Below are 55,598 nucleotides of genomic sequence, written 5' to 3'. Positions count from 1 at the left end.
GTGGCGTCGGAGGTGGTGGCTCGGGCGCTGGTGGCCGATCCTGCGGTGCCGCTGGCCGCGGGGGGTGGGGCGTTGGCCAAGGAGATGATTCGGGTCAATCACTACGGGGTGGACGCGACGGTCGGGGCGGTGCGGGGGTGTGTGGCGGCGCTGGGCGCTGCGCTGGCCGAGACGGGGCTGAGGGTGGATGCGGAGGGGGCCTTGCGTGCCGTGGAGGACGCCTGGCGGTAGCCGTCGGCCCGGGCCCGTCCTCCGTCGCCCCCGCCGCCCCTTCCCGTCCCGAACCTGGGGGCTCCGCCCCCAGACCCCCGCATCGGCCTGAACGGCCTCGTCCTCAAACGCCGGACGGGCTGGAGTGGCTGGACCGCGTCGGCCGGCTGAACGCCACCCGCGAAGTGGCGCCATGCTCGCCTCATGACCACCGACGCGCCCACCCACCTCCCCATCGAGCCCGGGCGGGGGATCGGCGAGGCGCTCGGGGCCTGGCGGCGGGAGATCGCTCGGGGGCGGGAGGTGTGTGCCGGGCGGGGGCTGGAGAGTGTCGGGCGGATCCAAGGCGGGGCGATGGCCGGGGTGGAGGTCAGTGTGCGGTGGGTGTTGATTCACATGATCGAGGAGTACGCGCGGCACAACGGTCACGCCGACATTCTGCGAGAGTGCATCGACGGTGTAACCGGAGCCTGAATTCAACGTAATTCCAGGAATTCCTTCAGGGGTAGCTTCCCATCCTCTTCTGCCCGCTTTCCCGAGACCTAAACGCAAAGATTCCGCGAACGCCAACCGACGTAATTCGGGCAGGTCTCGTAGGAGTTACATGGCTGTGACGCGTTCCACATCGCGACCGTTTTGGGATGGATTAGCCGGGCAAATTCGGGCGTTTCACACCCTCTCAGCGGTATCACTCACGCCCGCGTGATAACACACCCGACGCCGATACGTAACCCCTGACGGCAATGCAATTTTGAATTTCCCTCGGTAAATTCAATTCGCATGACTGCCGCACAAGCAGACCTGCAAATCGACCGACCGGCGGTGGCCGACGGGGCCGCGCTGTGGCGGATTGCCCGCGACTCCAAGGCCCTCGACCTCAACTCGTCGTACAGCTATCTGCTGTGGTGCCGCGACTTCGCCGGCACATCGGCCGTCGCCCGCGACGAGCGCGGGGAGCCGGTCGGCTTCGTCACCGGATACGTCCGGCCGGAGCGTCCGCACACCCTGCTCGTCTGGCAGGTGGCCGTGGACGACGCCTATCGCGGACGCGGCATCGCCGCCGCGCTGCTCGACGGGCTCGTCGCACGGGTCGGTGGTGAGTACGGCGTCACGAGCGTCGAGACCACCATCACACCCGGCAACACCGCCTCCGAACGCCTGTTCGGCGCCTTCGCCGAGCGGCACGGCGCCGCTCTGGAGCGGGAGGTGCTGTTCCCCACAAGCCTTTTTCCGGACGGACCGCACGACCCGGAAGTGCTTTACCGCATCGGTCCCCTCTCTCACTGACTTCCCCCACGCAACGAGGAGCGATTCGTCGTGACCATCACCCAGCCCGACCTCAGCGTCTTCGAGACCCTCGAGTCCGAGGTGCGCAGCTACTGCCGCGGCTGGCCCACCGTCTTCGACCGCGCGCGCGGCAGCCGCATGTACGACGAGGACGGCCACGAGTACCTGGACTTCTTCGCCGGCGCGGGCTCACTGAACTACGGGCACAACAACCCGGTCCTGAAACGGGCCCTGATCGACTACCTGGAGCGCGACGGCGTCACGCACGGGCTCGACATGTCGACGAGCGCCAAGCGTGCCTTCCTGGAGTCCTTCCAGAACATCGTGCTGCGGCCGCGTGACCTGCCTTACAAGGTCATGTTCCCCGGCCCCACGGGTACCAACGCCGTCGAGTCGGCGCTCAAGCTGGCGCGGAAGGTGAAGGGACGCGAGTCCATCGTGTCCTTCACCAACGCCTTCCACGGGATGTCCCTGGGCTCCCTGGCCGTGACCGGCAACGCCTTCAAGCGGGCCGGGGCGGGCATCCCGCTCGTGCACGGCACGCCGATGCCGTTCGACAACTACTTCGACGGCACCGTCGAGGACTTCCTGTGGTTCGAGCGGCTCCTGGAGGACCAGGGCTCCGGACTCAACAAGCCCGCCGCCGTGATCGTGGAGACCGTGCAGGGCGAGGGCGGCATCAACGTCGCCCGCCCGGAGTGGCTGCGCGCCCTGTCCGAGCTGTGCGAGCGGCAGGACATGCTGCTCATCGTCGACGACATCCAGATGGGCTGCGGCCGTACCGGCGCCTTCTTCTCCTTCGAGGAGGCGGGCATCACCCCGGACATCGTCACCGTGTCCAAGTCCATCAGCGGCTACGGACTGCCCATGTCGCTGTGCCTGTTCAAGCCCGAGCTGGACATCTGGGAGCCGGGCGAGCACAACGGCACCTTCCGCGGCAACAACCCCGCGTTCGTCACCGCCACCGCCGCGCTGGAGACGTACTGGACCGACGGGTCCGCGATGGAGAAGCAGACCCGCAAGCGCGGCGAGCAGATCGAGCAGGCGTTCATCTCCATCACCGAGGAGAACCTTGCCGACGTGCGGGAGTACCGCGGACGCGGGCTCGTGTGGGGCCTGGAGTTCCACGACAAGGAGCGCGCCGGACGAGTGGCGAAGCGCGCCTTCGAGCTGGGGCTGCTCATCGAGACGTCGGGCCCCGAGAGCGAGGTCGTGAAGCTGCTTCCGGCACTCACGATCACCCCGGACGAGCTGGACGAGGGGCTCAGCATCCTCGCCCGCGCCGTGCGGGAAACCATCTGAAACACCACCTAGGAGGCATCGCAGCACCGTGATCGTCCGTTCGTTCAAGGACATCGAAGGCACCGACCGCCACGTGAAATCGGCGTCCGGTACCTGGGAGAGCAAACGCATCGTCCTCGCCAAGGAGAGGGTCGGCTTCTCGCTTCACGAGACGATCCTGTACGCGGGTACGGAGACGTCCATGTGGTACGCGAACCACATCGAGGCCGTCGTCTGTGTCGAGGGCGAGGCCGAGCTGACCGACCACGAGACCGGGCAGACGCACGCGATCACGCCCGGGACCATGTACCTCCTGGACGGGCACGAGAGGCACACGCTGCGGATCAAGGAGGACTTCCGCTGCATCTGTGTCTTCAACCCGCCTGTGACCGGCCGGGAGGACCACGACGAGAACGGCGTGTACCCGCTGCTCACCGAGCCCGAGGAGGTGTGAGAAACCCATGACCACCGTCACCGATCTCTACCCCAGCCGCGGCGCCACCGAGGTGTCGACCCCGCGCCAGGACCCCGTTGTGTGGGGCTCCCCCGACACGCCGGGGCCGATCGGGGCCACCGAACTCCAGTCGTTCGAGCGCGACGGCTTCCTGGCCATCGACCAGCTCATCACGGACGACGAGGTGGCCGTCTACGCGCAGGAGTTGGAGCGGCTGGTCACCGACCCGGCGATCCGTGCCGACGAGCGGTCGATCATCGAGCCGCAGTCCAAGGAGATCCGGTCCGTCTTCGAAGTGCACAGGATCAGTGAGGTGTTCGCCTCCCTGGTGCGCGACGAGCGGGTCGTCGGCCGGGCTCGGCAGATCCTCGGCTCGGACGTGTACGTCCACCAGTCGCGGATCAACGTCAAGCCGGGCTTCGGGGCGAGTGGGTTCTACTGGCACTCCGACTTCGAGACCTGGCACGCCGAGGACGGTCTGCCGAACATGCGGACGGTGTCCGTCTCGATCGCGCTGACCGAGAACCACGACACCAACGGCGGGCTCATGATCATGCCCGGCTCGCACCGGACCTACCTCGGGTGCGCGGGGGCCACGCCGAAGGACAACTACAAGAAGTCCCTGCAGATGCAGGACGCGGGCACGCCCTCCGACGAGGCGCTGACGAAGATGGCCTCCGAGTACGGCATCAAGCTCTTCACGGGCAAGGCCGGTTCGGCGACCTGGTTCGACTGCAACTGCATGCACGGCTCCGGCGACAACATCACGCCGTTCCCGCGCAGCAACGTGTTCATCGTGTTCAACAGCGTCGAGAACACGGCCGTCGACCCCTTCGCGGCCCCGATCCGCCGCCCGGAGTTCATCGGCGCGAGGGACTTCACCCCGGTGAAGTGACCTCACACCCGTGAGGTGTCCCTGACGGGCCACGCCCGTGAGGCGCCCCTCACAGCCACGCCAGCGACGCGGCCCGCTCCAGTACGTTCTGGGCGGCGGCCGCGTCGCCCGTGGTGCCCCTCGGGACTGTCTGCGGGGATCGGCGGCCGCCGATCAGGAGACAGAAGTCGAGGGGGTCGAGGGTGAGTTCGGCCTGTACGGGCTCGTCCTCGGAACCCAGTACCCATTCCTCGCCCCCGGTGACCGAGAAGAGCACCGGGGGCGCGGTGGGTCCCAGGGACAGGCCGAGGATGCGGACGGCGAGGCGGATCAGCTGTCCCAGATGCCGCTCGGGCGGCGGCGGGACGGTGCGGCCGAGCGCGCGGCCGATGTCGTCGGTGTGGATCCAGGTCTCGAAGCCGCGCACCAGGAAGTGCTCGGCGACGGGCAGCCTCAGCCCCATCAACGTCACGGCCCGGGCGGCGAGTTCGGCGTCGTGGGCCTCGGGTGCGCCGAGCAGTTCGTCCGCCTGCGCGGCCCAGTCGGCCACGGTCTCGTCCGGCGTACGGCCGTGCTCATGGGCGATGACCTCCGCGGTACGGCGGTTCCAGGCGTCCTCCCACTGCGGTCCCTCCTCGGCCGGCGAGGGCCGCACGCGGGAGCCGGCGCCGAGCCGGGCGGCCAGGTGCTCGTCGGCGGCGAGGAGGTGGGCGACGGTGGCGTGCGCGTCCCAGTCGTGCACGACCGGCGTGGTCCAGCGGCCCGCGAGCTCGGGCAGCAGCACCTTCAGCCCGGCAACCGCGGCGGCGTAGGGCGCGACGTGCGCGAGCACGCCAGGGCCGACGGCAGGGCGCGTGCGCAGGGCGAGGGACAGCGCGGGCGGCGCCCCCTCGGCAGGCCATCCCGCGGGAGCACCGAGCGGCGGCCCCTCCAGCAGTCGTACCGTCTCCCGCAGCCGCTCCGCCTCCGCCGCGCAGCTCTCGCACTCGGCGAGGTGCGCCGGGACCGCCTTCTCCTCGGCCGGATCGAGGGCGCCGAAGGCCCACGCGGCCAGCAGGTCACGTACCGCCTCGTGATCGTCGGTCACCGCGCGCCACCTCTCCGTGCCCGTTCCCGGTTCGTGCCCCTCTCGCCATCATGCGCCTCTTTCGAGCGCCGGGTCCGGTGGGTCGGCCAAAGTCTCCGCCAAGGTGCGCAGGGCGGTGCGCAGCCGGGTCTTGGCCGTGCCCTCGGGGATGCCCAGCTCGGCGGCGGCCTGCCGGTAGGTGCGGCCGGCGAAGTAGGCGAGCTGCACGACCTCCCGTTGGGGCTGCGGGAGTTCGGCGAGGGCGGTGTGCAGCAGGAGGGAGCGTTCCCGGTCGACGACCGTCTCGTCCGGGCCGGGACCGGTGTCGGGGATGGCCTGGAGCACCGAGTCGTCGGCCCCGGCGTTCTTGCGGTGCCGGGCCTCGCTGCGGACCCAGTCCACGGCCCGCCGGTGGGCGACCACGGACAGCCAGGTGCGCAGCGAGCCACGGCGCGCGTCGAAGGTGTACGGCCTGCTCCACAGCTGGGCGAAGACCTCCTGCGCCACGTCCTCGGCGGCGGCCGCGGAGCGGGTGACGCGCACGGCGACCCGCCGCACCAGCCCACCGTACGTCGCGTACACCTCGGCCAGCGCGGACTCGTCGCCGTACACCAGCCGCCGGTGCACCTCCGCGTCGGCAGGCGGCTGTGCGGACGTGTCGCCCGGGTACTCCACCGGCACCACCCCTGGTGCCCTTCCTAGCGTCCCGGCCGAGCCCGCGCCAGTGGTTCAGGAAGACAGGACGTCCAGCAAACGGTCGACGTCCTGAGGGGTGTTGTAGAGGTGGAAGGCGGCGCGCAGGTTGCCCGCGCGGTCGGAGACCTGGATTCCGGCCGCGCCCAACTCGGGCTGGCGGTGGCCGAGTCCGGGCACGGACACGATCGCCGAGCCGGGGGCCGGCACCGGTTCGTGGCCGAGCGTGGCGAGTCCGGTGCGGAAGCGGTCGGCGAGGGCGAGGTCGTGGGCCTGGATGGCGCTCACGCCGAGTTCCTCGATCAGCTCCAGGGAGGTGCGCAGCCCGGCGAAGGTGAAGAGGCCGGGGCTGATGTCGAAGCGCCGGGCGGAGCGGGCGAGGTTCTCGACGGGGCCGTAGCAGCTGTCCCACGGGACCTCCCCGGCGACCCAGCCGGCGAGCAGCGGGGTGAGTCCTCCGAAGTCCTCGGGGACGACGCAGAACGCGGCTCCGTGCGGGCCCATGAGCCACTTGAAGCCGACGGCGGCGAGGAAGTCGTATGCGCCGGCCTCCATCGGCAGCCAGCCGGCCGACTGGGAGGCGTCGACGTAGGTGCGCGCCCCGTGCGCCCGGGCCGCCGCGCACACCGCGGGCAGGTCGGCGACGCGGCCGTCGGCGGACTGCGCCGAGCTGACGGCGACGAGCGCGGTGTCCGGGCGGACGGACTCGGCGAGACGGTCCAGCGGGACGGCGCGCACCTTGAGGTCGCCGCGCATGTGGAAGGGGTTCACGAGGGAGGCGAAGTCGGCCTCCGCGGTGAGGACTTCGGCTCCGGCGGGCAGCGAGGCGGCGATCAGCCCGCCGTACTCGGCGACCGAAGCCCCGGTCGCGACCCGCTCGACGGGGACGCCGGCCAGCCGGGCGAAGGAGGCGCGGACGGCCTCCACGTCCTCGTACAGCGGGCCGAGCGGCGTGCCCTCGGCCCGCATCCGCACGGCCTGCTGCACTGCGGTCACGGTGCGGGCCGGCAGCAGGCCGTTGCTCGCGGTGTTGAGATAGACGTTCTTCGGGGCGAACTCGGCACGGACGAGGCTCTCGAAGGTCTCCATGGCTCCACTCTGGGCCCTCGGCACCTCTCGGTCCATTGCGATTCTTTGCGTGGTTTCACCAAGCGGCGCTTATGGATGTGCCCCGACCTGCGGCTTCGGTCAGTGCTGCGGCACCGCGCAGCCGTCCGGACCGCACGCGTCCGCGTCCCCCTGGTCGATGAGCGTCAGCGGCGACCGCTCGCCCCACGCCTGCGTGAGCGCCTGCTCGAAGACCTCGGCGGGCTGGGCGCCGGAGACGCCGTACTTGCGGTCGAGGACGAAGAACGGCACTCCGGTGGCGCCGAGCTCGGCGGCCTCGCGCTCGTCGGCGCGGACGTCGTCGGCGTAGGCGTCCGGGTCGGCGAGCACCTTGCGGGCGTCGTCGGCGTCGAGTCCGGCGGCGACGGCCAGCTCCACGAGCCGCTCCTCGCCCTCGGCGAAGACGGACCGCTCCTCGGCGAAGTTCGCCCGGTAGAAGACCTGGATCAGCGCGTCCTGCCTGCCCTGTTCCTTGGCGAGGTGCAGGAGCCGGTGCATGTCGAAGGTGTTGCCGTGGTCGCGGCCCTCGGTGCGGTAGTCGAGCCCCTCCGCGGCGGCCTGCGCGCCGAGTTTCGCCTCACCGGCCTGCGCCTGCGCCGCGCTCATGCCGTACTTCTTCGTGAGCATGGTGATCACGGGCTGGATGTCGCCCTTGGCGCGCCCAGGGTCCAGTTCGAACGAGCGGTGCACCACCTCGACCTGCTCGCGGTGCGGGAAGGCCTCGAGCGCCTTCTCGAAGCGGGCCTTGCCCACATAGCACCAGGGGCAGGCGATGTCGCTCCAGATCTCGACGCGCATGTCTTCGGCTCTCCAGGTCGTACGGGATATGCGGAGACCCCCTCCGCCTAGTGCGTGAACGTTCAAACAGCGGCGTTCATTCCCCGGGCACGCGGTAGCGCAGATTCAGGTGGTGGTCCCCTTCGGCGGGCGGGTCGTCCGGGTCCGGGATCCAGCCCTGACGGGCGTAGAAGGCCTGGGCGCGCCGGTTGTCGGCATGGACGTCGAGCACGGCCGTGAGCTTGCCGTCGGCCCGCCACTCCTCCGCACAGGCCGTGTGCAGGGTCGTACCGACACCGCGACCCCAGTGCTCGGGATCGACATGGAACTGGAACAGCTTGACCGTGTCGGCGGGGGCGCCCTCCGGGGTGCGGAAGGAGGCCAGCCCGATGAGGCGGCCGTCCTCCACGACGCACAGCACATGCCCGTCCGGCCGCGCGATGGCGCTGTGCCAGGCCGCGAGCCAGTCGGTGCCGTCCTGCGGGAGCCCGTCGGGGTAGTAGGTCGCCCGGGCACGCGCGTGCAGGGCGGCGACCGTCTCCGCCTCGGCGGGCAGGACGGTACGGATCACCCGGGTTCCGGTAGCTCTGTGGCCGATCATGCAGCGGAGGACGTGCCGTCGGCCGCTGCGGTTCCGAGCCGGCTGAACTGCGCCCGGTAGCCGCTCGGCGTCAGTCCGGTACGGCGGACCAGATGCCCCCGCAGCGAGTCGGCCGTGCCCAGGCCGCAGGCGCGGGCCACCTGGTCCATGGGCAGCGCGGTGGTCTCCAGCAGCTCCTTGGCGCGCTCGATGCGCTGGTGGAGCAGCCACTGCAGCGGGCTCACCCCGCTCTCGGCGTGGAACCGGCGGGTGAGGGTGCGCACGCTGACGCCGGCGTGGCGGGCCAGGTCGGTGAGGGTGAGCGGCTTGTCGAGGTTGCGCATGGCCCAGCCGCGGGTGTCGGCGCAGGCGTTGCCGCGCTCGGGCGGCAGCGGGGTCTGCGTGAACTGGGTCTGGCCGCCCGGCCGTACGGGCGCGACGAGGGCTTGGCGGGCGACCTCGTTGGCGACGGCGGCGCCGTAGTCGGTGCGGATGATGTGCAGGCACAGGTCGATGCCGGCGGCGTAGCCGGAGGAGGTGACGTACGGCCCGTCCTGCACGTAGAGCACATCGCCCCGCAGGTCGACGTGCGGGTAGCGTCGGCGCAGCTCCTCGGCGTGCGCCCAGTACGTCGTGGCCCGGCGCCCGTGCAGCAGGCCCGCCTCGGCGAGTTGGAAGGCGCCGGTGCACAGGGACGCGATCCGCTTGCCGGTGTCGGCGGCCTCGCGGACGGCGGTGACGATCCGCGCGTCCGGCTCGAAGGGTTCCCCGGTCCCGGCGACGAGCACGGTGTCGGCCTCCCGCATGGCGTCGAGTCCGTGCCGTACGTACAGGTCGAGCCCGCCGCTGGTGGGCACAGGTCCCGGATCGGCCGCGCAGATGACGACCTCGTAGCCCGGCCGCCCGGCCACCTCGACCTTGCCGAACAGCATCTCCGGGATGGCGAGGTTGAACATCGAGACCGGCGACGGTGCGACGACGGCGATGCGGTGCGGGGCGCGCGACTGGGGCATGGCCAGAACCTCCGGGTGCATGGCATTCCGGCCACTACTGTACGACGGCGCGGATCCGCAGCATGGAGGCATGTCCACCAACCAGACCCTCAAGGTCGATGAACTCGCACTCTCCCCCGCCGGGTTGGGGCCCAAGAGGCCGTCCTCCGCCCTCACCCTCACCGCCGGCCTCCTCGGCTTCGCGCTGGTCTGCCTCGACGCGTCCATCGTGAACGTGGCCCTGCCCGCGATCGGTTCCTCCCTCGGGGGCGGAATGTCCGGCCTCCAGTGGGTCGTGGACGCCTACACCCTGGCCTTCGCCGCGCTGATGCTGTCCACCGGTGCGTTCTCGGACCGGGTGGGCGCGAGCCGGGCGTACGCGATCGGTGCCGCCGTGTTCACGCTGGCCTCGGCGGCCTGCGGTCTGGCGCCGAACCTGCCGGCGCTGATCGGGGCGCGGGTGGTGCAGGGCGTGGCGGCGGCCGTCGTGCTGCCGGCCTCGCTGGCGCTGGTGCGGCAGGCGTACGCCGATCCGGCGCGGCGCGCCCGTGCGGTGGCGGTGTGGGCGGCGGGAGGTTCGGCGGCGGTGGCGCTGGGTCCGGTGGCGGGCGGTGTGCTGACCACGGCCTGGGACTGGCGCGGGATCTTCTTCGTCAACCTTCCCGTCGGCGCGCTGATCCTCGTGCTGCTGCTGCGGGCCCCGCGCTCGCAACGCCGTCCGGCGCCGCTGGACGTGCCCGGCCAGGTGACGGCGGTGGTGGCGCTCACGGCGCTGACGTTCGCGGTGATCGAGGGCGGGACGGCCGGCTGGGCGGCGCTGGCGGTGGCCGTGCTTGCGGTGGTGGCGTTCCTCCGGGTCGAGGCACGGCACCCGCACCCGGTCGTCCCGCTGAGTCTGTTCCGCAACCGGACCGTCGCGGTGACCGTCGCCGCGGGAGCGGCCGTCAGCGTGGCCTTCTACAGCATGGTGTTCGTCTTCTCGCTCTTCTTCCAGCAGGTGCAGGGCCGTTCGGCGCTCCAGGCCGGGCTGATGTTCCTGCCGATGACGGGCCTGATCGCGGTGACGAACGTGGTGGCCGGCAAGCTCGCGGGACGCCACGGCGCCCGGCTGCCCATGCTGGTGGGGCAGGGCCTGGCCGTCGCGGGCCTGCTCGCGATGCTGTACGTCGACGCCGACACGCCTGCGACGCTGGTGGCCCTGCTCCTCGTCCCCATGGCGCTGGGCTGCGCGCTGACGGTGCCGCCGCTCACCGCGGCGATGATGGACGCCGTACCCGCCGAACGGGCGGGCCTGGCGGCCGGTGTGCTCAACGCGGCGCGGCAGATGGCCGGGGCGCTGGGCATCGCCGTTTTCGGGGCGCTGATCTCCGGCGATTTCGTGGCCGGGATGCGGCTGAGTCTGGGGATCAGCGCGGCCCTGCTCGCGGTGACGGGTCTGCTCAGCTTCCGTCTCGCAGGTCCTTCGGCCAGTCGGGCCTGAACTCGAGGTGGTCGTACGTCACCACGCACCCCTCCCCCATCGGCGACTGCGTCATGAAGCCGACGAGGGCCGCACCGGTCTCCTCCTCGTCGCCGAGGGTGAAGAGCCGGACGAAGGTCCACCGCTCGCCGTCGCGGGAGGCGTGGAAGGCGAAGGCGCGGCCGGTCCGGCTCACCCTCAGCCACACCGAACTGCCCTCCACGGTGAAGGAGTTGGCGTCGTCGGAATGGCCCCGGGTGACGACCGTGCAGACGGTGGGCACGTCCGGGGAGTTCTCCAGGCACAGCTTGGCCCAGGCCCGCTCGCCGACATGGACGTAGAGGACCCCGGCGTCGAAGGCGCCCGCGAATCCGACGGTGACGCGGGCGATCAACTGGAAGTCGCCCTCGGGCGCGCCGAGCAGCCGGGGCGCGTCGGAGGCGGCGTCCAGGGCCTCCCCGGTGGGCGGCACGAAACGGTCCTGCCGGGCGCCGGCCCAGCCGGAGAGCATGCCGTCCTCGTAGGACCAGTGGCCGTCGGGGCCGTAGGTGCGCAGCAGGAAGGGCAGTTCGGGGAGTTTCAGGTCCATGGCGGGATTCTTCCAGGCGGGGCCCGGCGGCGGAGGCCCCAGGGGTGGTCCCGTCAGCGCGACTGGAGTGCGTCCAGGGCCACGGCCTGGGCGATGGCGAGACGCAGGTCGAGATCGGGCGAGGCGACATCGACGAGATAGCGGTCGCGCAGCCCTATCTTCTTGTCGACGCTCATCACCTGCTTGTCGCCCGAGGTGAAGTCGAAGTGGTACGGCCACACGAACGGCACCAGGTCGAGCGGCAGCAGCTCCCAGACCCGGCGCAGCACGGCCACGACCCGGTTGCGCTCCTGCCCGAGGGCCGCGACCGAGCCCGACTGGTCCAGCTCCCAGGTCGAGCGCAGCAGCGAGGCGGCGAACTTCTTGCGGAACGTGCCGACGAGGTTGTCCGTGGCGTCCCGCACGTCGTAGACGGCGCCGACGTCGAGGACCTGACGGGCCTGGGCGGTGAACAGGACACGGTTCTTGGACTCGTCGGTGTAGAAGGTCATCCGCTCCTTGAGCGTCATCCGCTTCTGCTCGGCGAAGGCGAGGACCCGGCCTTCGGAGCCGTCGGGCAGCGTCTCGGCCACGACATACCGGTTGACCATGAAGGTGGTCTTCTGCCGGATGGTGAAACGCTCGTTCGCCTGCTGTCGCGCGCTGTCCACTGTTTCGCTCCCCGAGCCGCTGGTCTCCGCCGCCGGCTCCGTCGTCCGGCGATTCCATCCTCACCGCGCGACCCGGCCCGGGGCAGTCTCCGTAAGTCGTCGTCCGCAACGACCAAAGAGGACGGCCGCGGTGGGGACCGGGTGTTCACTTTCGTCGTTCGCGGGTGCGCCGAAGGGCGGATGCGGGCGGCGGGGGGCGGCTGTCTATCGTCTGCGGGTGGACGCAAGCCTGACACCCCGTACCGACCGGCCGCTTCGCGCCCGGCTCGCCGCCGCCTCCCCGTGGCCCCGTAAGCGGATCGTCGGGGAGGCCGTGCTCACGGTCGTGCTCGCCGGGACGGCGGGTCTCTTCGACGGCGATGCCGGGTTCGGAGCGCGGGGCGTCGCCGTGGCCCTGGCCGTCGCCGTACTGACGCTGGCCCGCCGGTCGCTGCCGGCGACGGTGCTGCTCGTCTCGGCGGCCATGGCCGGGGCGGTGACCGGCGCGGCGCTGCTGCTGACGTACGCGAGCTGGTCGGCGGGCAGCCGCATCATGCGTCCCGGGCGGGCACTGGCCGCCTACGCCGCGGGATTCGTCCTCTACTGCGCCGTGGGCGCCCGCAGCGCGGCCGACGAGGAGATCCAGCTGTCGCTGCTCATGACGGCCGCGCTGGCGGCGGCGACGTTCCTGGCGATGGTGGTCGTGCCGGGTCTCGCCTCCCGCTATCGCGCCCAGCGTCACGCGCTGCTCGACGCCCTGCAGCGGCACAACGCCCAGCTGGTGCGCGAGCAGGCGATGGTGGCGCGGCAGGCCCGCCTCCTCGAACGGCAGCGCATCGCCCAGGACATGCACGACAGCCTCGGCCACCAGCTCGCGCTGATCGCCGTGCACACCGGGGCGCTGGAGGTGGACCCGGAGTTGGGCGACCGGCAGCGGGAAGGGGTGGGCATCCTCCGGGAGGCCTCCCGGGCGGCGATGCGGGAGCTGCGCGAGGCGGTGGGCATCCTGCGGGACGGCGTCGAGGCGCCTGCCGGGCAGCGGCCGGACGCGGCCGACGCCGAGCCCCCGACGGCCCGCGTGGCGGCCGCCGTCGACGGCCTCGTCGAGGCGTCGCGGGCCGTGGGCGCGGCGATCGAGCTGCACCGCTCCGGCACCGTACGTCCCCTCGCGCCCGCCGCCGACCACGCGGCGTACCGCATCGCCCAGGAGGGCCTGACCAACGCGCACAAGCACGCGCCGGGCGCCCCGATCACGGTGGCGCTGCGCTACGAACCCGACAGCCTGGTGGTCGAGGTGGCCAACGGGCCCGTGCCGGCCGGGGCACCGGCGGCCCCGCCCGCGGTGAGCGGCGGCCAGGGCCTGGCGGGCCTGCGGGAGAGGGCACGGCTGGTCGGCGGCATGGTGCACACCGGCCCCGGTCCCGACGGCGGCTTCCGCCTCGCCGGTGTGCTGCCCTACGGCGGTGGCGAGTCCCTGCCCCGCCCGGACGGCGCGACCTCCGTCGCGTCGGACGACGACTTTCGGGGGCAGCCCGGCGGGGGCACGGCGGGCGACGGTGGAGCGGTCATCGACCGTTCCGATCCGCAAGGGGAGTTCGCCGCCATCATGAGCAGCAAGAAGAAGGTCGCCCTCGGCTGTGCCGTCACCTCCGTCGTCCTCGTCGTGGGCGTTCTCGCCCTCGTTGCCTGGGGGTTGATGGCGCTGTTCGACGAGGTGGAGAGCGGCACCATATCGCCGGGCGTGTACACGTCCGCGAAGGTCGGCGACGCCGAGAAGGACGTGAAGGCCAAGCTGCCCGAGGGCAGTTCCCTGCTCACCGAGGGCCAGGAGAAGAACGGCCCGCCGCTGCCCGAGGGCGCGACGTGCCGTCACTATCTGGACATGGACGACGACGTCGTCTACCGGTTCTGCTTCCGCGACGGGAAGCTGGTCGCGAAGGAGACCTTCAAGGACGAGCTCTGAACGGCGGCACCGGGTCGCACGGGTGACCGGATCCGGCATGATGGCGGGGCTCTGCCATCCGCTCATCACACCGACACCGTGCAGGAGGCCGCGTGATCCGGGTCCTCGTCGCCGACGACGAGCCGCTCATCCGGGCCGGCATCAGGATGATCCTCACCTCTGCCGACGACATCGACGTCGTCGCGGAGGCGGGCGACGGCCGGGAGGCGGTGGAGACCGCCCGGAGCACCGCGGTCGACGTGGCCCTGCTGGACATCCAGATGCCGGTGATGGACGGGCTGACCGCGCTGGCCGAGCTCGGCCGTGCCGCGCCGGGGGTGCGCGTGCTGATCCTGACCACGTTCGGCGAGCGCGACAACGTCCTGCGGGCCCTCGGCCACGGCGGCGCGGGCTTCCTGCTGAAGGACTCCGCGCCGCAGGAGCTGATCCACGCGGTGCGCGCGGCGGCGGCCGGCAACGCCTATCTGTCCCCGGCCGCGACCCGCCACGTCGTGGACATCCTGGCCTCCCCCGCCGCCACCGCGCGCGGCGAGGAGGCCCGCCGCCGGCTGGCCGACCTGACCGCCCGCGAACGCGAGGTACTGGCCCTGCTGGGCGAGGGCCTGTCGAACGCGGACGCGGGCGCCCGGCTGCACATGAGCGAGGCGACGGTGAAGACGTACGTCAGCCGCATCCTGACCAAGCTCGACTGCGAGAACAGGGTGCAGGCGGCCCTCCTGGCCCGGGACGCGGGCCTGGAGGCGGACACGAACTGACCCCCAACGCGGGCGGCCGCAACGCCTTCAGGGGCGCGGGGAACTGCGCGACCAGCCACGACGGCGCCGCGGACTGACGACGGCCGAATTCCCCGGCACTCCCAGCGAAGCGCTCAGCGCTCCAGCGTGCCGTTGAACCGACGGGGCAGCCCCAGCGGGTTGTCGTCCCGCAGCTCCACGGGCAGCAGCGCCTCGGGCGCCCCCTGATAGGCGACCGGCCGCAGCCACCGCTCGATGGCCGTGCCGCCGACCGACGTCGACGTCGAGGTGGTCGCCGGGTACGGACCGCCGTGATGCTGAGCCGGCGCCACGGCGACACCCGTCGGCCACCCGTTCACCAGCACGCGGCCGGCCAGCGGCGTCAGCTCCGCGAGGATCTCCGCGCCGCGCCCCTCGCCCGCCGCCTCCTCGGCCGACAGGTGAACGGTCGCCGTGAGGTTGCCGGGCAGCCGGGACAGCACGGCCTGGGCCTGGGTGTCGTCGTCGTAGCGGACGATGACCGTCACCGGCCCGAAGCACTCCTCCAGGAGCAGGTCGTACGCCCCCTCGGCGGTCAGCTTCTCGGCCGCGACCGTCAGGAACCCGGCGCTGACCGTGTGCTCCCCGCCGGCTCCCGGAGTCACCGGCGACTCCACGTCCGGCAGCCCGGTGCGCTCGGCGACCCCGGCGATGAAGTTGTCCCGCATGCGGTGGTCCAGCAGGACGCCGGCCTCGGTGTCGCTGACGGCGTCCGTGAGCGTCTTCAGCAGCCGGTCGCCGGCCGCACCGGTCGGCGCGAGCACGAGACCGGGCTTCACACAGAACTGGCCGACGCCCAGCGTCATCGAGCCGGCCAGCCCCGTGCCGATGGCCTCGGCCCGCTCGGCGGCGGCGGCCTCGGTGATCACGACGGGGTTCAGGGAGCCCAGTTCGCCGTGGAAGGGGATCGGGACCGGACGGGCCGCGGCGGCGTCGAAGAGGGCACGCCCGCCCCGTACCGAACCGGTGAAACCGGCCGCGGCGACCAGCGGGTGCCTGATCAGCTCGATGCCGGCGTCGAAGCCGTGCACCAGGCCCAGCACGCCCGCCGGGATGCCGTGCTCGGCGGCAGCCGTACGCAGCACCTTGGCGACCAGCTCGGACAGCGCCGGGTGGTCGGGGTGGGCCTTGACGACGACCGGGCAGCCCGCGGCCAGCGCGCTCGCGGTGTCGCCGCCGGCGACGGAGAAGGCGAAGGGAAAGTTGGAGGCCGAGTAGACGGCGACGACGCCGAGGGACACCTTGTAGCGGCGCAGGTCCGGGATCGGCGGGGTCGCGGTGTCGTCGGGGTGGTTGATGACGACGTCGAGGAAGGCGCCCTCGTCGACGATGTCCGCGAAGGCCCTCAGCTGGTAGCAGGTGCGGGCGAGTTCACCGGTGAGGCGGACCGGGCCGAGCGCGGTCTCGGCGTCGGCGGCCTCGACGAGGTGGTCCTTGGCGGCCTGGAGCCGGTCGGCGGCACCGCGCAGGAAGGCCGCGCGGACCGTGCGGTCGGCGAGCGCACCACGCGCCTCGTGCGCGGCGCGGACGGCGGCGTCCACCTCCTGGGCTGTGGCCTCCACCGCAACCTGTTCACGCTGCTTCCCGGTTCGGGGGTCGACACTCCAGACTGGTGCTGCTGCCACCGCGGGTCCCTCCACATGTAATGCCGCAGTACTGGGTCATCCACCAGGGTCGTTCGATATACTGAACGTTGTCTCTGATGATGAATATGCTGCGGAGACTATTTCCCGTCGAACGAAGGGGTCAAGGGCGATGTCGGCTGTCGAGACGGGGGGCGGAGCGCAGGTCAAGTCCGCGGTACGGACGGTTGAACTGCTCGAATACTTCGCCGGACGCCCCGGTATGCACTCCCTCGCCGCGGTCCAGGAGGCCGTCGGTTACCCCAAGTCCAGTCTGTACATGCTGCTGCGCACACTCGTGGAGCTCGGCTGGGTGGAGACGGACGCGACGGGCACGCGGTACGGCATCGGCGTACGGGCGCTGCTGGTCGGCACCTCGTACATCGACGGCGACGAGGTGGTCGCGGCGGCGCGACCGACGCTGGACCGCCTCTCGGACGACACGACGGAGACCATCCACCTGGCCCGGCTGGACGGCACGAACGTCGTCTACCTGGCCACCCGCCAGTCCCAGCACTACCTGCGCCCCTTCACCCGGGTCGGCCGCCGGCTCCCGGCCCACTCGACCTCCCTCGGCAAGGCGCTGCTGAGCACCTACACGGACGAACAGGTCCGCAAGATGCTCCCGGAGACGCTCCCCGCGCTGACCGAGAACACGATCACCGACCGCGAGAAGCTCATCGAGGAGCTGCACCAGGTCCGCGAGCAGGGCTTCGCCGTCGACCGCGAGGAGAACACCCTCGGCCTGCGCTGCTTCGGCGTGGCGATCCCGTACCGCACGCCGGCCCGCGACGCGATCAGCTGCTCGGTGCCGGTGGCACGGCTGACGCCCGCGCACGAGCAGATGGTGAAGGACGCGTTGTTCGACGCACGCGACAGGCTGACGCTGGCCACGCGCAGGCTCTGACTCCCTCGTAGGCTCTGACTCCATGGATGTGGAACTCCGCGAGGTGCATGACAGCGATCTGCCGGTCTTCTACCGGCAGTTGAACGACCCGGAGGCCCTGCGGATGGCGGCCTTCACCCCGAAAGATCCGGAGGACTGGGACGCCTTCGACGCCCGCTGGAGGCGGATCCGGTCCTCGGGCGACGTGATGCGCACGATCCTGGCCGACGGTGACGTGGTGGGCAGCGCGGCCGTGTACGGGGAGCCGGGCGAGCGGGAGGTCACCTACTGGGTCGACCGCGCGTACTGGGGCCGGGGGGTCGCCACGGCCGCCCTGCGCGGGCTGCTCGCCGAGGTCCCCGAACGCCCGCTGTACGCGCGGGCGGCGGCGGACAACGAGGGCTCGCTGCGGGTGCTGCACAAGTGCGGCTTCCGGGTGACCGCGTACGCGCGGGGCTTCGCGAACGCGCGGGGCGAGGAGATCGACGAGGTCGTGCTGCACCTGGAGGGGTGAGGTCCTCTCCCCCGTGAGGCGGAGCGGGATCATCGCCGTGCAGGAGGCGCCGGCCGGTGCTCTCGCGGGAGCGTGGCCGTATGACGCAGACACTCGCTCCCGACCCGGGGACCGACCACGCCGTCGGCCCCGGCAGGTCCCGTCGCGCCCTGCGGGCCGTCGCCATCGTCTCCTGCGTGCCGTATCTCTCGCTCAAGGCCGCCTGGATCGCGGGGAGTCGGATCGGCATCCCGGACGGCAGCCCGCTGCTGGAGCACCGGGCGAGCATGGCCGTCGCCAACAGCGTCACCGTGCTCATGGACGCGGCCGTCATCGTGCTCGCGCTGCTGCTGACCCGGCCGTGGGGGCTGCGGGTGCCCGCTTGGCTGCTCGCCCTCCCCGCCTGGGTGGCCACCGGGCTGCTCGCGCCGATCATGGCCGGGTTCCCGATCCAGCTCGTCGTCGACGCGCTCGGCGGGCCCACGAACACCACCGCCGATGGTGAACCGTTCCTCGACGCCTGGGTCTTCGGGGTCGTCTACACCGGGTTCATCGTGCAGGGACTCACCCTCGGCGCCCTGCTCGTGCTCTACGCCCGCGACCGCTGGGGCCGGCTGTGGGAGGGGCGGGTCTGGGAGCTTCCGGTCGGCCTCATCGGGGCGGCCCAGCGTGCCATCGGCGTCGCGGCGGCCGGCTGCGCGCTGCCGGCACTGGTCGCCCACCTGCTGTGGGCGTGCGGCGGCACCGCCGGGCTCGACGCGACCCGCCTCGCAGACCGGACCAGCGGCTTCTACGTCATGGAGGCCCTGTCCGCCGTGTTCCTCGCCATGGCCGTCACCGGCGCACTCCTCCTCGCCTTCCGGCGCGGCCGGACCCTGCCCGTCGGGCTGCCCCTCGCTCTCGCCTGGGTCGGCTCGGCGGCCGCGGTCTGCTGGGCGGGCTGGTTGTCGCTGGCCCCGCTCACCGACGTGGCGGACGGCCCTTCACCGGCGCTGAGCCTCACCTACGCTGGCCAGATGATCGTCGGCATCCTCGTCGCCTGCCTCGGGGTCCACTTCCTCGCGGAGCGCTCCGCGAGCCGGAATCGTCGTACGGCGTGAGCGGGTTGATCGGGTTGCTGTTCGGGCGGCGGGCGCGCCGGCGCTGGATCCATCTGATCCTCGGCGGCGCGCTCGCCATGCCGTACGTCTTCGTCGGCCAGCTCGTCGTCGGTCCCGCCACCAACTCGCGCTACGTCTTCAACGATCTCCCGCTCCAACTGCTCTCCTTCGCCGTGGGATTGCCCCTTGCCACCCTCACCGCGGCCCTGTTCCCGCTGACCCGGCCCATGGAGGCGGGCGCGGTGCGGTCGCTGTGCGGTGTCGACGCGGGCCTGCTCGCCCGCGGACCCGCCCGTACGCGGGCGGCGAAGGGGCGGGCGGCGGCCTGGTTCACGCTGCATCTCGGGTTCGGCGGGATCATCTCGGGGATGTCGCTGGCGGTGCCGCCGTTCGCCGGGTTCCTCACCGCGCTGCCGCTGCTCGTGTGGCTGGGCGGCGCCCGGCTCGTCGACCTGCCCGAGGCCCTCGACCAGACCTGGATACTGGCGCTCGCGCCGGTCGCGGGCGTGGCGACGCTCGTCGCGCTCGCCGGCTGCGCGGCCGGCTGCGGCGCGCTTCTCGCCCGCTGGGCGCCCGCGTTGCTCGGGCCCACGCCCGAGGACCGGCTCGTGGTGGCCGAGGCGCGCGCCGCCGACCTCGCCGTGCGCAACCGGCTCGCGCGCGAACTGCACGACTCCGTCGGCCACGCCCTGAGCGCCGTCACCCTGCAGGCGAGCGCGGCCCGCCGGGTCCTCGACACCGACGCGGAGTTCGTCCGTGAGGCCCTCGCCGCGATCGAGGACACGACCCGGCGCACGGTCGGCGAACTCGACGCCGTGCTCGGTGTGCTGAGAGACGGCGACGCACCCGGTACCGCCCCGGCGCCCACCCTCGCCGCCGACCTCGCCGGGCTGCTGCGCCGCACCCGCGCGGGCGGGCTGCGGGTGACCTCCACGGTCGACGCAGACCCCGACGCCCTGCCGCCCGTCCTGTCCCGTGAGGCCTACCGCATCGTGCAGGAGGGGCTGAGCAACGCCCTGAAGCACGCCGGGGAGCGGGTGAGCGTGACCCTGCGGATCCTCATCGCCGAAGGGCACCTGGAGATCACCGTGGAGAACCCGCTGACCCACGCCCCCACCTGCCGCCCCGGCGGCGGCCACGGCCTGCGCGGCATCGCCGACCGCGCCCGGCTGCTGGGCGGGACCGTGGCGGCGGGGCCGGCGGACGGCTGGTGGAGACTGCGCGTACGGCTGCCGATGACCTGCCCGCCGACCCCGAGGGAACGCCCATGACGCCCCGCCCCGCGATCCGTGTCGTCCTCGCCGACGACGAGCGCATGGTCCGCAGCGCCCTGCGCGCCATCCTCTCCGCCGAGCCGGACCTGGAGGTGGTCGGCGAGGCGGCGACCGGCGCCGAGGCGGTGTCCCTCGTGCGGGAGCGGCGGCCCGACGTGGTCCTCATGGACGTCCGGATGCCCGAGATCGACGGCATCCGGGCCACCGAGCAGATCCTCGCCACCCTCGACGAACCGCCCCGTATCGTCGTCGTGACCACCTTCGAGAACGACTCCTACGTGTACGACGCCCTGCGCGCCGGAGCGGCCGGGTTCCTGCTGAAGCGGGCGGACGCCGACGCGCTCGTGCAGGCCGTACGGCTGGTCTCGCACACCGACACCCTGCTGTTCCCGTCGGCCGTACGCACCCTCGCGGCCGAGCACGCGCGCGCGTACCCCGCGCCGCCGCCCTGGGTGGCGAGGCTCACAGGCCGGGAGAGCGAGGTGCTGCGGCTGATGGCGCAGGGCCTGACCAACGCGGAGATCGCACGGCGGATGGAGGTCGGTCCGGCCACCGTGAAGTCGCACGTGGCGGCGGTGCTGGCGAAGACCGGCACCCGGGACCGCACACAGGCCGTGATCGCCGCGTACGAGGCGGGCTTCATGAACGCCCGATGAGAAATACGGGCGCAAGGGAACGATTGCCCCCATCCGGATCGTCCTCTCGAGTGGGATGAACAAGACGATCAGGCGGGCGTCCGTCTTCACGCTGCTCCTGGTGTTCGCTCTGCTGGTCAGGGCGACCTGGGTGCAGTTCTACGAAGGCCAGGCCCTCGCGGACGACAAGGACAACCGGCGGAACACGATCGCGCTGTACAGCCAGCCGCTCGGCAACATCATCGTGGGCGGCGAGGCGGTCACCGGCTCGGCGCCGACGAAGGGCAGCGACCTCGCGTACAAGCGGACCTACACGGACGGCTCGCTGTACTCGGCCGTGACCGGCTACAGCTCGCAGGCGTTCGGAGCCACCCAGCTGGAGGGCATCTACCAGGACCTGCTCGACGGCAGCGACACCCGCGTCAAGAGCGTGATGGACACGATCACCGACAAGCGGGCCGATCCGGGCAATGTGGTCACGACGATCGACCCGGGTGTGCAGAAGGCGGCGTACGAGGCGCTCGGCGACAACAAGGGCGCCGCGGTCGCGATCGACCCGAGGACGGGGAAGATCCTCGCGGTCGTCTCCACTCCGTCGTACGACCCGTCGCGGATCACCACGGGCGACTCGGAAGCCTGGAAGCAGCTGACCAAGGACGCCGAGAAGCCGATGACGAACCGCGCGCTGCGGCAGCCGCTGCCGCCGGGTTCGACGTTCAAGCTGGTCGTGGCGGCCGCCGCGCTGGAGGACGGCCTGTACTCGTCGGTGGATGAGAAGACGGACAGCCCGGACCCGTACCCGCTGCCGGACACCAACCGGAAGCTGGGCAACGAAAACCCCAACGCCCCCTGCAAGGACGCCTCGATCCGGGTCGCCCTGCAGTACTCGTGCAACAACGTCTTCGGCAAGATGGCCGTCGACCTGGGCCAGGACAAGGTCAGGGAGACGGCCGAGAAGTTCGGCTTCAACGACGAGGAGCAGGACGTCCCGGTGCGGGCGTACCCCAGCGTGTACCCCTCCGACATGGACAAGCCGCAGACCGCGCTCTCGGGCATCGGCCAGTTCGACGTCACCGCGACCCCGCTGCAGATCGCCATGGTGTCGGCTGCCATCGCCAACGGCGGCAAGTTGGTCTCGCCGCACATGGTGTCGCAGATCACCGACGGCGGCGGCGATGTCCTGGAGAACTACGACGACAGCGCCGAGACCAAGGAGATCGTCAGCTCGGACACGGCCGAGCAGCTCCAGTCGGCGATGCAGACGGTCGTCGAGAAGGGCACGGGCACGAACGCGCAGATCCCGGGCGCGACGGTGGGCGGCAAGACGGGCACGGCCCAGCACGGTGAGAAGAACAGCAAGACGCCGTACGCCTGGTTCACGTCGTACGGGAAGGCCGACGGCAAGGAGGTCGCCGTGGCGGTGATCATCGAGCAGTCGAACGCCGCCAGGTCCGAGGTCAGCGGCAACGGGCTGGCCGCCCCCGTGGCCAGGAAGGTGATGGAGGCGGCGCTCAAGAACTAGCGGGTCACTTGACGCCCAGGAACTGCTCGATCGGGTTGATGGCGAAGTACACCAGGAACAGCGCCGACGTTCCCCACAGCAGCCAGTGGATGTCCTTCGCCTTGCCCAGCACCGTCTTGATCACGACGTAGGCGAGGAAGCCCGCCCCGATGCCGTTCGTTATCGAATAGGTGAAGGGCATGACGGCGATGGTCAGGAACGCCGGGATGGCGATCTCGTACCTGTCCCAGTCGATGTGCTTGACCTGGGTCATCATCAGGAAGCCGACGGCGACGAGCGCGGGGGCGGCCGCCTGGAGCGGGACGATGGTGAGCAGCGGGGTCAGGAAGAGGGCCAGGGCGAACAGGCCGCCGGTGATGAGGTTGGAGAAGCCGGTGCGCGCGCCTTCGCCGACGCCGGCGGCCGACTCGATGTAGGAGGTCGCCGAGGACGAGGAGGCCGCGCCGCCCGCTGCCGCCGCGGCGCCGTCGATCAGCAGCACCCGGCCGAGGTTCGGCACCTTGCCCTGCTCGTCGAGGAGTCCGGCTTCGGCGCTTATGCCGACGACCGTGCCCATGGTGTCGAAGAAGTCGGACAGCACCAGCGTGAAGATCAGCAGCACGACGGTGATGGCGGTGGTCTCGCCGAACGCGCCGAACAGGCTGAAGTCGCCGATGAGTCCGAAGTCTGGGGTGTCGACGACCTTGTCGGGCCACGCGGGCGTGGTCAGACCCCACGCCTTGATGTCGGCGACCGAGTTGATGACCATCGCCAGGACCGTCATGGTCACGATGCTGATCAGGATGGCGCCCTTCACCTTCCGGGCGAGCAGGGCGATCGTCAGCAGAACTCCGAGGCAGAACACGAGGATCGGCCACCCGGTGAGGGTGCCGGTGCCGCCCAGCTGAACCGGCACGGTGGTGTTCGCGACGTCCGGGACACGGCTGACGAACCCGGCGTCGACGAAGCCGATGAAGGCGATGAACAGGCCGATGCCGACGCTGATCGCCTGCTTGAGCGGCTGCGGGATGGCATGCATGACGGCCTCGCGCAGCCCGGTGACCACCAGCACGCAGATCAGCAGGCCTTCGAGGACGACCAGGCCCATCGCGTCGTCCCAGGACATCAGCGGGGCGATCTGGAAGGCGACGACGGCGTTCAGGCCCAGGCCGGCGGCGAGGGCGAGCGGGAGGTTGCCGCCGACGCCCATGATGATCGTCATGACCGCGGCCACCAGGGCGGTGGCGGTGGTGAGTTGGACCGCATCCAACTGGTGGCCGAACTTGTCCTTCGCGCTGCCCAGGATGATGGGATTCAGGACAAGGATGTAGGCCATCGTGAAGAACGTGGCGAAGCCGCCGCGTATCTCACGGGCGAAGGTGGAGCCCCGTTCGGAGATCTTGAAGAACCGGTCAAGGCTGTTCACGCCTGGCGGCGGGGCAGTTGACCGGTCGGCCACCTTCGGGGAATCGGACATGGCGGTTGCTCCTTGCTGCCTGACTGATCGGTGTGCGGACGCTGGCTGGATTGTTCCCGCGTTGAACGCGCTTCAGGTTTTCCCCGTGTTACGGAATCAGGCCTACTTTCGTGCGACGTACCACACGTCGTTCGAGACTTCGTACGAACAGGGCATTCGATCGCTGCTACGCTTCCCGACCTCTCTGCATGATCGCGGGATGATCGCCGGACGATCACATGTCATACACATGCCACTCATAGGCAAGGAGGGCCGCCCATGGGCACGGTCGTCGACGACGACGCCTCCGTGGAGTTCCATGCCTTCTTCGAGCGGCACTATGCCGAACTCGCGCGCCTGGCCCACCTGCTGACGGGCGAGGCGGACGCGGCCGACGATCTGGCCGCGGACGCGTTGCTGGCGCTGTGGCATCGCTGGGACCGGGTCCGCGCGGCCGATCGTCCGGTGGCGTACGCACGCGGCGTCGTGGCCAACCTGGCCCGCAGCAGAATCCGCAGCGCGGTCCGGGAGCGGCGACGGGTCGCCCTGTTCTGGTCGCAGCGCGAGGAGAAGGCGGAGAACCCGGACGTCGCGGGCGTCGTCGACGTCCAGGAGGCGTTGCGTGGACTCCCGTTCCGCAAACGCGCCTGTGTGGTGCTGCGGCACGCCTTCGACCTCTCCGAGAAGGACACCGCGCTCGCCCTCGGGATATCGGTCGGTACGGTGAAGAGCCAGACCTCGAAGGGGATGGCCGAGCTGCAACGGCGGCTCGGGACACAGGGCGCTCCCCTCAAGGTGCACGCGGCGGCGATGGTGCGCACCCAGGGCGCCGCGGGAAGGAACCGATGATGCGGCGGGACGTGCACGACGAACTGCGCGCCCGGCTGCACGAGGCGGCCGAGGCGCACGAGCCCGACCGCGAGCGGATCCTGGCCCGGGTCGAGCGCGGCATGGCGGAACCCTCCGGGCAGACCCGCACCGCCCACCGGGCGAACCGCCCGTCGGCGTACGGCTGGTTCCGGGTCGTGAGCGCGACGGCCGCGGTCGCCGGAGTGCTCGCGGTCGGCGGCTACGCGGTGGCGTCCGCCGTGCAGGAGGACACCCCGCAGCAGTCGGTGGCCACTTCACCGACGCCCACCCCGCCCCCGGACGCGTCGAGCGGCGCCCCGGTCCCGCCCGCCCCGTCGGCGGACCCGACGCCCGAGCGGACGCCTGAGTCCCGCGAGACGACCACGGCGCCGACCCGGCGGCCGAGCGCCACGCCCGAGCCCCCCGCCGCGAAGGGCGAGCAGGACGGCCCCCTGTGGTCGGACGGCTCGGTGGACCCGCACAGCAATGACTTCTGGGCACAGAGCAATGTGACCCTGAAGACGAGTGAACAACTCAGCGCACTCACCGTCCGGTTGCAGATCAAGCAGACCGGCGGGGTCAGCACGGCAGGCGCCTGGCGCTCGCTGCCGGAGGAGGACTTCACGCTGACCGTCGAGGAGGAGGACGGCTTCCTCGTCCACACCTGGACACTCAAAGAGGGCCGTACGGTCCGCGAGGGCGCATGGGTGTTCGCGGGGCAGTACGATCATGAGCGAGGCGGCCGGGACGCGCGGGGCGACAGCTATGCGATCACGGCCAAGGCAGGCGGCGAACAGCTCTCCGTGGCGGGCGGCTTCGCGGCACACGGCGACAACGACTCGACGGCCGACGGGGATTCGTAAGGCACGATCCGCAAGCAACCTCCCGCAGTTTCTCGGCATCTGACATCACGAACGCGACCCCTCACCGCGTACGCGTGAGCGGAGCCCCTTGGACCTGCCGGCATGAGCCCCCCTCGGCCGGCAGAGCGGAACGCCCCGCCGGTGACGACCGGCGGGGCGTTCGCGCGTACGCCGAGCGCCAGTTCACGGCGAGCCGATGGTCGGAACGGCCAGCAGGGTGCGTCGGCTGTCGTCAGCACCCCGCCCTCCATGGCTGCCAGTCGCCGAGGTAGGCCGCGCGGGTGGCCGACTCGGCCTGTTCGGCGGTGAGTTGGGGTCGGTTGGCCGGGACGGTGACGACCGCGCCGGGACCGCTGTTGCGGTACTCGGCGAAGCGCTGGTCCTGCCACGGGAAGCTGTCCGACATGTTCGTGTAGGGCGCGACCGCGTCGATGCCGGGGCCGAGGTGGGTGTCCCGGACGACGAGGGCGGGGCGGGCGGTGGTGTCGGAGCTGGGCACCCAGGGGCGGGCCAGCTTGTAGTGGGCGTCCGGGGCCTCACTGCTGATACGGCTCCTGGTCACCAGGTAGCCGCGCGGGTTGGCGCCCGCTGTCGAGGGGGCGAAGGCGAAGCCGTACGGGGCCGCAGGGAGGTCGGTCCGGGTCAGGGTCCGGAAGTGGCAGTGCTCGTAGACGGCCGTGGCCCGCCCGAAGACGAAGTCGACGTCGCCCTCGACGTAGCAGCGCGAGAAGTACTGGCGGGCGAAGACACCGAGGGCGATCGAGTCGGCGTACAGGGTGTCCTGGTGACCGAGGAAACGGCAGTGGTGGAAGGCCGACCGGTCGCCCTGGACCTTGATGGCGACGGCCTGGGTGCCGCTGATGCCGGGGTGGTCGGCGCGCAGCCAGTCGTTGGCGAAGGTGAGATCGCGGGCGGTGAAGCCGTCGGCCTGGACGAGGGTGGTGGCGGAGCCGGTGGTGCCGTAGGTGCCGCCGCCGGGCTTGGGAGTGCCCGCGGCGTTGTCGTACACGATGACGACGTCACGCGGGTCGCCACCGGCGCCGAGCCAGCTCATCCCCGTCCGGGTCACGTCCACGGCCACGGTCTCCCGGTACGTCCCCGGCGCGATGACCAGCGTCCAGCCGCTGCCGGTCGCCGCGGTGACGGCGGCCTGGACGGAGGTGAAGTCGCCCTGTCCGGACGGGTGGACGTAGAGGGTCTGCGGGGTCAGGCGGGCGGCCGGTGAACCGTAGCGGCCGAAGGGGCGGGGCGGCCTGGGGTTGCCGGCGGCCCGGGCGGAGGTCGGCGCGAGGGCGAGCGTGGCGGCGGCGCCGGTGCCGGCGAGCAGGAATCCCCTTCTGGACAGGGGGTGTCGGAGGCGGGGCGAGGGCATGCGGGTGCTCCTAGGGAGTGCGGCTCTTCAGGGGTGCGGTGCTTCCTCGCGTGGGGCGGGCCGGGCCGGGGCGGCGGGCCCCGGCCCGGTCGGGAGAGGAGGGATCAGCGCAGCTTGCCGGCGCCCGCGCGGTGGTCGACGATCCCCGGCACCGCCTTGGGGTGGTCGACCTTCGTCCGCAGGGTCGGCGTCCAGCCGGCACCGGGCTGGAGGGTCTCGCCGGGGATCTCGGCGTTGTGGACGGCGATGAGGTCCGTCAGCCTGCCGTTGACGTAGTTGTTCTCAGCGGTGAGCGGCGCCTCGTTCCACTTCTTCAGCGCCTTGCCGACGCTGACGCCGGGGGCCAGCGAGAGGGCGTTGTCCGTGGCGTACAGCTGCGAGGAGGCGCCGATGCCGAAGACGTACGCATAGTTCTGGTCACCGGTGACGACGAAGTGGTTGTTGTACGAGTCGACCTGCCCGAACCTCACCCGGGGCGCCCGCTCGACGATCCCCTCGAAGCGGTTGTGGTGCAGGGTGACCTTGAGCTTGCCGGTGTCGGTGGAAGCCGCGCTGTCGCTGTTGCCGATCAGCATGGTCTTGTCGTGATCAGTGAACGAATTCCAGGACACCGTCACGAGGTTGGCGCCGCGCACGATGTCGAGGAGCCCGTCGTGCCGCTGGTAGACCTTGCCGAAGTACGTCGGCAAGGTGCTGTCCGGGTACCGGCCGTCGGTGAGCGTGTTGTGGTCGATCCACACATGGGTGGAGCCGTACACCACCACGCCGTCGTACTCGGAGTTCCAGGCGCCGGTCTTGTTGTCGTCGGTCGGGTCCCACTGCGGGAAACAGTCGACGGGGGCCTCGATGGTGAGGTTGCGCAGGATGACGTTGTCCACGCCCTTGATCTGGAGGCTGCCGCCGAGGATTCCGGAGCCCTTGCCGACCCCGACGATGGTGGTGTCGGCCGGGACGTTCGCCTTGATGGCCTGGTCCTGCCGGGCGGCGGACGCGGCGCGCAATTCCTCCTGTTCCCCGCTGACGGGGCTGTCGTGACCCCACACGGCGGGGTCGTAGTCGGCGAGATACCGCTGCAGGTCGTACCCGTCCGCCGCGAAGGCGTCGCAGCCCTCCGACACGGCGTCGATCACGCCGTCGACCTTGATGATCCTGGGCGCGCTTCCACCGTCGGCGAGCGCCCGCCTGAACTCCGCCCAGGTGCTCACGGTGTATACGTGCGCGGCGTCGGCGGCGGCCCCGCCGGTCGTCCCGGCCCCCTCGGAGGCCCAGCCGTCACTCGCGCCGAGGACCTGACGGCCGAGGTCACGGGGCTGTGCCTCCGCCCCGGTGCCGGTGAGACCGAGGACGAGGGCCGTGCAGCCGATCAGAACGGCCGCTCTCTTTGTGGCATGCCCATGCCATATCTGTGCGTTCACTGTGCGGCTCCCTCTTCTGCGATCTGAAGGTTGACTAAGCGGCGGACGCTTCCGGCCAGGTGATCCAGGACTCCAGGATCGCCTCGCCCAGCCGGCGCACGTCCCGCGGGCCGAGCACCCGCGTACGCAGCAGCCCTTGCACCACGAGACGTGCCACGGCGATCGCGCCGGGCGGGTTGAAGTGCGTGTTGTCCTGCTCGGTGGCGGTCCAGTTGAAGTACGTCTTCGTCTCCTCGACCCCGAGCCGCTGCCACAGCGCGAGGGACAGTGCCTGGATGTCGAGCAGGGTGACCCGCTTCAGCTGGGCCAGCGCGCGCATCGCCGCCGGATAGTCGCCGTGGGTCGGCAGAGCGTTGCCGTCACCGTCGAACCTGCGGCGCTCGACGGCGGTGGCGAGTACGGGGTGGGCACCTCGGGCACGGGCGCCTTCGATGTAGAGGCGCAGGTAGTCCTGGTATGTGCTCCAGGGCTCGGTGTACCGCGTGGGGTCGGTGGCCTTCTCGTCGTTGTGCGCGAACTGGATGAGCAGGAAGTCTCCGGGCCGGATGGCGGCGAGGACAACGTCCAGCCGCCCTTCGTCGACAAAGCTCTTGGAACTACGCCCGTTCACCGCGTGGTTGGAGACGAGCAGGTTCTTGCGCAGGAAGAAGGGGAGCGCCATTCCCCACCCGGTCTCGGGTGCGGCGTCGGCGTATTTCTGGGCGGCGGTGGAATCACCGGCGATGTGGAGAGTGCGGTGGCGCTGAGCTGCTTGGGCGATACCGGTGCCCGCTAGGGCGAGGGGAACGGCGGCGACGGCAGCCGAACTGACCTGTCTGCGCGTAAGAGACACAGGGGGTGCCTTTCAGCAGAGGCGAGTCGTCCCACTTAGGGGCGCGGGGAACTGCGCGACCAGCCAGGGACGGCCCGCAGCCTGCAAACGACAGGCCGCCCCACGGCGAAACCCGGCAACCTAGCCGTTCCGTTCCGCCCACTCGGCCTGAGCCTCATTCAGCTGATCGGCCACCGTGTCCAGGAACTCCTTGGCACTCATGTCCCCGTTCAGCACCTTCTGGAGGTTCGGCTCGTTGTCGGCCTTGGAAATGGTGTTCCAGTCGGGCAGGTAGTACGGCAACTGCACGATCGTCGTCGACCCGTCCGTCAACGCCGCGGCAGCCAACTTCGTCGGCTCGGCCTCAGAAATCCACGCGTCCTTCGCCGCGTCATTGTTCGACGGCACCTGCCCGGCCGTCTTGTTGAACTTCGAGTTCTCGTCGTGCGACGTGGCGAACTCGATGAACTTCCACGCGGCGTCCTTGTTCTTGGAGCTCTTGAACAGCCCCATCCCGTCCACGGGGTTGGACACCTGAACCCGCTTGCCGGAGGCGCCGACCGGCTGCGGAATGCCCCGGAACTTGTCCGTACCGAGGGCCTTCACATGGTCCTGGTACGAGCCGAGGTTGTGGTTCAGCATCCCGATCGTGCCGGAATCCCACTGGGCGACCATCTTGGTGAAGTCGTTGTTGAGGTCGGCGGCCGGAGTGACCTTCTTGTACAGCGCGGCGTACTTCTCCAACGCGGCCACGTTCTCGGGGTCGTTGACGGTCGTCTTCGCACCGCTCGTGTCCCAGAAGGACGTGATCCCGGACTGTCCGTACATGGCGTCCAGCGCCTGGGCGATGGAGCCGGCCCCACCACGGATGGTGTACCCGAACTTGTTCTTCCCGGCGTCGGTCAGCTTCTCGGCGGCCTCGTAGAACTTGTCCCAGGTCGCCGGCTCGTCCAGCCCGGCCTTCTTGAACAGGTCGGTGCGGTAGTACAGCACGCCGTTGTTGGCGGAGGTCGGCACCGAGTAGAGCTTGTCGTCGCCGCCCCCCGCGGCCTTCAGCGAGGCGACCATGTCCTCGTTGAGCTTGCCGTTCAGGGAGGACTTGGCGACCCGGTCGTCGAGTGGCTCCAGCGCGTTCTGCGCGGCGAACCCGGCGAGCATCGCCGCGCCGACGCCGCCGACGTCCGGCAGGCCGCCGCCCTGGATGGCGGTGTCCACCTTGGACTGGTAGTCGGTGGACGGGATCCCGACGTACTCGACCTTGATGTCCGGGTTGGCCTTCTCGAAGTCGGCGATGATCTCCTTCCAGATGTCGGTGCGGACACCGCCGTTGTTGTCCCAGAAGACGATCTTTCCGGTGCCGCTGCCCTCGGCGCCCTTGTCACCGCCCGCGCTGCTCCCGTCGTCACCGCAGGCGGTGGCGGTCAGGGCGAGGACGGAGCCCAGAGCGACGGCTACGGCGGCGCGCCTGCTTCTGCGAATGCTGGTCTTCATTGGTCGGCTCTCTTCTTCTGGATCAGACGGAGATGTGAAGGTGTGGGGGTCTTCGGGGCGCGAGCGGAACTCAGCGCCGGGCATGCGGCGCCCGGCCATCGGCACCGGTGAGATGGCCGATCCGCTGCTGCGGCCCGGAGAAGCGCGTCACCAGCGCCGGCACCGCGGCCGCGGGGTCCAGGCGGTAGTCGTAGAAGTCCCGCGGGTCGAAGGCGGCACCCCACTCGTCGTGCCGGCCGGTCGTGTTCCTGAGGATCGACCCGCGTTGCACCAGCTCCGCGGTGGCGTCGGCCTGGTAGGGGTGCTGGACGTCGCGGTAGTAGCTGTTCTCGATGACCATCTTGGTCCGGCCCCGCGACCAGTTGCCGTACGTCCACACCGGGTCACCCGGATCGGCCTGTGCCGTCAGGTAGTTGTTGTACAGGTGCGCGTAGGCGGCGTTGTCCACGGACGGGTTGCGCTGCTTGGTGCTGGCGAACCAGTTGTGGTCGATCGTTGTCTGCGTCCTGACGTTGGACGTCCAGCCGAGTCCGAAGGTCTTGTTGTTGTTCTCGAACCGGTTGTAGGAGACGGTCACGTACTCGCTGTCCTTGCGCACGTCCAGCTGGCCGTCGCAGATGTTCGAGAAGCGGTTGTGGTCGACCCACACGTGGTGGACGGTGTCCATCTGGATGCCGTCGAAGTCGGTGTCCTTGCAGTCCCAGTTGCCCTCGATCGCCGAGTCGCGGATCGTCAGGTTGCGGATGATCACGTTGTGCGTGCCGGGTTCGAGGTGGAACTCGCCCTGCACCAGTTCGCCGCCCGTACCGACGCCGACGATGGTCTTGTCCGAGGCGACGGTGACGCTCGCGCCGAAGGGCTGCGCGGTGATGGCGCCCCGCACCCGGATGACGTACGGCTCCGTCGCCGCCGCGTACTTGGCGAGGGATGCCTGGTCGGTGACGGTGACGACCTCGCCGCCCGCGCCACCGGTCGTGCCCCCGGCGAGGGAGGCGAACCCGTGAGGTCGGTCGGTCCAGCGATCGACGGAGGACGAAGCCGCCGTCCGACTCGCGGCGTTGGCCTCCCCGATCACCCCGAGGCTCAGTGCGGCGACAAGGCCCAGCACGGCGGCCAGGACCGTGCCGTGGCCCGGTCTGTGCAAGCGCTTGCTATCCAGGTGCTGCGTCATTGCGGCTCCCAACAGGCTCAACAGGCTTACGGGTCGGGTGGGTTACAAGGAGTCGATCCTGAAGTGCGAGAAGGTTGCCGCGCCCGCGTGTCCCTGGCCTTCGGGCGCGAGGCCGAACAGGCCGAGCAGGGCGCCGACCCAGCGCCAGGGCGTGGCGGCGAACACCGGTCCCGAAGGACGGAGACCATCGCCGACGTCGTGGAAGAACCGGCAGCGCGCCCCGGCCCCGATCTCGATCCGCAGCCGCACGCGCCCCTGTGGCGCGAGCCGCGCGTGCTCGGCGTCCCGTTCCCGCTCCGCCACGGCCTCGGCGAACCGGTGCACGACATGGACCGCCCCGTCCGCGCCGCGCTGCAGCCCGATCCAGCAGAACGCGTCCCCGAGCACCGCGAGCCCCGCCCGTGCCCCCGGCTCCACGCTGTCCAGCCGCAGTTCGACCTCGACCGCACACGGCATGCCGGGCAGTCGCTGGGTGAGGATGTGCGGCAGTCTGCGCAGATCGTGGGCGTCGGCCGTACGGACGCAGGCGAGTCTCAGCCCGTCGCCGGAGTGCTGGGTGGCCCAGCCGTCCCGAGGGTTGGCGGTCCACGACCACTGTCGGCCGAAGCGTCCGCCGGGGAAGTCGTCGTCCGTGGCGGGCGCGGCGGGCGGCTGCGGTGGCAGATCGGGCCTGCGGTGTGCGGCGACGGGTGCGCCGTCCCGGCCCGGCACCGGCCAGCCGTCGGCACCCCAGCGCATCGGCTGGAGGTGGACGACCCTGCCGTGGGCGCCCCGCTGCTGGAAGTGCAGGAACCAGTCCTCACCGGACGGGGTGCGCACCCAGCCGCCCTGGTGCGGTCCGTTGACGTCGGTGTCCTTCTGTTCGAGGACGATCTTCTCCTCGTACGGCCCGAAGAACTCGCGTGAGCGGAAGGCGCCCTGCCAGCCGGTCTCCACTCCCCCGGCGGGGGCGAGGATCCAGAACCAGCCGTCGTGCTTGTAGAGCTTGGGGCCTTCGAGGGTGAACCAGCCGGGTATGCGGTCGCCGTCGACGATCAGCTTGCCGTCGTCGAGGAGTTCGGTGCCGTCGGGGTGCATCCGGTGGCCGGTGAGGCGGTTCTTGACGCCGGAGCGGGACTTGGCCCAGGCGTGCACGAGGTAGGTGTCGCCGGTCTCCTCGTCCCAGAGGGGGCAGGGGTCGATCAGGCCCTTGCCCGGCTTCACCAGGTGCGGGCGGGTCCAGGGGCCGCGGATCTCGGGGGCGTTGACCTGGAAGATGCCCTGGTCGGGGTCGCCCCAGAAGATCCAGAAGCGGTCGTCGTGGTGGCGGAGGGAGGGGGCCCAGACGCCGCAGTCGTGGCGCGGTGAGGTGAACTCCCCTGCCGGTTCCAGGCGTTCCAGGGCATGGCCGACCAGGGTCCAGTTGACCAGGTCGCGGGAGTGGAGGAGGGGCAGGCCCGGGGCGCGGCCGAAGCTGGAGGCGGTGAGGTAGAAGTCGTCGCCGACGCGGACGACGTCCGGGTCGGACCAGTCGGCGTTCAGGACGGGGTTCGTGTAGGTCCCGGTCGTCACGGGCTCACCGCCTTCCGGACCAGGGACGCCGCTTCGAGCCGGCTGACGCGTCCGTCGGCGACCACGGTCACGATCCGGCGTACGGCGGTCTCGCCGGGCGGGACCGGGAGCCGTTCCTCGGCGGCGAGGGAGGAGCCGACGCCGGGGTACTCCTGGGCGCGTACGAACCACGGGTCCCGGCGGGTCTGTTCGGTGGCCCCGGCGAAGATCAGGGTCCAGGTGGAGCCCGCGAGCGCCACCCAGGGGGCGCGGCTGCCGTGGATCTCCTGCTCGCCCTCGCGGTCGATGGTGAACACGTCGGGCGCCGAGGATTCCTTGCGGGCCCGCCAGAAGAAGCCGCCGTAAGCCGCGCCCGGGCGCCCGTTGGTGGCGGGGCTGCCGATGGACAGCGGGCCGGAGGTGACGTTGGTCAGGGAGAAGGTGAAGTCCAACGCCCAGGCGGATGCGGTGAGTTCGGTGGCCCCGACGGTACGGCGCTCGCGCAGCAGCTCGGCCCCTGCCGCCACCCAGCGCAGTTCCTCGACGAAGCCGTCCGGGTCGCGCAGCTGGAAGGCGGCGTGCCGCTGGGCGCCGTGGTTGTCCAGTTCGGTCGGGCCCCGGTCGCGGACGTAGGTGCGTCCGCCCCAGAAGTTGGCCCCCTCGACGTCGGGAACGGCGACACCGACGCCGAGGTGGTGTGCGTGGTCGCCGGGGCTCAGCTCGGTGACCACCGTGCCGGCCGGCGTGGTGACGGGGTGCAGATACGGGCGTGGGGCGAGCCGGGCCGGCAGTTCGGGCCGGGTGACGTACCGGCCGACCGGGCGGCCCGCGACGCGCAGCACCGCGGTGTCATGGGGGGTCATCAGGTGCTCACCTCTTTCGTTCTCGCCGGGAGCGCCCAGGCGGCGCCCAGCTCGGAGTAGAGGGCGAGGGTGTCGGCTGCGGCCGCGACGAGGCCGTCGATGCCGGGCACGACACGGCGCTGCTCGTCGGGGAGCAGCCGCCAGGCCTCGGCCGGCAGCGGGGCCGGGTCCGGGGCCAGTCGAATCGCTTCAACGACCTTCATGAAAGCGCCGGTCGCATCGGGTGTGACCAGCAGGCCGGTGCCGTCGGTGAGGTGCTCGACGAGGTTCTCCAGCAGGTCCGTACGGCCGTACTCGTACTCCTCGGGGCCGTGGCCTGCGCGCTGGAGCAGGACGCGGTCCTGCTTGTACCAGAAGGTGATCCGGCCCTGGTCGCCGTGGACGACGACGTACGGCTCGTCGGGGTCCTCGGCGCACAGGGTGGCACCGACGACGACCGGGCGGTCCTGTGCCGTGGTGACGCGGACGCACGAGGTGTCGTCGGACTCGATGTCGTTGGCGCGCAGCAGTTCGGTCTCGATGGCGGTGACGTCCTCGGCGTGCACCGTCCCGCCCAGCGCGAGCGCGGTGGCGACGGCGTGCGCGAGGGGGTTGGTGAGCACCCCGTCGACGACGTCGACGCCGTGCAGCCTGCGCCTGCCCGCCCAGGGCGCCCGCCGGTAGTAAGCCTCCGGACGCGCCCAGGCGCCGGCCCCGCCGATCCCGGCGATCGCGCCGATCGCGCCCTCGGCCATCAGCGTCCGGATCGCCGGCATCGCGTGCGAGCCCAGCGACTGGAAGCCGATCTGGCAGGCGACACCGGCCTCGGCGACCCCGTCGGCCATGCGCCGGAACTCGGCGTACGAAGGGGCGGGCGGCTTCTCCAGCAGGATGTGCACGCCACGCCGGGCCGCCGTCAGGGCGAGGTCGGTGTGGGTCGGGATCGGCGTGCAGATCACGGCGATCCGGGCACCGGTGGAGTCGAGGAGGGCGCCGAAGTCGGCGGACTGTTCGGGCGCGTCCGAGGGCGTGACGAGCCCCTCGGGGAGCTCCTCCTCGCTCAGCGGGGTGAGCTCGCAGATCCCCGCCAACCGCACGATCCCCTTGTCCTGGAGCCGGCGGATGTTGTCGAGGTGCCAGCGGCCGTGGCCGCGCGCGCCCGCCAGCACGATGGGTACGGCAGTGCTCATGGGATCCTCCCTGCGCCCGCGCCGCGTGCCACCGCTCGGTCGGCCGTGGCGGCGCTGTCGATCTTTGTGTGCAGGGTAGGTGTCCAGCCGACGTCGGCCGTGAGATCGCGCTCGCTGCCGGAGTTGTAGGCGTTGTGGATGGCCAGCAGATCCACCGGATAGCCGTTGAAGAGGGTGCCGGACTGGTGGAGGGCGGTGCCGTTCCAGCTCTTGACCAGGTCGGCGACCTCGATGTGGCCGGGGGTGTGGAAGGCGTTGTTCTCGGCGTGGATCGCCGACTCGGTCGACACTCCGACGGAGTAGCGGTAGTCGTGGGCGCCGGCCGGGACGACGTACCGGTTGTTGTAGAGGTGCACCTGCCCGAAGCGGACGCGGGGCGCTCGCTGGACGACGGACTCGAACTCGTTGTGGTGCAGGGTGACCCGGAGCCTGCCGCGGTCCGCGGTGGCCGTGTCGCCGTTGCCGATGAGGATCGCCTTGTCGTGGTCGGCGAACCGGCTCCAGGAGACGGTGACCAGGTCGGAGGCGTTGGTGATGTCCAGCAGGCCGTCGTGGCGGAGGTGGTTGCGGCCGAAGTAGGTGGGTTCCCGCTCGTCCGGGTGGCCCTTGTCGCTGAGGGTCACATGATCGATCCACACATGGGTGGCGCCGCGCAGCCAGATGTTGTCGTACGCCGTCTTCCAGTCGCCGAGGCCGCCGGTGTTGGGCTGCCAGACGGGGAAGCAGTCGTAGGCGTCGCGCAGTTCGAGGTTGCGGACGATGACGTTGTGCACGTACCGGAGCTGGAGGCCGGCGCCTTTGAGGACCGCGCTGTCGCCGAGTCCGACGATGGTGGTGTTGGAGCCGACGGCCAGTTCGACCCGCTCGGCCTGCTTCGCCGCCGAGGCCTGGCGGGCCTCCTCCTGCGGGCCGCTGGGCTTGGCGGAGCCCCAGGTTCGCGGGTCGTAGACGGCCAGGTATTTGCCGGTGCCGTAGCCGTCGGTGGCGTAGTCGGCGCAGTCCAGGTGGTCGCCGTCGTCGTCGGTGTTGGCGTCGATGGTGCCGGCGACCTTGATGATCTTCGGGGTGGCGCTGCCGCCGTCGAGGGCGCGGACGAGCTCACTTCGGTTGCGTACGGTGAAGACGTGGGCGTCGTCGGCGGTGGCACCCCCCGTGGTACCACCGTCGGCGGCGGCCCAGCCGTCGTTGAGGGGAAGAGTTTCACGGCTGATATCGCCCAGAGGGGCAACGCCCTCGAGGGGCGCGGGGCTGTATCGATATGCGGCTCCGCCGCGATGGGGGTCCCCCCGCTCGAGCGAAGCCGAGAGTGGGGGAGCGACCGGCCACGACGGCGAAGCAGACGCTCGACCACCGATCGCGGCACTTCCAGCGGCGTCGGCGTGAGCAGGGACGCAGAGGAGCCCCAACAGCGCTGTCACCACGATCATGTGACGGGCCCTCATCCTTTCACCGCCCCGGCGCTGAAGCCCGTGATCAGCCACTTCTGAATGAAGGCGAACACGATCACCACCGGCACCGCCGCGATGATGCCGCCGGCGGCCAACGCACCCAGGTCCACACTGTCCGCGCCCATCAGGGTGTTGAGGCCGACCGGGATGGTCTGCTTCTCCTGGTTGTTGAGGAACATCAGGGCGAACAGGAAGTGGTTCCAGGAGTGCACGAAGGCGAAGGAGCCGACGGCGATCAGACCGGGCCGCAGCAGCGGCAGGACGACGATCCTGAAGGCGGTCATCCGGTTGCAGCCGTCGACCCAGGCGGCCTCCTCCAGGGAGTACGGCACGTTCTTGATGAAGTTGCTGATCAGGATCATCGACAGCGGCAGCTGGAACACCGTCTCCGCGATGATGACGCTGCCCAGCGAGTTGATCATCTGCAGCTCGGCGAAGATCTCGAACAGCGGCACCAGGAGCAGCGCGCCCGGCACGAACTGGGAGCAGAGCAGGGCGAGCATGAACGCCCGCTTGATCTTGAAGTTAAAGCGCGCGAGGGCGTAGCCGCCGGCCAGCGCCACCAGGGTCGTCATCAGCAGGGTGACCACGCCGACGAGCACGCTGTTCTGGAAGTAGGTGCCGAAGCTCCGCTCCGTCCAGACCTTCTCGAAGTGGTCGAAGGTCATCGGCCAGGGCACGAGCGAGGTCGAGCCGGCCGGGCGCAGCGAGAACAGCAGGATCCAGTAGAAGGGGATCAGGGTGAAGACCAGGTAGATCGACAGCGGCAGGTAGATCTGCCAGCGCGGGACCTCGTCGTAGGCGCGGTGCTTCTTCCTCGGACGGGGCGGTTCGGGGGCGGCCCGCAGGGGCGCGGGAGCGACCTGGGTGGCTTCCTTGACGCTCACTTGTCCTCACCTCCGAACTTGCTCAGCCGCAGATAGACCATCGAGCAGAAGAGCAGGATCACGAACGCGACGGTGGTCAGGGCCGACGCGTAGCCGAAGTTGTGCGCGTCGACGCTGGTGTTGGCGATGTAGAGCGGCAGGGTCGTGGTCACGCCCGCCGGGCCGCCGCCCGTCAGCGTGTAGAGCAGGTCGACGTTGTTGAACTCCCACACCGCGCGCAGCAGCGTGGACAGGACGATCGCGTCCTTGAGGTGGGGCAGCGTGATGTGCCAGAACTGCTTGATCCGGCCGGCCCCGTCGACTTCGGCGGCCTCGTACAGGTCCTTGGAGACGGACTGGAGGTCGGCGAGGATGAGGATCGCGAAGAAGGGCACCCCGCGCCACAGATCGGCGACGACCGCCGCCGGGAACACGGTGGAGGTGTCCGACAGCCAGCTGGTGCCGTACGAGCCGATGCCGACGTCCGCGAGGTAACGGGTGATGCCCGTCTGGGAGTTGTAGAGCAGCACCCAGATCGCCGAGGTCAGCACCCCGGAGACGGCCCACGGCGAGAACACGAGCGCTCGGCCGAGCGCCCGGCCCGCGAACGTCTGGTTGACGATCAGCGCGAGCGCGAGCCCGAACAGCAGCTGCAGCCCGACCTCGACGAACACCCACTTGGCGCTGAAGACCAGCGTGTCCCAGAACAGCGGATCCGCGGTGAAGGCGTGGACGAAGTTGTCGAAGCCCGTGAAGCCGTTCCGCCATGGCTTGGTGGGGTTGTACTCCTGCAGGCTGTAGTAGAAGACGCTGATCACCGGGTAGGCGATGAAGCCCAGCATGAGCAGGGCCGCCGGGGCGATCAGCAGATACGGGAGCCTGCGCGGGGTGGCGGAGGCATGGCGCCGCCGGGGTGGCGCGGGCGGTTTCGCCACGGCTGCGGCTTGGGCCATGACAGTTCTCCGTTCTCGGTGAAGCCGTACTCGTGAAGCCGTACTCGGTGAAGCGCTTACCGATCATCGTTCGGCATTTCGGCCAAGCAAGGCTGTGGGTCGAGGGGGGTTCAGCCCGCGTACGGGTCCCGCACCTTGCCGGGCCGCGCGAGGAACTCGAAGTCACAGCCGGTGTCGGCCTGGGTGATCTGTTCGTTGTAGAGCGCGCCGTAGCCGCGCTCGTAGCGCGCGGGCCGCGGTGTCCACTCGGCCCGACGGCGTTCCAACTCGTCGTCGTCCACGTTGAGCTGAAGCGTGCGGGCCTCGACGTCCAGGGTGATGGTGTCCCCTGTCCGGACCAGGGCCAGCGGGCCGCCGATGTACGACTCCGGCGCCACGTGCAGCACGCACGCGCCGTAACTCGTGCCGCTCATCCGGGCGTCGGAGATCCGCACCATGTCCCGTACGCCCTGTTTCAGCAGGTGGTCGGGGATCGGCAGCATGCCGTACTCGGGCATGCCCGGACCGCCCTTGGGCCCGGCGTTGCGGAGTACCAGCACGCTGTCGGCGGTGATGTTCAGCGACGGGTCGTCGATGGTCCGCTGCATCGTCCTGTAGTCGTCGAAGACGACGGCGGAACCGGTGTGCTCGAGCAGGTGCCGCTCGGCCGAGATGTGCTTGATGACGGCGCCGTCCGGGCAGAGGTTGCCACGCAGCACGGCGACGCCGCCCTCGTCGGCGACCGGGTTCTCGCGGGTGCGGATGACGTCGTCGTCGTGGACGACGGCGCCCTGGAGCTGCTCCCGCAGGGTGCCGCTGACCGTCGGCCGGTCCAGGTGCAGCAGGTCGGTGATCCGGGAGAGGAAGGCGGGCAGGCCGCCGGCGAAGTGGAAGTCCTCCATCAGGTACGTCCGTCCGCCGGGACGGACGTTGGCGAGGACCGGCACGGTACGGGCGATGCGGTCGAAGTCGTCCAGGGTGAGGGGGACTTGGGAGCGTCCCGCCATCGCGATCAGATGGATGACCGCGTTGGTGGAGCCGCCGAGCCCGAGCACCGTGGTGACGGCGTCCTCGAAGGCCTCGCGGGTGAGGATCCCGGACGGCTTGAGCCCGGTCCACGCGAGCTCCACGGCGCGGCGCCCGGAGGCGGCGGCCATGCGCTCGTGCCCGGAATCGACGGCCGGGATCGAGGAGGCACCCGGCAGCGTCATGCCGAGGGCTTCCGCCGCCGCGGTCATCGTGGACGCGGTCCCCATGGTCATGCAGTGACCCGGCGAACGCGCCAGCCCGCCCTGGAGCTCCCGGAGTTCGCAGTCGGTCAGGTTGCCCGCGCGGTGCTCGTCCCAGTACTTCCACATGTCGGTACCGGATCCGAGGGTCTCACCGCGCCAGTGCCCCGGCAGCATGGGCCCCGCGGGCACGAAGATCGACGGTACGTCGGCCGAGGCCGCGCCCATGAGCAGCGCCGGCGTCGACTTGTCGCAGCCCCCGAGCAGTACGGCCGCGTCGATCGGGTACGACCGCAGCAGCTCCTCCGTCTCCATCGCGAGCAGGTTGCGGTAGAGCATCGGGGTCGGCTTCTGGTACGTCTCCGAGAGCGTGGCGACCGGGAACTCGAGCGGGAAGCCCCCGGCCTGCCACACCCCCCTCTTGACCGCCTCGGCCCGTTCGCGCAGATGGACGTGGCAGGGGTTGATGTCGGACCAGGTGTTGAGGACGGCGATCACCGGTCGGCCCCGGTACTCCTCCGCCTCGTATCCCAGCTGGCGCATGCGGGCGTTGTGCGACCAGGTGCGCAGCTGGCCCTCGGCGCCGTACCACTGATGGCTTCTGAGTTCCTCGGGGCGCTTCCTGCCGGTCATGTCGACCACCCGGCGGCGATGGCGGCGACCTCGGCGCGCTCGTCCTCGGGCAGTTCCCTGCTGGGCGGGCGGACGTCGCGGCGGCACAGGCCGAGGGAGGCGAGGGCCTCCTTGACGACGGTGACGTTGTCGGCGGAGCCGTTCGCGGCGCGCAGTTCCTCGAAGCGGCGGATCTGCTCCCAGACCTTCATCGCGCCCGGGTAGTCCCCGGCCCGCAGCGCTTCGATCATGTTCATGGAGACGGCGGGGGCGACGTTCACGAGCCCGGAGGTGAAGCCGGTGGCGCCCGCGGAGAAGTACGAGGGCGCGTACGGCTCGGCGAGTCCTGCGACCCACACGAAGCGCTCAAGGCCGGCGTCGCGGGCGAAGGCCGCGAACTTGGCGGCGTCCGGGACGGCGTACTTCACGCCGATGACGTTCGGGCAGGCGTCGGCGAGTTCGGCGAGGCGCGCGCCGCCGAGCTGGGCGTTGCGGATGTACGGGACGACGCCCAGCTCGGGCACGGCGGCGGCGATCGCGCGGTGGTAGTCGACCCAGCCGCTCTGGGATACGTACGGGTGGACCGGCTGGTGGACCATCACCATCCGGGCGCCGAGTTCGCGGGCGTGCCGGGCGGAGGCGACGGCGGTGGGTACGTCGTGGCCGACGCCGACCAGGACGGCGGCGCGGTCGCCGGCCTCCTCGATGGCCAACTCGGTGACGAGGCCGCGCTCTTCGGGGGTGAGGGCGTAGAACTCGCCGGTGTTGCCGTTGGGGGTGAGGGTGGTGACGCCCCCGTCGAGCAGGCGGCGCAGCAGGGCCCGGTGGGCGTCCTGGTCGACGCGGCCGTCCTCGGCGAACGGGGTCACCGGGATCGCCACCACGTCGGCCAGGGCCGTCCGCTGGGGCTCGAACGTCGTCGTCATGCCGGACCGTCCTCTCCCCGGGCCTCGACTCCCGCGTCCGGGAAGGCCCGTCGCACGAACGAGGCGATGTGGGCGTGCAGGGCACGCGCGGCGCCGTCCGCGTCCCCGTCGAGGGCCAGCCGCAGGATGTCGCGGTGCTCGCCGGCCTCCCGCTCCCAGGAGGGGGAGGCGGCCCAGGCGACCGCGGAGACGAGGGCGGCCTGATCCCGTACCTCGTCGAGCATCCGGCCGAGCAACGGGTTGCCGCACGGCAGGTAGAGGGCGCGGTGGAACTCCCGGTTGGCGAGCGAGCGTTCGGCGGTGTCGCCGGCCGCGTCGGCGCGGGTCAGCGCGTCACGGGCGGCGTCGAGGGAGGCGCCGCGCCGGACGGCCCGCTTCAGCGCCTCGGGCTCCAGCAGCAGCCGTACATCGTAGACCTCGCGCGCCATGTCCGCGTCCACCATGCGCACCGTGACGCCCTTGTACTGGTTCATCACGACCAGCCCGGTCCCGGCCAGCGTCTTGAGCGCCTCGCGCACCGGGGTCTTCGACACCCCGAACTGCGCGGCGAGCTCGGTCTCGACCAGGGCCTGACCGGGCGTCAACTGCCCGGTGAGGATGCGGCGTTTGATCTCCTCCAGCACGAACTGCGTGCGGGAGGGGATCGGCGTGGGCACAGAGGTCATGCGCGCCTCTCGGATCTTCGCGGGGCCCAGGGGCCGGGTCTCGCGTATCGGATCTCACGTATCGCGTCTCATATATGACGTACGAAGTACGACGCGATGAAGGTAGGAGGGCGCGCATGATTCGTCAACGCTTCTGACAAAGGAAGTTGCGGCCGCGGGCCTACGCCGCTCCGACAACACCTCAGGAAGGACACCGCCGATGACGTTCGCACCGCTTCCCGGCCGGCCGCAGGACCGGACATCGGCGTTCCGTCTGCAACTGGCCGAGCTGGCCCGGCTGGCCGGTGTCGGCCTCCCCGACCGGGTGCCGCGCGACCGGGAGTGGCAGGGGGAGGCACGGAAGGCGTTCCGGCGTGCCCTGCGCACCGTGGAAACGCTGCCCGAGCTGCTCTTCGACCCGCTCCTGCGCACGGCCGTCCTCGACCCCGACCCCAGCCACAACCGGCTGTTCGTCGAGCCTGCTGTGACCGTGTTCGGTCGCCGGCGGGTACAGACCGCGTTGATCGAGTATGTGCGGACGGGAACCGACCACGAGCGTGCCGGGGCGGCCCGCGCCTGGTACTGGGCACAGGCGCCGCTGAGGTTCCGCGGCGGGCAGACGCGGGTGCCGACGCCCGAGAGCAAGGCGGAGTTCGACGCCGTGGCCGACCTCCGTGCCGCGTGGCACGAGGCCACGCTGCGCGAGTTCGTGAGCAACGACGACCTGGACGTGCGCCGCTGCATACTCCCCGGGCTCCCCCTGAACCCGCGCCACTACCCCGCCGGCCTGCACGACCTGGTCGCCGAGGCGATGCACATCGCGCGCACCCACTCCGACGAATACCTGCGGCACCGGGTTGAGCACCAGCTTGGTTAGGGGAAACTCCCCAGGTCAGCGATCCCTCCCCCAGCCCGGGTCCCGTCCGCTCAGCCCGACCGCCCGGTCCAGCAGCGGTGCACCGGCGGGGACCGGTACCACGGGGCCGAAGATGCTGCCCCGACCGGGGTCGTCGACGGAGGCGAGCAGGAAGTCGTGCGACGCCTGCAACGCGGCGGGGTCGGGGGCGTACTCCTGGCCGGTCGCGCGGGCCAGGTCCCAGGCGTGGATCACCAGTTCGTCCACGGCGACCGCGGCCGCCACGGCACCGGGCAGATCGATGCCGCCGGCGCGGGTCATGCCGGTCCATGCGTCCGGGTCGCGCCACACCTCGCTCAGTTCGTCGAGGACCTTGGGAAGCTCCTCGCGCCAGCCGGGCCCGATGTCCGGTTCGGCGGCTTCCGGGCTGGTGTCGGTCGTGGCGCCCAGATCCTTGCGGCCGGCGTCACGGAAGGCGACGGACAGGCCGAGCAGGTGGCCCAGCAGATTGCGCACAGCCATCTCGGGGCAGGGCGTCGACGCCGAGAGCTGCTCGTCGGTGACGGCTTCCGCGAGGCGGGCGACGACGCGGGTCTGGGGTCCGAGGTCGAGGGTCATGTCGGTCATGGGCGGGCTCCTCACAGATCGGTTCCTGAGAGGTGGACCGGTGCCGGGCGCGAAACTCATCGGCGACCCGTCGCCCCGGGAAGGCGCCCGGCGCGCCGCCGAGAGCCCGGCCTACGCCCCGGCCCCCGACGCCCCCACCCGAGCCGCCTCCCCCGACACCCGGCCCTTGCGCCCCCCGGCGCCTCGCACCCACTCCACCAGCTCCCTCGGCGTCCTACCGCCCGCGAAGCACCACAGTGCGATCACCGGGTCACAGATCGCACACCCCAGTGAGGAGGTGTGGGCGAAGGGGATGATCGGGTTTCCCTCGATGTGGTGGACGACGTCCCACGCGGTGTGCAGCAGCCAGGCGACGCCGATGAAGGTCCAGGAATCCAGGCCGCGATAGGCGACGTAGGTGAGCACCGCCGTGAACGCGAATTCCCAGCCGCCGAGGCCGCCGCCGCTCAGATAGGCGGCGCCCGCTCCGGCGACCATGACCGCATTGAAACGCCGCCGGTGCGGTTCCCGGATGAGGGACATCAGGAGGGCGTAGAGAAGTCCGACGCCGATGGGCGCGATGTACTGCATGCGAAGTGCCTTTTCCGACTGATGACTTGGACGCGCACCACGCTATGACCAGGTCCTCGACCGCCCCAGAGGCTGAATCGACAGCTTTCGACGGATTCCCGCCGAGCCGCCTCGGTCCGCGGACGGGGCTTCCTCCCCCACGAATTGCCCGCGAATTGCCCGCGAAAAGGAACCTGCATTGTTCTGTTGCGGGATCGTCAATCGGTCCGGGTGCGGAGGCTTCGCGCCAGGGTGGGGATCACCACCGCCGCAGGGACGAGATGCAGCCCGAGGAGGGCGGCGGCGGTGGCGGTGTTCGCCCCGGAGACAAGGGGCGGGACCGATGAGATCGCGGTCAGCGACACTGCCGCCCACACGAATCGCCCGGCGGGGCGCACGCTCCAACGGAGCAGAGCGACGGCGATGACCACGCCCACGGCCGAGAAGAAGCCGGTCACCGCGGCGAACCCGGACAACGGGATCGTCTCGCCACCATCAGGGATCTCGAAGTCGACGCCGGCGGTCTTGGCGAGCGCCGCGGCGAGGGTGGTGGCCACCATCGCCGCGAGCGTGGCGATGAGGCCGGTGCCGGCGAGCCCGCGAAGTCGGCGGGTGTGACCGGCCCGGCCCGATGCCGTGCCCGCGACCACCCCGATGTCCTCCATGCCGTCCATGTCGTTCCTCCATTCGTCGGTACCCGGCATGTGACGGTCCTGGCGCCGGGGGTGAGCCCCGGGACTACTCCGTGCCGTCCGCCGGCAGGCGCTCCGGCAGACCGAGCCGCGGGAAGCGGTCGGCGTGGAACGTGACGATCTCGGTGATCGCGCCGCCGGCGACGCGCAGGACGTCGATCGTCAGCGGCAGGTACGCGCCCTGCGGCTTCTGCCAGATGTAGAAGGCGACGGCGGGCTGCCGGTTCACGGAGGTGGGGACGGTACGCAGGCCCTTCATGCCCTCGAAGCCGCTCTCGACCCAGTCCTTCACCACTGCGTCGCGGCCGACGAACAGGCCCGGCGTGGGCGGCATCGAGCAGCGGACGTCGTCCCGCAGCAGTGCGGCGATCCTGCCGACGTCCGTGGCGACGCTGGCGTCGGTATAGCGGCGCACCAGCTCGCGCGTCACGGCGTCCTGTTCGCCGCCGGTCCAGTCCTGCCGCTCGGCGGGCAGGTGCTCCCGCATGCCGGCGCGGGCCCGCTGCAGCGCGCTGTTCACGGAGTTGACGGAGTCCCCGAGGAGCTCCGCGACGTCCTTCGCCGGCCAGCCGAGCACGTCCCGCAGGATCAGCACGGCCCGCGGGCGCGGCGCGAGGTGCTGGACGGCGACCACGTACGCCAGCTCGATCGTCTCCCGCGCGACGGCGACGGCCTCCGGCTCGTCCGCGCCGCCCGCGGGCAGCTCGTCGAGCAGCCGGTCCGGGTAGGGCTGCAGCCACAGCACCTCGCCGCCGGTCGCGGGCTCCGGGCGGCACTTGGCGAGCAGGTCCAGACAGGCGTTGGTGGCGATCCGGTACAGCCAGGCCCGGAACGTCGACCGGCCCTCGAAGGTCTCCCGCCGCCAGGCGCGGAGGAACGTCTCCTGAACGGTGTCCTCGGCGTCCTCGAACGACCCGAGCATCCGGTAGCAGTGCACGTGCAGCTCCCGCCGGTGCCGCGCCACCAGCCCCGAGAACGTCGGCTCGTCGACCTCGCCCAGCCCGCTCACACCCAGTTCCTCCAGCAGCGTGTCCGCACCCATCACGTCATCCTTCCGTCTCGTCGTGTCCCGTCGTAGGTGTGACGGGCGCGGGCGCGAAAACTCATCACCGGGCCGGCCGGTCGGCTCGGCCGGGCGTGTTCATCCCGTAGAGCGCACGCCACAAGGACGTGCCGTCCAGGGCACCTGACCGATCCCCGCGCCCCCGCCTTAGCCGCACAGTGGCCCGACATGACGACCACCACCACTTGGCCACTCCCCCGGGTCCTGCGCGACCGCAACTCCGGTCTGTATCTCGCCGGAGTCGTGATCTCCGGCTTCGGCACCTCCGCGTTGTGGCTGGTATCCGGCGTATGGGTCAAGGACCTCACCGGCTCCGACGGCCTGGCCGCGCTGTGCATGCTCGCCATGTGGGCGCCCACCCTGGCCGGCCCGCTCCTGGGCACGCTCGCCGACCGCACCCGCCGCAAGCCCCTGCTGATCGGCGTGAACCTGCTCCTGGCCGCGCTGCTGCCCACCCTCTTCGCGGTCGACTCGGCGGACCGGGTCTGGCTGGTGTTCGCGGTCCTGTTCGTCTACGGCGCCGCAGGGGTCGTCCACGACGCCGCCGAGTCCGCCCTCGTCGCGAGCGCCGTGCCCGCGTCCCTGCTCGGCGACTTCAACGGGCTGCGCATGACGGCCTCCGAGGGCATGAAGCTGCTCGCCCCACTGGCCGGCGCGGGCGTCTACGCGGCGTACGGCGGGGCGAGCGTCGCCCTGCTCGACGCCGTGACATTCGTGGTCGCGACCGCTCTGTACGCGTGTCTGCGCGTGCGTGGGAGCAGGCCCGAGCCGGCGCCCGGTGGCTGGCGGACGCAGACCGCCGAGGGCGCCCGCTTCCTGTGGGCGCACCCCCGGCTGCGCCCCCTCGTCCTGGCCGGCGGCACCACCATGCTGTGCGCCGGGCTCAGCGGGTCGACGATCTACGCCGTCATCGACGGCCTCGGGCACGACCCCGCGTACGCCGGTGTGCTGTACGCCGTCCAGGGTGCCGGTTCGGTCGCGATCGGGCTGCTGTCCGGCCCCCTGCTGCGCCGACTCGGCGAACACCGTTTCGCCGCGTACGGCATCGCCCTGACGGCCACCGCGGCCGGACTGCGGGCGATCCCGTCCGACCCGGTGGCCCTGGCCTGCAGCGCGGCGGCCGGCGCGGGGCTGCCCTGTGTGCTGATCGCCGCGCTCACCGCCGTGCAGCGCGAGACGCCGGACGCGCTGCTCGGCCGTACGGCCGCCACGGCCAACTCGCTCGTCTTCACACCGAACGTCGTGGGACTGGCGGTGGGCGCGGCGCTGGTCGAACTGCTCGACGTGCGGCTGCTGTTGGCGATGCTCGGCCCGGCGTGGCTGCTGACCGCCCTGCCGCTGCTTCAGAGGGCGGCGAGCGCCTCCCGTACCGCCGCCAGGTCGCCGTCGGACGCCAACCCCGCGTGATAGAGCCGGATCTCGGTGGCCCCCAGCTCACGCGCGCGTGCCGTGTCCGACGCCAGCGTGCCCGGGCTGCCGCCCATCTGGGAGACCACACCGAAGTTGGCGGCAACGACCGCGGCGTCACGGCCCTGCTCGGCGAAAGGCGTCAGCAGGCCGGGGCCGCCCGCGCACGGCACGACGACGCCGTCGGCGACGGACAGGATGTGCTCGGGGTCGACGCCGGCGTTCGCGCCGACGTGATACGTCACCGGGTCGGCGTGCAGGAGCACCTGGAAGCCTTCGGGAGCGGCCCGGCGCACCGCCCGGACGGCCGACTCCTGGAGCGTGCGGGCGGTCTCGTCACGCCACGCGCGCGTGGCCGCCGCGGTCTGCGGGCCGAGCAGCTTCTCGACGCCGGACCAGTCCCCGTCGTCCGCCGCTCCCCGCCACAACGGCTCCAGGGCGGTGCGTACGGCTGCCGCCAGCTCGTCGGCGTCCAGGCCCTGGGCGCCGTAGCCCTCCTTGCACGTCGGGCAGAAGCAGAGCGCCATCAGGTACGACCCGGCGTCCCCGAGCGGCACCCCGCCGGTCTTGTCGTGGGCGTGCAGATGCTGCAACCCGTACCAGCCGAGGGACTCCAGCTCGGTGCCGCGCGCCCCGGGCCGTACGGCGGCCTCGGCGGCCAGGTCGACGAGGTACGCGCGCGTGGCGGGCTGGGCGATGCACGGGGCCCAGGGATAGCGGTCGCCATAGGCGTTGACGACCGAGGTGTCCGGATGCTCGGCGCCCAGGCGGGAGTTGTGCGCGAGGACCACCCAGGTGTGCACCTCCGGACCCGCGCTCGCCAGCGCTTCGGCCGCCTCGCCGAAGGCGTCGCCGGGTGCCCAGCCCCCGGCCGGATACGGGCGCAGTTCCCGGCCCTTCCACCGGTCGTCCGCCGGGTAGAGCACGGCCGCGTGTTCGGCGGTGACGATGCGGTGGCGGGGATGGCGGGGGGTGAGCGCTCGGGTGGAGTGGTACGCGGAGGCGAGCGTCACCTGTTGAACGCCGAGGGCGGCGATCCTCGCGGGTGCCTCCGGGTCGCCGTTGACGTCCCAGGGGTAGACGAATGCCGACGCCTTCACTTGGTGTCCTCCGGCTCCTTCTCCAGCAGCACGTAGCCGCGCTCGATCACCTCGGCGAGCTGCTTGACATGATCCTCGTTCGGCTCGTGCAGCGGCGGCCGGACCTCCCCCACGTCCAGCCCGCGCAGCCGTACGCCCGCCTTGACGAGGGCGACGGCGTATCCGCGGCCCTGCGCGCGCAGTTCGACGAAGGGACGGTAGAAGCCGTCCAGGAGGCGGCCCACGGTCGCGTCGTCGCCGGCCTCGAGCGCGTCGTAGAAGGCGAGGGCGATCTCCGGGGCGAAGCAGAACACGGCGGAGGAGTAGAGCGTGACGCCGATGGCGCGGTAGGCGAGCTGGGTCTGTTCGGCGGTCGGCAGGCCGTTGAAGTAGAGGAAGTCGCCGGGGACCTCGGTGCGTACCGCGCTTACGATCCGCTGCATGAGGTCCAGGTCGCCGAGCCCGTCCTTGAGCCCGATCACGCCGTCCGTGCGGGCCAGTTCGACGACGGTGTCCGGGGTGAACACGGCGTTGTCGCGCTGGTAGACGATGACGGGGAGCGCGGTCGCCGCCGCGATCTCCCTGTAGTGCCGCAGCAGCCCCTCCTGTCCGGCGAGGACGAGATACGGCGGCAGGGCGAGCAGCCCGTCCGCCCCGGCCCCTTCGGCGAGCCGCGCGTACCGAACGGCGAGGGCGGTGCCGTATCCGGCGCCCGCGACGACCGGCACACGTCCCGCCGCCGCCTCGACGGCCGCCCGCACGCACGCCTCGTACTCCTCGGGCGTGAGCGCGTGGAACTCCCCGGTACCGCAGCACGCGAACACGGCGGCCGCACCGGCCTCCACACCCCGGCGGACATGGGTGCGGTACGTGTCGAGGTCGACCGAGCCGTCGGGGCCGTAGGCGGTGACGGGGAAGAACAACGGCCCGCCGGGGACGCTGAGGCGTGTGGCAAGGGGGGCTGGCGTCACGGGCTCTCCCTAGAACGAGGACGTAACGAGGACGGCTGCACAGGAACGGGACGGTCGCATGCGGCATTCTGATCAGAGTTTACGTTTATGAACGCATGACGCACCACCCTTGACGGGCAAGGTCGATGATCCTTAACTTGTCCACGAGTGTGAATACCGTGCATGCATACGGCCCTGGACTCAAGGAGAACCGAGGATGCCAGCCCCCCGCACCGTTCTGCTCACCGGCGCCGCCGGCGGACTCGGCACCCTGATGCGGGACCTGCTCCCGGCGTACGGCTACGAGCTGCGGCTCCTGGATCTGAAGCCCATCGAGGGCGAGCCGGGCGCGATCGTCGCCGACCTCGCGGACCGGGAGGCATTGCGCGAGGCCGTGCGGGGCGTCGACGCGATCATCCACCTCGCGGGCATCTCCCTGGAAGCCCCGTTCGAGAAGATTCTCCGGGCGAACATCGAGGGCACGTACCACCTGTACGAGGCCGCCCGCGAGGAGGGCGTCGGACGCATCGTCTTCGCCTCCTCCAATCACGCGGTGGGCTTCACTCCTCGCCCCGAGGGCACCGCGCCGCACCAGCCGAGCGCACTGATCCCCATCGACACCCCGCGCCGCCCGGACACCTTCTACGGCCTGTCCAAGTCCTTCGGCGAGGATCTGGCGCAGTTCTACTGGGACAAGCACGGCCTGGAGACGGTGTCGGTGCGCATCGGCTCGTGCTTCCCCGAGCCGACCAGCGTCCGGATGCTCTCGGTGTGGATGAGCCCCGCCGACGGCGCCCGCCTCTTCCACGCGGCCCTGACCGCCGAGGACGTCGAGCACACGGTCGTCCACGGCTCCTCGGCGAACACCCGCCTGTGGTGGGACCTGACCAGCGCCCGCTCCCTCGGCTACGAGCCGCAGGACGACTCCGAGCCGTACGCCGAGAAGCTCATCGCCGAGCAGGGCGAGCTCGACCCGGAGAACATCGCGCACGCCTACCTGGGCGGCCACTTCGTCAGCGACCCGCCGATCTGGCCGTACTGATATCCGGCCGTACCGCGACCGGCGCCCGCGTCGGGATCCGGCCGTACTGACCGAAACATTTCGCCGCAAGAGGGCGGGCGGGCACCGAACGGGCCCGCCCGCCGCCGTATTCGGGCACCAGGTGCGCCCGATCTCACGCGCCCCACCACAACCGTGCAGGTCCGAGACGGGCACACCACACGGTGAACGGGCACACACGGGCAGCATCGAACCCGCAACAGAGCTGGTCAGTGCCGAACAGCCGCTGTAGAACTTCCCCCATGGGCCTCACCGGGCCCGAACGGGCAGCAAGGCGGAAGGCAAGGGTCGGTATGAGCACGAGGACGGCGGAAGAACGCCAGCGCGAGATCGTGCTGGCCGCACGGCGCGACGGCTCGGTCGACGTCACCGCGCTCGCCGCCGAGCTGGGCGTGGCCAAGGAGACGGTACGGCGCGACCTGCGCGTCCTGGAGGATCACGGCCTCCTCCGGCGTACCCATGGCGGCGCCTACCCCGTGGAGAGCGCCGGCTTCGAGACGACGCTCGCCTTCCGCGCCACCAGCCACGTCCCCGAGAAGCGCAGGATCGCGGCCGCCGCGGCCGAGCTGCTCGGGGACGCCGAGACCGTCTTCGTCGACGAGGGCTTCACCCCGCAGCTCATCGCCGAGGCGCTGCCCACCGACCGGCCGCTGACCGTGGTCACCGCGTCGCTGCCGGTCGCGGGCGCGCTCGCCGAGACGGAGCACGTCTCCGTGCTGCTGCTGGGCGGGCGGGTGCGGTCCGGCACCCTCGCCACCGTCGACCACTGGACGACGAAGATGCTGGCCGGCTTCGTCATCGACCTGGCGTTCATCGGCGCCAACGGCATCTCCCGCGAACACGGCCTGACCACCCCCGACCCGGCCGTCAGCGAGGTCAAGGCACAGGCGATCCGGGCCTCGCGCCGCACGGTGTTCGCGGGCGTGCACACCAAGTTCGGGGCGGTCAGCTTCTGCCGGTTCGCCGACATCGGCGCACTGGAGACGATCGTCACGAGCACCCTGCTCCCCGCCGCCGAGGCCCACCGCTACTCCCTGCGGGGACCCCAGGTCATCCGCGTCTGAAAACCCCACCTCACGCTGAAATTCCAACTCACCTCCCCACAGGGCATTTTCACGTCTCGCCGCACCCCTTATCTCCCCATACATCCCCCCTATACGTCCAGGAGCGATCCATGCGAACCCAGAGCCGACGGCGGCCACCGCGAGCCACGCTCGCCATGGCCGCCGCAGGGACGCTGCTCGCCCCGCTGCTCTCCGGCTGCTGGGTCGGAGCCGGCGGGGCGGGGTCGGGCGGAAACTCGATCAACGTCCTCATGGTCAACAACCCCCAGATGACCGAGTTGCAGAAGCTGGCCCCGGCCTTCACCAAGGAGACCGGTATCAAGGTCAACTTCACCGTCCTGCCCGAGAACGACGTCCGCGACAAGATCAGCCAGGACTTCGCCAACCAGGCCGGCCAGTACGACGTCGCCACCCTCTCCAACTACGAGATACCGATCTACGCCCGCAACGGCTGGCTGAAGGAGATGAACTCCTACGTCGCCAAGGACCCGGCCTACGACGAGAAGGACGTCCTCAAGCCGATGCGCCAGTCCCTCACCGGCGACGACGGCAAGCTCTACGGCCAGCCCTTCTACGGCGAGTCGTCCTTCCTGATGTACCGCAAGGACGTGCTCGAGAAGGAGGGCCTGACCATGCCCGCGCATCCCACCTGGCAGCAGGTGGCGGACATCGCGGCGAAGGTGGACGGCGCCGAGCCGGGCATGAAGGGCATCTGTCTGCGCGGTCTGCCGGGCTGGGGCGAGGTGATGGCCCCGCTCACCACCGTCGTGAACACCTTCGGCGGCACCTGGTTCGACAAGAACTGGAAGGCACAACTGGACTCTCCCGAGTGGGAGAAGGCGACGAAGTTCTATGTCGACCTGGTCCGCGAACACGGTGAGTCGGGAGCGGCCCAGTCCGGCTTCGCCGAGTGCCTGAACAACATGACCCAGGGCAAGGTCGCCATGTGGTACGACGCCACCTCCGCGGCCGGTTCCCTGGAGGCGGCGAAGTCCCCGGTCAAGGGCAAGCTCGGCTACGCACCCGCGCCGGTGGACAAGACGGAGTCCTCCGGCTGGCTCTACACCTGGGCCTGGGGCATCCAGCAGTCGTCCCGCAACCCCGACAACGCCTGGAAGTTCGTGTCCTGGGCGTCCAGCAAGCAGTACGAGCAACTGGTGGGCGACGAGATCGGCTGGTCCAACGTCCCGGCCGGCAAGCGCGCCTCCACCTACGCCAACCCGGCCTACCGCGAGGAGGCGGCCGCCTTCCAGGAGATGACGAAGGAGGCCATCGAGGGCGCCCGCCCGAACGACCCCGGCGTGCAGCCGCGCCCCGCGCCCGGCATCCAGTTCGTCGGCATCCCCGAGTTCACCGACCTCGGCACCAAGGTCTCCCAGGAGATCAGCGCGGCCATCGCCGGGCGCCAGTCCGTCGAGTCGGCCCTGAAGAAGTCCCAGCAGCTCGCCGAGAAGATATCCGAGGAGTACGAGGGGCGATGACAACGACGACAACGGCCCCCGTGGCCACGACACCCGTGCGCACCACCCGCCAGCCGTCCGCCCGCCTGCGCGCCTGGGCGACCCGGGCACCCTTGCTGCCCGCCCTGATCTTCATGGTCGTGGTGACCCAGCTGCCGTTCGTAGCCACGCTGGTGATCTCCTTCTTCGACTGGAACTCCCTCTACCCGGACGCCCGCCACTTCACCGGTATCGACAACTACCGGGAGGTCCTCACCGACGCGGACCTGCGCCACTCGGTGTGGACGACCGTGCTGCTGACGGTCGCGGTGGTGCTGGCGAGCCTGGTGCTGGGGCTGATCCTGGCCCTGCTCCTGGACCGGAAGTTCAAGGGCCGCGGAGTGGTCCGCACCCTGCTGATCGCCCCTTTCCTGGTGGTGCCCGTGGCCGCCGCCCTGCTCTGGAAGCATGTGCTCTACAACCCCGAATACGGCTTGTTCAATGGGCTGTTGCACTATGTGGGCGGCCCACAGCCGGACTGGATCTCCAACACCCCGCTCCTCGCGGTCGAGGCCTCCCTCGTCTGGCAGTGGACGCCGTTCATGATGCTGATCCTGCTGGCCGGCCTGCAGAGCCGCGACCACGAACAGATCGAGGCGGCGCGGGTCGACGGCGCCAGTGACTGGCAGATCTTCCGCCACCTGACCCTCCCCCACCTGCGCCGCTACCTCGAACTCGGCGCCCTGCTGGGCTCGATCTACATCGTCCAGAACTTCGACGCGGTCTTCACGATCACCTCGGGCGGCCTGGGCACCGCCAACCTCCCCTACACCGTCTACCAGAGCTTCTACCAGGCCCATGAGAACGGCCTCGCCTCGGCCGCGGGCGTCCTGGTGGTCATCGGCTCGATCATCATCGCGACCTTCGCGCTGCGCGTGGTGTCGTCCCTGTTCCGCGAGGAGGTGTCGCGCGCATGAGTGCAGTGGCCGTACGACTTCGCAGCCGCCGCAAGGGAGTGGGCCTCGGCCTGGTGGCCTGGCTGCTCGGGATCCTGTTCTTCCTGCCGATCGCGTGGATGGCGCTGACGTCCTTCCACTCCGAGACGGACGCGGCGACCAACCCGCCGTCCTTCGCCGCGTCGCTGACGCTGGACGGCTACCGGGAGTTCTTCGGCGCGGGCGGCGGCGCGAGCCCCTGGCCGGCGCTGATCAACTCGACGGTGGCGTCGGTGGCATCGACGCTGTTCGTCCTGATCCTCGCCTTCCCGGCGGCGTACGCGCTGTCGATCCGCCCGGTGAAGAAGTGGACGGACGTCCTGTTCTTCTTCCTCTCCACGAAGATGCTGCCGACCGTGGCAGGCCTCCTGCCCCTGTACCTGTTCGCGAAGAACACGGACATGCTCGACAACATCTGGCTGCTGGTCATCCTCTACACCTCCATGAACCTGCCGATCGCGGTGTGGATGATGCAGTCCTTCCTCGCCGAGATCCCGGTCGCCGTGATCGAGGCGGCAAGGGTGGACGGCGCGAAGCTGCCGACGATCCTCACGCGCGTGGTGGCCCCCATCGCCCTCCCGGGCATCGCCGCGACCGCCCTGATCTGCTTCATCTTCAGCTGGAACGAGCTGCTGTTCGCCCGAGTACTGACCGGTGTGGTCGCCGAGACCGCCCCCGTCTTCCTGACCGGCTTCATCACCAGCCAGGGCCTGTTCCTGGCGAAGGTCTGCGCCGCGTCGCTCGTCATCTCCCTGCCGGTGCTCGCCGCGGGGTTCGCCGCCCAGGACAAGCTGGTCCAGGGCCTGTCGTTGGGAGCCGTGAAATGAAGGCCGCCGTCATCGAGTCCGTCGGGAAGGCAGTGGTCACGGAGGTTCCCGACCCGACACCCGGCCCGCGCGAGGTCGTCGTCGAGGTGGCGGCCTGCGGCCTGTGCGGCACGGACCTGCACATCCTGCAGGGCGAGTTCGCACCCAAGCTGCCCATCGTCCCCGGACACGAGTTCGCGGGCGAGGTGGTCGGGGTGGGCACCCGGGTCACGGAGCTGTCGGTGGGCGACCGGGTCGCGGTCGACCCGTCGTTGTACTGCTACGAGTGCCGCTACTGCCGTACGGGCCACAACAACCTCTGCGAACGCTGGGCGGCGATCGGCGTGACGACGGCGGGCGGCGCGGCGCGCTATGCCGTGGCCCCGGTCGCGAACTGCGTCCGGCTCCCCGACCACGTCCGCACCCAGGACGCGGCCCTCGTGGAACCCCTCTCCTGCGCCGTCCGCGGCTACGACGTCCTGCAGTCCCGCCTCGGCGCCCACGTCCTGATCTACGGCTCGGGCACGATGGGCCTGATGATGCTGGAGCTGGCCAAGCGGACGGGGGCGGCCAGCGTGGACATGGTGGACATCAACCCGGCCCGCCTGGAAACGGCCCGCCGCCTCGGCGTCTCGGCCTCCGCGGCCAACCCTGACGAGCTGGACCGCCCCCAGGGCTGGGACCTCGTCGTCGACGCCACCGGCAACGCGGCGGCGATCCAGGACGGCCTGGACCGGGTCGCCAAGGCGGGTACGTTCCTGCAGTTCGGGGTCGCGGACTACGCGACGCGCGTCACGATCGACCCGTACCGCATCTACAACCAGGAGATCACCATCACGGGGTCGATGGCCGTCCTGCACAGCTTCGAGCGCGCGGCGGAACTCTTCGCGAACGGCGCCCTCGACCCCGAGATCTTCATCAGCGACCGGATCCCGCTGGAGCGGTACCCGGAGGCGCTGGAGCAGTTCGCGTCCGGGGTGGGCCGGAAGATCGTGGTGGTCCCGTAGGGTTTTCCGCCCCGGCGGGGTACGAGCCCTCTCAATGCCGGTCCGGGCAATCCAGCCCGTCCGGCGTTTGAGGACGAGGCCGTTCAGGCCGAAGCGGGGGTCTGGGGGCGGC

At 70.9% G+C, this 55,598-nt stretch carries 53 protein-coding genes and 2 pseudogenes (1 of these 55 running past the window's edge); 25 read left to right on the top strand and 30 right to left on the bottom strand.

The genetic code is table 11. From position 1 onward, the window contains the following. The 6 genes and pseudogenes from ACWGDB_RS29230 to thpD all read left to right on the top strand — a co-directional run. Window positions 1-231, top strand: the 3' portion of a protein-coding gene (locus ACWGDB_RS29230; RefSeq protein ID WP_453825237.1) for a pyridoxal-phosphate-dependent aminotransferase family protein. 870 nt of this gene lie to the left of the window's left edge; the window shows 231 of its 1,101 coding nt (coding positions 871-1,101); the start codon falls outside the window, past its left edge; it ends in the stop codon at window positions 229-231. 201 nt (window positions 232-432) lie between these two features. Then, window positions 433-684, top strand: a pseudogene (locus ACWGDB_RS29225) (mycothiol transferase); the annotation flags it as partial. Window positions 685-990: 306 nt separating this feature from the next. Then, entirely contained in the window at window positions 991-1,497 is a 507-nt protein-coding gene (ectA, locus tag ACWGDB_RS29220) for a diaminobutyrate acetyltransferase (RefSeq protein WP_453825171.1), read from the top strand. A 30-nt stretch (window positions 1,498-1,527) separates the two neighbouring features. Then, a complete protein-coding gene (gene ectB, locus ACWGDB_RS29215; protein WP_383597346.1) occupies window positions 1,528-2,799 on the top strand; it encodes a diaminobutyrate--2-oxoglutarate transaminase in 1,272 nt (423 codons plus the stop codon). A gap of 28 nt (window positions 2,800-2,827) precedes the next feature. Further along, window positions 2,828-3,232, top strand: a complete 405-nt coding sequence (locus ACWGDB_RS29210) for an ectoine synthase (protein ID WP_383597343.1) — start codon at window positions 2,828-2,830, stop codon at window positions 3,230-3,232. 7 nt (window positions 3,233-3,239) lie between these two features. Next, the gene (gene thpD, locus ACWGDB_RS29205) at window positions 3,240-4,127 is read left to right on the top strand and encodes an ectoine hydroxylase (protein ID WP_453825170.1); all 888 of its coding nucleotides are present in this window, start codon (window positions 3,240-3,242) and stop codon (window positions 4,125-4,127) included. Between the two features lie 49 nt (window positions 4,128-4,176). On the opposite strand, the gene ACWGDB_RS29200 is transcribed toward thpD, so the two are convergent. From ACWGDB_RS29200 to ACWGDB_RS29175, 6 genes are all read right to left on the bottom strand, one after another. Continuing rightward, window positions 4,177-5,193 (bottom strand): maleylpyruvate isomerase family mycothiol-dependent enzyme, encoded by a 1,017-nt coding sequence (locus tag ACWGDB_RS29200; RefSeq protein WP_453825169.1) that lies wholly within the window; start codon window positions 5,191-5,193, stop codon window positions 4,177-4,179. Between the two features lie 48 nt (window positions 5,194-5,241). Continuing rightward, window positions 5,242-5,847 carry an RNA polymerase sigma factor gene (locus tag ACWGDB_RS29195; protein ID WP_453825168.1) on the bottom strand — a complete coding sequence of 202 codons (606 nt, stop codon included), beginning with the start codon at window positions 5,845-5,847 and terminating at the stop codon, window positions 5,242-5,244. A 54-nt stretch (window positions 5,848-5,901) separates the two neighbouring features. After that, window positions 5,902-6,954 (bottom strand): aminotransferase class V-fold PLP-dependent enzyme, encoded by a 1,053-nt coding sequence (locus ACWGDB_RS29190; RefSeq protein ID WP_453825167.1) that lies wholly within the window; start codon window positions 6,952-6,954, stop codon window positions 5,902-5,904. A gap of 99 nt (window positions 6,955-7,053) precedes the next feature. Further along, window positions 7,054-7,770: a DsbA family oxidoreductase gene (locus ACWGDB_RS29185; RefSeq protein WP_453825166.1), complete on the bottom strand. Its 717-nt coding sequence runs from the start codon at window positions 7,768-7,770 to the stop codon at window positions 7,054-7,056. Between the two features lie 76 nt (window positions 7,771-7,846). Next, on the bottom strand, window positions 7,847-8,350 hold the full coding sequence (locus ACWGDB_RS29180; RefSeq protein WP_453825165.1) for an N-acetyltransferase family protein: 504 nt from the start codon (window positions 8,348-8,350) through the stop codon (window positions 7,847-7,849). After that, on the bottom strand, window positions 8,347-9,342 hold the full coding sequence (locus tag ACWGDB_RS29175) for a GlxA family transcriptional regulator (RefSeq protein WP_453825164.1): 996 nt from the start codon (window positions 9,340-9,342) through the stop codon (window positions 8,347-8,349). The genes ACWGDB_RS29180 and ACWGDB_RS29175 overlap by 4 nt, the downstream gene beginning before the upstream one ends. 70 nt (window positions 9,343-9,412) lie before the next feature. Between ACWGDB_RS29175 and ACWGDB_RS29170 the strand changes: the two genes are divergently transcribed. After that, the gene (locus ACWGDB_RS29170; protein ID WP_453825163.1) at window positions 9,413-10,801 is read left to right on the top strand and encodes an MFS transporter; all 1,389 of its coding nucleotides are present in this window, start codon (window positions 9,413-9,415) and stop codon (window positions 10,799-10,801) included. Here the strand turns inward: ACWGDB_RS29170 and ACWGDB_RS29165 are convergent. Continuing rightward, window positions 10,761-11,369: a DUF1349 domain-containing protein gene (locus ACWGDB_RS29165; RefSeq protein WP_453825162.1), complete on the bottom strand. Its 609-nt coding sequence runs from the start codon at window positions 11,367-11,369 to the stop codon at window positions 10,761-10,763. The two genes, ACWGDB_RS29170 and ACWGDB_RS29165, sit on opposite strands and share 41 nt — an antisense overlap. 53 nt (window positions 11,370-11,422) lie before the next feature. Then, window positions 11,423-12,019 carry a hypothetical protein gene (locus ACWGDB_RS29160; protein ID WP_453825161.1) on the bottom strand — a complete coding sequence of 199 codons (597 nt, stop codon included), beginning with the start codon at window positions 12,017-12,019 and terminating at the stop codon, window positions 11,423-11,425. Between the two features lie 217 nt (window positions 12,020-12,236). On the opposite strand from ACWGDB_RS29160, the gene ACWGDB_RS29155 reads away from it, so the two are divergent. Together ACWGDB_RS29155 and ACWGDB_RS29150 are read left to right on the top strand one after the other, a co-directional pair. Further along, window positions 12,237-13,961 (top strand): sensor histidine kinase, encoded by a 1,725-nt coding sequence (locus tag ACWGDB_RS29155; protein WP_453825160.1) that lies wholly within the window; start codon window positions 12,237-12,239, stop codon window positions 13,959-13,961. A 92-nt stretch (window positions 13,962-14,053) separates the two neighbouring features. After that, the gene (locus tag ACWGDB_RS29150) at window positions 14,054-14,716 is read left to right on the top strand and encodes a response regulator transcription factor (RefSeq protein WP_453825159.1); all 663 of its coding nucleotides are present in this window, start codon (window positions 14,054-14,056) and stop codon (window positions 14,714-14,716) included. 113 nt (window positions 14,717-14,829) lie between these two features. Here ACWGDB_RS29150 and ACWGDB_RS29145 read toward each other — a convergent pair whose 3' ends face one another. Further along, window positions 14,830-16,359: an aldehyde dehydrogenase (NADP(+)) gene (locus tag ACWGDB_RS29145; RefSeq protein ID WP_453825158.1), complete on the bottom strand. Its 1,530-nt coding sequence runs from the start codon at window positions 16,357-16,359 to the stop codon at window positions 14,830-14,832. Between the two features lie 130 nt (window positions 16,360-16,489). Between ACWGDB_RS29145 and ACWGDB_RS29140 the strand changes: the two genes are divergently transcribed. The 6 genes from ACWGDB_RS29140 (at window position 16,490) to ACWGDB_RS29115 (ending at window position 22,266) form a co-directional block, all read left to right on the top strand. Then, entirely contained in the window at window positions 16,490-17,263 is a 774-nt protein-coding gene (locus ACWGDB_RS29140) for an IclR family transcriptional regulator (protein WP_383597305.1), read from the top strand. A gap of 22 nt (window positions 17,264-17,285) precedes the next feature. After that, a complete protein-coding gene (locus ACWGDB_RS29135; protein WP_453825157.1) occupies window positions 17,286-17,756 on the top strand; it encodes a GNAT family N-acetyltransferase in 471 nt (156 codons plus the stop codon). Window positions 17,757-17,836: 80 nt separating this feature from the next. Beyond that, complete coding sequence (locus tag ACWGDB_RS29130) at window positions 17,837-18,835, top strand: hypothetical protein (RefSeq protein WP_453825156.1); 999 nt, start codon at window positions 17,837-17,839, stop codon at window positions 18,833-18,835. After that, complete coding sequence (locus ACWGDB_RS29125) at window positions 18,832-20,106, top strand: sensor histidine kinase (protein ID WP_453825155.1); 1,275 nt, start codon at window positions 18,832-18,834, stop codon at window positions 20,104-20,106. The genes ACWGDB_RS29130 and ACWGDB_RS29125 overlap by 4 nt, the downstream gene beginning before the upstream one ends. Then, entirely contained in the window at window positions 20,103-20,765 is a 663-nt protein-coding gene (locus ACWGDB_RS29120; protein ID WP_453825154.1) for a response regulator, read from the top strand. The genes ACWGDB_RS29125 and ACWGDB_RS29120 overlap by 4 nt, the downstream gene beginning before the upstream one ends. 55 nt (window positions 20,766-20,820) lie before the next feature. After that, the gene (locus ACWGDB_RS29115) at window positions 20,821-22,266 is read left to right on the top strand and encodes a peptidoglycan D,D-transpeptidase FtsI family protein (RefSeq protein ID WP_453825153.1); all 1,446 of its coding nucleotides are present in this window, start codon (window positions 20,821-20,823) and stop codon (window positions 22,264-22,266) included. A 4-nt stretch (window positions 22,267-22,270) separates the two neighbouring features. Here ACWGDB_RS29115 and ACWGDB_RS29110 read toward each other — a convergent pair whose 3' ends face one another. Continuing rightward, window positions 22,271-23,722, bottom strand: coding sequence for an NCS2 family permease (locus ACWGDB_RS29110; protein ID WP_453825152.1), 1,452 nt, complete (start codon window positions 23,720-23,722; stop codon window positions 22,271-22,273). A gap of 258 nt (window positions 23,723-23,980) precedes the next feature. Between ACWGDB_RS29110 and ACWGDB_RS29105 the strand changes: the two genes are divergently transcribed. Both ACWGDB_RS29105 and ACWGDB_RS29100 read left to right on the top strand, forming a co-directional pair. After that, complete coding sequence (locus ACWGDB_RS29105) at window positions 23,981-24,550, top strand: SigE family RNA polymerase sigma factor (protein ID WP_453825151.1); 570 nt, start codon at window positions 23,981-23,983, stop codon at window positions 24,548-24,550. Then, complete coding sequence (locus ACWGDB_RS29100; protein ID WP_453825150.1) at window positions 24,547-25,413, top strand: hypothetical protein; 867 nt, start codon at window positions 24,547-24,549, stop codon at window positions 25,411-25,413. Before ACWGDB_RS29105 ends, ACWGDB_RS29100 begins: the two co-directional genes overlap by 4 nt. A 232-nt stretch (window positions 25,414-25,645) precedes the next feature. On the opposite strand, the gene ACWGDB_RS29095 is transcribed toward ACWGDB_RS29100, so the two are convergent. The 14 genes and pseudogenes from ACWGDB_RS29095 to ACWGDB_RS29030 form a co-directional block, all read right to left on the bottom strand. Then, entirely contained in the window at window positions 25,646-26,785 is a 1,140-nt protein-coding gene (locus ACWGDB_RS29095) for a pectinesterase family protein (protein WP_453825149.1), read from the bottom strand. Between the two features lie 104 nt (window positions 26,786-26,889). Then, entirely contained in the window at window positions 26,890-28,200 is a 1,311-nt protein-coding gene (locus ACWGDB_RS29090; protein ID WP_453825148.1) for a pectate lyase family protein, read from the bottom strand. A 34-nt stretch (window positions 28,201-28,234) separates the two neighbouring features. Then, on the bottom strand, window positions 28,235-29,032 hold the full coding sequence (locus ACWGDB_RS29085; RefSeq protein WP_453825147.1) for a rhamnogalacturonan acetylesterase: 798 nt from the start codon (window positions 29,030-29,032) through the stop codon (window positions 28,235-28,237). Between the two features lie 120 nt (window positions 29,033-29,152). Further along, on the bottom strand, window positions 29,153-30,502 hold the full coding sequence (locus tag ACWGDB_RS29080) for an ABC transporter substrate-binding protein (RefSeq protein ID WP_453825146.1): 1,350 nt from the start codon (window positions 30,500-30,502) through the stop codon (window positions 29,153-29,155). A gap of 100 nt (window positions 30,503-30,602) precedes the next feature. Beyond that, a pseudogene (locus tag ACWGDB_RS29075) lies at window positions 30,603-31,673 on the bottom strand (pectate lyase family protein); the annotation flags it as partial. A 42-nt stretch (window positions 31,674-31,715) separates the two neighbouring features. Continuing rightward, entirely contained in the window at window positions 31,716-33,224 is a 1,509-nt protein-coding gene (locus ACWGDB_RS29070) for a family 43 glycosylhydrolase (RefSeq protein WP_453825145.1), read from the bottom strand. Further along, window positions 33,221-34,066: a DUF6807 domain-containing protein gene (locus tag ACWGDB_RS29065; protein WP_453825144.1), complete on the bottom strand. Its 846-nt coding sequence runs from the start codon at window positions 34,064-34,066 to the stop codon at window positions 33,221-33,223. The genes ACWGDB_RS29070 and ACWGDB_RS29065 overlap by 4 nt, the downstream gene beginning before the upstream one ends. After that, window positions 34,066-35,235, bottom strand: coding sequence for a Gfo/Idh/MocA family protein (locus ACWGDB_RS29060; protein ID WP_453825143.1), 1,170 nt, complete (start codon window positions 35,233-35,235; stop codon window positions 34,066-34,068). The genes ACWGDB_RS29065 and ACWGDB_RS29060 overlap by 1 nt, the downstream gene beginning before the upstream one ends. Continuing rightward, complete coding sequence (locus ACWGDB_RS29055) at window positions 35,232-36,662, bottom strand: pectate lyase family protein (protein WP_453825142.1); 1,431 nt, start codon at window positions 36,660-36,662, stop codon at window positions 35,232-35,234. Before ACWGDB_RS29055 ends, ACWGDB_RS29060 begins: the two co-directional genes overlap by 4 nt. Window positions 36,663-36,673: 11 nt before the next feature. After that, on the bottom strand, window positions 36,674-37,570 hold the full coding sequence (locus ACWGDB_RS29050; RefSeq protein WP_453825141.1) for a carbohydrate ABC transporter permease: 897 nt from the start codon (window positions 37,568-37,570) through the stop codon (window positions 36,674-36,676). Next, window positions 37,567-38,502, bottom strand: coding sequence for a carbohydrate ABC transporter permease (locus ACWGDB_RS29045; protein ID WP_453825140.1), 936 nt, complete (start codon window positions 38,500-38,502; stop codon window positions 37,567-37,569). Before ACWGDB_RS29045 ends, ACWGDB_RS29050 begins: the two co-directional genes overlap by 4 nt. 110 nt (window positions 38,503-38,612) lie before the next feature. After that, window positions 38,613-40,343 (bottom strand): L-arabinonate dehydratase, encoded by a 1,731-nt coding sequence (gene araD, locus ACWGDB_RS29040; RefSeq protein ID WP_453825139.1) that lies wholly within the window; start codon window positions 40,341-40,343, stop codon window positions 38,613-38,615. Then, window positions 40,340-41,248, bottom strand: a complete 909-nt coding sequence (locus tag ACWGDB_RS29035) for a dihydrodipicolinate synthase family protein (RefSeq protein ID WP_453825138.1) — start codon at window positions 41,246-41,248, stop codon at window positions 40,340-40,342. The genes araD and ACWGDB_RS29035 overlap by 4 nt, the downstream gene beginning before the upstream one ends. After that, the gene (locus ACWGDB_RS29030) at window positions 41,245-41,913 is read right to left on the bottom strand and encodes a GntR family transcriptional regulator (protein WP_453825137.1); all 669 of its coding nucleotides are present in this window, start codon (window positions 41,911-41,913) and stop codon (window positions 41,245-41,247) included. The genes ACWGDB_RS29035 and ACWGDB_RS29030 overlap by 4 nt, the downstream gene beginning before the upstream one ends. A gap of 199 nt (window positions 41,914-42,112) precedes the next feature. On the opposite strand from ACWGDB_RS29030, the gene ACWGDB_RS29025 reads away from it, so the two are divergent. Next, complete coding sequence (locus ACWGDB_RS29025; protein ID WP_453825136.1) at window positions 42,113-42,769, top strand: hypothetical protein; 657 nt, start codon at window positions 42,113-42,115, stop codon at window positions 42,767-42,769. 15 nt (window positions 42,770-42,784) lie between these two features. On the opposite strand, the gene ACWGDB_RS29020 is transcribed toward ACWGDB_RS29025, so the two are convergent. From ACWGDB_RS29020 to ACWGDB_RS29005, 4 genes are all read right to left on the bottom strand, one after another. Continuing rightward, complete coding sequence (locus ACWGDB_RS29020) at window positions 42,785-43,375, bottom strand: TIGR03086 family metal-binding protein (RefSeq protein WP_453825135.1); 591 nt, start codon at window positions 43,373-43,375, stop codon at window positions 42,785-42,787. Window positions 43,376-43,486: 111 nt separating this feature from the next. After that, window positions 43,487-43,945: a DUF6010 family protein gene (locus tag ACWGDB_RS29015; protein WP_453825134.1), complete on the bottom strand. Its 459-nt coding sequence runs from the start codon at window positions 43,943-43,945 to the stop codon at window positions 43,487-43,489. A 197-nt stretch (window positions 43,946-44,142) separates the two neighbouring features. Next, window positions 44,143-44,628 carry a DUF6069 family protein gene (locus ACWGDB_RS29010; RefSeq protein WP_453825133.1) on the bottom strand — a complete coding sequence of 162 codons (486 nt, stop codon included), beginning with the start codon at window positions 44,626-44,628 and terminating at the stop codon, window positions 44,143-44,145. Window positions 44,629-44,662: 34 nt separating this feature from the next. Continuing rightward, window positions 44,663-45,658, bottom strand: coding sequence for an RNA polymerase subunit sigma-70 (locus ACWGDB_RS29005; RefSeq protein ID WP_453825132.1), 996 nt, complete (start codon window positions 45,656-45,658; stop codon window positions 44,663-44,665). Between the two features lie 189 nt (window positions 45,659-45,847). Here ACWGDB_RS29005 and ACWGDB_RS29000 point away from each other — a divergent pair, with 189 nt between their 5' ends. Then, window positions 45,848-47,086: an MFS transporter gene (locus ACWGDB_RS29000; RefSeq protein WP_453825131.1), complete on the top strand. Its 1,239-nt coding sequence runs from the start codon at window positions 45,848-45,850 to the stop codon at window positions 47,084-47,086. Here ACWGDB_RS29000 and ACWGDB_RS28995 read toward each other — a convergent pair. Both ACWGDB_RS28995 and ACWGDB_RS28990 read right to left on the bottom strand, forming a co-directional pair. Beyond that, on the bottom strand, window positions 47,023-48,186 hold the full coding sequence (locus ACWGDB_RS28995) for a hypothetical protein (protein WP_453825130.1): 1,164 nt from the start codon (window positions 48,184-48,186) through the stop codon (window positions 47,023-47,025). The genes ACWGDB_RS29000 and ACWGDB_RS28995 overlap by 64 nt on opposite strands. Continuing rightward, the gene (locus tag ACWGDB_RS28990; protein ID WP_453825129.1) at window positions 48,183-49,136 is read right to left on the bottom strand and encodes a 5-dehydro-4-deoxyglucarate dehydratase; all 954 of its coding nucleotides are present in this window, start codon (window positions 49,134-49,136) and stop codon (window positions 48,183-48,185) included. Before ACWGDB_RS28990 ends, ACWGDB_RS28995 begins: the two co-directional genes overlap by 4 nt. A 196-nt stretch (window positions 49,137-49,332) precedes the next feature. On the opposite strand from ACWGDB_RS28990, the gene ACWGDB_RS28985 reads away from it, so the two are divergent. The 6 genes from ACWGDB_RS28985 (at window position 49,333) to ACWGDB_RS28960 (ending at window position 55,486) form a co-directional block, all read left to right on the top strand. Further along, the gene (locus tag ACWGDB_RS28985; protein ID WP_453825128.1) at window positions 49,333-50,157 is read left to right on the top strand and encodes an NAD-dependent epimerase/dehydratase family protein; all 825 of its coding nucleotides are present in this window, start codon (window positions 49,333-49,335) and stop codon (window positions 50,155-50,157) included. Window positions 50,158-50,468: 311 nt separating this feature from the next. Beyond that, window positions 50,469-51,239 carry a DeoR/GlpR family DNA-binding transcription regulator gene (locus tag ACWGDB_RS28980; RefSeq protein ID WP_328882455.1) on the top strand — a complete coding sequence of 257 codons (771 nt, stop codon included), beginning with the start codon at window positions 50,469-50,471 and terminating at the stop codon, window positions 51,237-51,239. Window positions 51,240-51,349: 110 nt separating this feature from the next. Next, complete coding sequence (locus ACWGDB_RS28975; protein WP_453825127.1) at window positions 51,350-52,720, top strand: ABC transporter substrate-binding protein; 1,371 nt, start codon at window positions 51,350-51,352, stop codon at window positions 52,718-52,720. Continuing rightward, entirely contained in the window at window positions 52,717-53,655 is a 939-nt protein-coding gene (locus ACWGDB_RS28970) for a carbohydrate ABC transporter permease (protein WP_383597218.1), read from the top strand. The genes ACWGDB_RS28975 and ACWGDB_RS28970 overlap by 4 nt, the downstream gene beginning before the upstream one ends. Further along, window positions 53,652-54,500, top strand: a complete 849-nt coding sequence (locus ACWGDB_RS28965) for a carbohydrate ABC transporter permease (RefSeq protein WP_453825126.1) — start codon at window positions 53,652-53,654, stop codon at window positions 54,498-54,500. The genes ACWGDB_RS28970 and ACWGDB_RS28965 overlap by 4 nt, the downstream gene beginning before the upstream one ends. Further along, window positions 54,497-55,486 carry a zinc-dependent alcohol dehydrogenase family protein gene (locus ACWGDB_RS28960; RefSeq protein ID WP_453825125.1) on the top strand — a complete coding sequence of 330 codons (990 nt, stop codon included), beginning with the start codon at window positions 54,497-54,499 and terminating at the stop codon, window positions 55,484-55,486. The genes ACWGDB_RS28965 and ACWGDB_RS28960 overlap by 4 nt, the downstream gene beginning before the upstream one ends. Window positions 55,487-55,598: the final 112 nt, after the last annotated feature.

It is taken from the genome of Streptomyces sp. NPDC055013 (assembly GCF_053608645.1).
The sequence above is the reverse complement of the archived record's forward strand: the minus strand, read 5'-3'. Positions and strand labels throughout refer to the sequence as shown.

Coding starts and splice junctions, on each gene's coding strand:
- ectA (WP_453825171.1), top strand. CDS start 991: ATGACTGCCGCACAAGCAGACCTGCAAATCGACCGACCGGCGGTGGCC.
- thpD (WP_453825170.1), top strand. CDS start 3,240: ATGACCACCGTCACCGATCTCTACCCCAGCCGCGGCGCCACCGAGGTG.
- ACWGDB_RS29190 (WP_453825167.1), bottom strand. CDS start 6,954: ATGGAGACCTTCGAGAGCCTCGTCCGTGCCGAGTTCGCCCCGAAGAAC.
- ACWGDB_RS29185 (WP_453825166.1), bottom strand. CDS start 7,770: ATGCGCGTCGAGATCTGGAGCGACATCGCCTGCCCCTGGTGCTATGTG.
- ACWGDB_RS29180 (WP_453825165.1), bottom strand. CDS start 8,350: ATGATCGGCCACAGAGCTACCGGAACCCGGGTGATCCGTACCGTCCTG.
- ACWGDB_RS29175 (WP_453825164.1), bottom strand. CDS start 9,342: ATGCCCCAGTCGCGCGCCCCGCACCGCATCGCCGTCGTCGCACCGTCG.
- ACWGDB_RS29170 (WP_453825163.1), top strand. CDS start 9,413: ATGTCCACCAACCAGACCCTCAAGGTCGATGAACTCGCACTCTCCCCC.
- ACWGDB_RS29165 (WP_453825162.1), bottom strand. CDS start 11,369: ATGGACCTGAAACTCCCCGAACTGCCCTTCCTGCTGCGCACCTACGGC.
- ACWGDB_RS29140 (WP_383597305.1), top strand. CDS start 16,490: ATGTCGGCTGTCGAGACGGGGGGCGGAGCGCAGGTCAAGTCCGCGGTA.
- ACWGDB_RS29135 (WP_453825157.1), top strand. CDS start 17,286: ATGGATGTGGAACTCCGCGAGGTGCATGACAGCGATCTGCCGGTCTTC.
- ACWGDB_RS29130 (WP_453825156.1), top strand. CDS start 17,837: ATGACGCAGACACTCGCTCCCGACCCGGGGACCGACCACGCCGTCGGC.
- ACWGDB_RS29120 (WP_453825154.1), top strand. CDS start 20,103: ATGACGCCCCGCCCCGCGATCCGTGTCGTCCTCGCCGACGACGAGCGC.
- ACWGDB_RS29115 (WP_453825153.1), top strand. CDS start 20,821: ATGAACAAGACGATCAGGCGGGCGTCCGTCTTCACGCTGCTCCTGGTG.
- ACWGDB_RS29110 (WP_453825152.1), bottom strand. CDS start 23,722: ATGTCCGATTCCCCGAAGGTGGCCGACCGGTCAACTGCCCCGCCGCCA.
- ACWGDB_RS29105 (WP_453825151.1), top strand. CDS start 23,981: ATGGGCACGGTCGTCGACGACGACGCCTCCGTGGAGTTCCATGCCTTC.
- ACWGDB_RS29100 (WP_453825150.1), top strand. CDS start 24,547: ATGATGCGGCGGGACGTGCACGACGAACTGCGCGCCCGGCTGCACGAG.
- ACWGDB_RS29095 (WP_453825149.1), bottom strand. CDS start 26,785: ATGCCCTCGCCCCGCCTCCGACACCCCCTGTCCAGAAGGGGATTCCTG.
- ACWGDB_RS29080 (WP_453825146.1), bottom strand. CDS start 30,502: ATGAAGACCAGCATTCGCAGAAGCAGGCGCGCCGCCGTAGCCGTCGCT.
- ACWGDB_RS29065 (WP_453825144.1), bottom strand. CDS start 34,066: ATGACCCCCCATGACACCGCGGTGCTGCGCGTCGCGGGCCGCCCGGTC.
- ACWGDB_RS29060 (WP_453825143.1), bottom strand. CDS start 35,235: ATGAGCACTGCCGTACCCATCGTGCTGGCGGGCGCGCGCGGCCACGGC.
- ACWGDB_RS29055 (WP_453825142.1), bottom strand. CDS start 36,662: ATGATCGTGGTGACAGCGCTGTTGGGGCTCCTCTGCGTCCCTGCTCAC.
- ACWGDB_RS29045 (WP_453825140.1), bottom strand. CDS start 38,502: ATGGCCCAAGCCGCAGCCGTGGCGAAACCGCCCGCGCCACCCCGGCGG.
- araD (WP_453825139.1), bottom strand. CDS start 40,343: ATGACCGGCAGGAAGCGCCCCGAGGAACTCAGAAGCCATCAGTGGTAC.
- ACWGDB_RS29035 (WP_453825138.1), bottom strand. CDS start 41,248: ATGACGACGACGTTCGAGCCCCAGCGGACGGCCCTGGCCGACGTGGTG.
- ACWGDB_RS29030 (WP_453825137.1), bottom strand. CDS start 41,913: ATGACCTCTGTGCCCACGCCGATCCCCTCCCGCACGCAGTTCGTGCTG.
- ACWGDB_RS29025 (WP_453825136.1), top strand. CDS start 42,113: ATGACGTTCGCACCGCTTCCCGGCCGGCCGCAGGACCGGACATCGGCG.
- ACWGDB_RS29020 (WP_453825135.1), bottom strand. CDS start 43,375: ATGACCGACATGACCCTCGACCTCGGACCCCAGACCCGCGTCGTCGCC.
- ACWGDB_RS29015 (WP_453825134.1), bottom strand. CDS start 43,945: ATGCAGTACATCGCGCCCATCGGCGTCGGACTTCTCTACGCCCTCCTG.
- ACWGDB_RS29010 (WP_453825133.1), bottom strand. CDS start 44,628: ATGCCGGGTACCGACGAATGGAGGAACGACATGGACGGCATGGAGGAC.
- ACWGDB_RS29005 (WP_453825132.1), bottom strand. CDS start 45,658: ATGGGTGCGGACACGCTGCTGGAGGAACTGGGTGTGAGCGGGCTGGGC.
- ACWGDB_RS29000 (WP_453825131.1), top strand. CDS start 45,848: ATGACGACCACCACCACTTGGCCACTCCCCCGGGTCCTGCGCGACCGC.
- ACWGDB_RS28985 (WP_453825128.1), top strand. CDS start 49,333: ATGCCAGCCCCCCGCACCGTTCTGCTCACCGGCGCCGCCGGCGGACTC.
- ACWGDB_RS28980 (WP_328882455.1), top strand. CDS start 50,469: ATGAGCACGAGGACGGCGGAAGAACGCCAGCGCGAGATCGTGCTGGCC.
- ACWGDB_RS28975 (WP_453825127.1), top strand. CDS start 51,350: ATGCGAACCCAGAGCCGACGGCGGCCACCGCGAGCCACGCTCGCCATG.
- ACWGDB_RS28970 (WP_383597218.1), top strand. CDS start 52,717: ATGACAACGACGACAACGGCCCCCGTGGCCACGACACCCGTGCGCACC.
- ACWGDB_RS28965 (WP_453825126.1), top strand. CDS start 53,652: ATGAGTGCAGTGGCCGTACGACTTCGCAGCCGCCGCAAGGGAGTGGGC.
- ACWGDB_RS28960 (WP_453825125.1), top strand. CDS start 54,497: ATGAAGGCCGCCGTCATCGAGTCCGTCGGGAAGGCAGTGGTCACGGAG.